We start from the raw sequence: 57,671 nt of genomic DNA, 5'->3' as shown, positions 1-57,671 counted from the left end.
GCTTTCGGAAATCGTCAAACGCATTATGAGTATTATTTCTTTGGTGATCCAATCAAAATGGGTATGACCTACTTTGATAACTATGATAAACAACCGTATAAAGATAGAGTTCAAGAATTCCTAAATAGCATGAACGTCTCAAAGCCGGGAACGGTTCAATCGTAAAGGAGGGAAATGAATGAGCCACTCATTTAACATCGTCCGTGCAGCACGTGCGATTATCAATGTAACAGATTTGGATGCTTCAAGAGATTTTTACGTCAATGGACTGGGGTTTATTGAAACTGAAGCGGACGAACGGCATATCTATTTAAGAGGATTGGAAGAACGGGGACACCATAGCTATGTTTTACAAAAGTCGAATGAGCCAGGTGTCGAAGTCATTAGTTATAAAGTTTCCCAAGAAAACGATCTTGATGAATTGGCCGCCTTCTTTGAGACTAAAGGAATGGAGCCTGTATGGATGGAAGAAGGAAGTCAGCATGCGGTGGGCCGCGCCCTCCGTGTGCAGGATGTTTCCGGTATTCCGGTTGAATTCTTTTATAAAATGGATAAAGTTGAACGCATGCTGCAACACTTTGATAAATATCAAGGCTCCAAGATGCAGCGGATTGACCATTTTAATTGCATGGTTCCGGATGTGCAAAAAGCGTATGATTTTTATACCAACGAATTAAACTATCGTTGTTCAGAATATACGGCAACCAATGACGATTCCGTTTGGGCAGCTTGGTTATATCGAAAACCAACTGTTCACGATGTAGCTTTTATGAATGGAAAAGGACCACGCCTGCACCATACTGGCTTTTGGCTAAGTGATCCTATGTGTGTTATTAATACGTGTGATGTGCTCGGATCACTGGGATATGCGTCTAATATTGAGCGCGGACCCGGTCGTCACGGTCTATCAAATGCCTTTTTCCTTTATTTACGGGATCCTGATGGCAACCGTGTGGAACTTTATACGGGAGACTATTTCACAGGAGATCCTGATTTTGACCCTATTCGCTGGGATTTGGATGACCCGCAGCGTGCCACATTCTGGGGACATGAACCACCGGAAAGCTGGTTTAACGAAGCGATGCAATTTCTTGACGTGAAAACGGGCGAGAAAATGAAAGTTGATGAAGGCACATTGTCACAAAGAATGCCGAGCTTTATGAATTAAATCATGACACAGTACCAGTACTGACTTAGGAGGAAAACAAGGATGCAAATCGTTTATTTATCACACCCGATAGAGCAAGCATTTACAAATGAGCAAGTCATGGCAATTGGTTTTTTTGATGGGATTCATCTGGGACATCAGGAATTGCTTCATCACGCAAAGCAGGTGGCGGAAGAAAAGAAGATTTTGTTTACAGCAATGACATTCAGCCCGCATCCGGATGAAATCATTAAAGGAGACAAAAATCGAAAATATTTAACGCCTTTGCCCCAAAAAATTAAAAAAATGGCTGAATACGGTGTGGAAAAATTATATGTTGTTACATTTGATAAACGATTTGCATCATTGCCTCCAATAGAATTTATTAATCATTATATTATAGGGACCCATTCAAAACATGTTGTCGTTGGATTTGATTTCACTTTTGGATTTAAGGCACGAGGTGACACACAATTTTTGAGAGATAAGTCACAATCTTGTGGTTATGAATTGAGTGTTATTGATAAAAAAACCTATATGGGTGAAAAAATAAGTTCCACACTTTTAAGAGAACTTTTAATGGAAGGAAAAGTTGCCAGTATTCCCCATTATTTGGGTGAAAATTACTGCGTGAATGCCAACGTAACAAGGGAAAACGGCGACTTTGTAACAGTTGCTGCTTCCGAACGTTACTTGCTCCCCAGCCACGGTGAGTATTATGTGAATATTATAGTGGGAGAAAGCGTTTACAATGGTGTGTTTTACCGAAATAAGCTTACTGAAAATGAATGTTTAGTAAATGATTCAGGGATTAAACAGGGAACAGAACTGACAATTGAATTTCTGGAAAAAGTGCATGTTGAGAGTATGGTTTCTTCATGAAAAACAAGAAAGGAGAATGGTGATGGATAAAAGAACATTTCGGAATGCAATGGGAAAGTTTGCGACGGGCGTTACGGTGATTACAACGAAAGTAGAGACAGAGACTCGTGGGATGACCGCCAATGCATTTATGTCTGTATCAATGGATCCTGAATTGATCACGATATCTGTGGATAATAATGCAGTTATGCTTGATAAAATTAAAGAATCCGGAAAATTCGCCGTTAATGTGCTGTCTAATGAACAACAAAAGATCTCGATGCATTTTGCCGGTCAAAAAGAATCGAACGAAGAAATTGATTTCGATACGATTAACGATGTGCCAGTCATAAAGAATGCTTTATCTTCTGTTGTATGTGATGTTGATCGAACCTATGTGGTTGGTGATCACACGCTGTTTATTGGAAAGGTCATGGACCTGCAACTTGAGGAAGGCGATCCATTGACATTTTACTGTGGAAAATATGGAAGCCATCAACCAGTAGAATATGCATAATAGAAGTCAGTTTAATAGAATTCCGTTTTTTTGGACCAGTTTAACTGCTGGTCTGTTTTTCTTGCATGTTACGAATAAATGGTTGCATATGAGGGAGTGATTTTTGGTGAGTAATGTTACAACGAAATTAAAAGGGATTCAGCAATGGTATGATGGAAGTGTATCATGGAAAGATAACACGATTAATATAAAAAACAAAACATACAACGTGGATGAGCTTCCATTGGATGTACCATTAAATGGCACAGTTTACGGCGCACTGCTTAATGATAAAGGAATGTACGACAAATTTGAACCGTCAATGAATCAAGATCCATATAAAGCTCCTCCCAAAGCTCCTGTTTTATATATAAAACCTGCTAATACCATTATTGGTTCTAAAACTGAGATACCACTGCCCAGCCATGTTTCTCAATTGCAAATGGGGGCTGCCTTGGCTGTTGTTATGGGAGAGCAGGCAACCAAAGTCAAGGAGCAGGACGCGTTTGATTATATAAAAGGCTATACTATTGTCAATGACGTAAGCATTCCGCATGAAAGTGTTTATCGTCCGGCTATAAAGGAAAAAGCACGCGATGGCTTCTGTCCCGTTGGTCCTTGGGTGGTTGATCGGGACTGTATTGACAACCCAAATGATTTAAATATACAAGTTTATGTCAATGGCCAATTAAAACAAGAAAATAACACTAATAACCTTATCAGGGATATCGGAAAACTTATTGCTGACGTCACATCGTTTATGACCCTTTATGCCGGTGATGCACTATTGGTTGGTATTTCAGACGAAGCCCCGCTTGCAGAAGAGGGTGATACCGTCACCATCACTATACCCGGTGTCGGAACATTGGAAAACTCGATACAAAAAGAAGAACTCGCGCTGGGAGGGACAACGTAATGAAACATGCCCGTGTCGTTTATAAGGGAACGATGTATCACGCTTTTGAAAAAAATGGTTCCGTTCAATTGAATGACGGCAGACTTGTGAATGAACATGATGTTGAATGGTTACCACCACTGACGCCAAGGACTGTATTTACGCTGGGGTTGAACTACGAAGATCATGCAAAAGAACTTTCCTTTAATTCTTCGCCAAGAGAACCCTTAGTATTTCTGAAAGGTCCTAATACGTTTACAGGCCATTTTGGTCAAGCGTATCGCCCGGAAGATGTCACATTTATGCATTATGAATGTGAGCTGGCGGTGGTCATTGGAGGTACAGCAAGAAATATTGATAAAAAAGATGCTTATCAATATGTAGCAGGTTATACCGTGGCCAATGATTATGTTATTAGGGATTATCTGGAAAATTATTATCGTCCCAATCTTTGTGCCAAAAACCGTGATTCACTTACCCCATTGGGCCCATGGTTTGTGGATGCTGAAGACATCGAGGATCCGATGCATTTGCCATTACGAACATATATAAATGGTGAATTAAAACAGGAAGGAAATACATGTGATATGATTCTTGGTGTACCTGAACTAATCGAGTATTTAAGCAGTTTTATGACGTTAAACACTGGAGATATTATTCTTACAGGGACGCCGAAAGGATCGGTTGACACAAACGTTGGCGATGAAGTGGTGACAGAAGTAGAAGGCGTTGGCAGACTGGTTAGTACCATTATTGGTGACGAAGCTTTTGTGAAATAATAGGCTGAAACACAAAAGGAGGCATAGACATTGCCACATTTTTATTTAGAGTATTCCGATAACATAAAAAATGAAACAAATATATCTGATCTGCTTCAGAAATTAAATGATGTATTCCTTTCCCATCATCATATTATTCCTGCTGGTGGTTTAAAAATGCGGGCAATGGAGTTTTCGGAATACGTTATTGCTGATGGTAAAGCAGATGATGCATTTGTCCATGCAACTCTGAAACTTGCCAAAGGGCGCACAGAAGAAGATAAAAAAGCGCTTTGTGAGGATCTTTTTGAAACAATGGAAACCCATTTTGACGAATTGCTTCAAAAACGTTATATAGGATTGTCTATGGAGTTTTACGAATTTGCCACACCCACGTACAAAAAAAGCAATATCCATACCCGTTTTAAGTAAGGACAAGGCGTTATTAAAATAAAACAGATTATTATAATACTAGGGCTAAAGAAGGGATCAACACCTTTTTAAGCCCTTTTTTTACTTCTTCATAAACAAAGTTATATACGTGTATTGTTATCCTCATTTTTAAAATCCAAGTTTGCTTGATTTCAACTAACTGAGGATTTTTCTTTTGGTATTTATATGATACAATAAATCCTCAATAGATAGAGTTTTTAATATTCGTAACTCTTGGAGGTTACTATGGATAAAATTGTTAAAAATGAGTCACTTCATCTACAAGCATACAATATCATAAAAGAAGGAATTTTAAAGGGCGATTATGAACCTTCGAAACGTGTGATCGAGGCAAAATTGGCTGACCGGATGGGGATAAGCAGAGGTCCTGTCAGAGAGGCTATTCGAATGCTCATTCAAGACGGCTTGCTCATCTATAACAATGGCTTCGTCCGTGTATACGAACCTACTATGCGGGATGTCGTAGAAATTTTTCAATGCCGCGAAAATCTTGAGACTTTATCGATTTCTTTGGCGATAAAAAACATAACAGATAATCAAAAAGACCAGATTGCAGATAATTTGGAGGAAACAAATAAAGCATTTGAACAGAATGATGGTGTTGAGTTAGGTAGATTGGATCAGCAATTTCATGACATTATTATGCAATCATCAAATAATAATCAACTTATCCAGTTATTAGGAGCTATTCGGACAAAAATACATTATATGCGAAACAGTATGGTGAACGGTGACTTTTATCCCTCATTTGTTGAGGAGCATAATCGAATATATGAATTAATATTGAAAGGGGAGGAAGAAACAGCAGAAAAAATAATGAAAGAGCATATAAGAAAAGGGTTGGAAGGGGTGTTAATGCACATTAACCATTAGCCATCCATTTTTTAAGCAGGTGCTGGTTTGTTTCATTCATCTGCTTATTTTTATTCATTATAAAGTCAACAGTTAACTGTTGACTTATATTTTAGGAGAGTGTATTATCCATTGTAGACAGAATATTTGATTTAAATATAATATTATTATTCTTAGGATTTATTTTTTTGTTCTGTCTTTGAAAGCGCTTTATAGACATGTTGGAATATGGAGAGGATTTGATGAAAAAAGGCTTGCATATGGGGAGTTCGACTTTTTTAACCGATACCGTAACACAGGATATGGTCGCTCAATTTGGCGGGGAGGTCGTTCATCCGGTCTATTCAACCGTGGCTATGGTCTATCACATGGAATGGACATCACGATTACTGGTTTTACCATTTCTGGATGAAAACGAGGAGGGTATGGGAGCGGAAGTATCCGTGAAACACATCGCCCCAACCGGACTGGGAACACAAGTCAATATAACCGCTACGGTAACTGATATGACAGATCATAAAGTTATAACGGAAGTACTGATAGAGAACGAACAAGGTCTGATTGGAAGGGGGGAAGTTAAACAAGCCATTCTTCCTAAAAAAACAGTTGAACTAAAAGTGAAAAAAAGTATGAATGAATGATTTAATGATGTTTAGCGAATGTGCCAATAGTGCGAAAGTGGAGGAAGGAATGATACTTATATAACATATCTTGAAAAAACACAACCTTTGGAACAGGACTTATTTCAAAAAAATGGCTAATCATGAACAGGTTATGTTCTGCAATGACCCATATTCCGGATTACATGCTATTATAGCAATTCACGATACAACACTTGGTCCGGCGCTAGGTGGCATATGAATGTACATTGGAAGCTGCCAAACAAAAAAAGTGAATTGAAGTTAAATGAACAATGTCATCTTAATAATTTCTTTTCACGAAAATGCAGGCCAAAAATGGGTCGTTAAAGATTAATAATGATCGGAAAGGTGAGGTGTTAAATGATGGAAAAGTACCCTTTGTTTCAAATAATTGATAAAAACGGCCATATCAGCAGTGATGACTATCAGACTGAAATAACAGAAGAAAACGTAAAATGGTTATATTATCACATGTTACGAATCCGGACGTATGATCGAAAGGGTGTATCGTTGCAACGTCAAGGACGAATTGGAACGTATGTACCGTTCTATGGCCAGGAAGCTTCGCAGGTCGGCAGTGCAGTTGCAATGAATGATGGGGATTGGTTGTTCCCAACATATCGGGATCATGGTGCATCACTGGCGTTCGGTGCTGATATGGATAGAATGCTTATGCATTGGAATGGTCGGCTTGAAGGATGCCTGCCCTCCAGAAATAAGCATATCATGCCGGGGTCGATACCGATAGCTACGCATCTTCCCCATGCCGTCGGTGTAGCTATGGCGGAAACATATAAGAACGCTGGAAATGTCTCCATTGCGTATTTTGGTGATGGTGCAACCTCGGAAGGAGACTTTCATGAGGGTCTAAATATGGGAAGTACGTTTAGCGCACCTGTCGTATTTTTTAACCAAAATAATGGATTTGCTATTTCCATGCCTGTGGAAAAACAAATGAATTCCGAAACGATTGCTCAAAAAGCAGAGGCCTATGACATTCCTGGAATCCGAGTTGATGGGATGGATGTATTTGCTGTATACATCGCTGTAAAAGAAGCCATTAACCGGGCGCGCAATGGTAAGGGTCCAACCCTGATTGAATCCGTAACATGGCGATTTGGTGCACATACGACAGCAGATGATCCATCAAAATACCGTGATCAAGAACAAATGGAACAGATTCAAAATAGTCTGGATCCGGTTTCACGATTGGAACGTTATATGCAAAATCATGACTTATGGGATAACGAGCGCTTATTGAAGTGCAAACAGATAAAATGGTTGCTGAAATCCCTGCACCAGCAGGAGGAACAATACAATTCATTCATTTCGATACCGGTAATACAGTGTCAGTCGGAGAGGTATTAATGGAAATCAATACGGGGGAGGAAAAAAAGGAGCCATCTTATACAGAGGAATCAAAACAGGTAGAAACAGGCGTTTCTTCGAATAAAACCGAAACAAGTAAGAACACAGCAGCTGTTTCTTCACCGCCCCGACGCATCAGAGCAGCACCGCATACAAGACGAATCGCCCGTGAAATGGGGGTTAATATTGAAAAAATTGATGGAACTGGACCATCTGGGCGAGTCATTGATGATGATGTTTATCGCTTTGCACAAGGAGGCGATTCCGTTAATGACACGTTTCCGGACAGCGATGCAGCTGTAAATAGTACGTCACAAGAAAAAGAAAGCGTTCCATTGACAGGTGTCAGAAAACAAATTGCTAAAAAGATGAGTGACTCTTGGAACACCATTCCACATGTTACCCATTTCGATGAAGCTGATATCACAAACCTGCTTAATTTTCGAGATGAGTTAAAGCAATCCGATGAAACTATTTCCGTCACATCCTTTTTTATTAAGGCTATAGTTATTTCATTACAGGATTATAAAGTCTTTAACGCTCGTTTGGATGAGGAAAATGAGATGATTGAACTGTTCAAAAGCTGTCATATAGGATTTGCGGCTGATACAAAAGAAGGTGTCATGGTTCCAGCTATACAGAATGCTGATAAGAAGACGATTAAAACAATCAATAAAGAAATGAAAGCACTGACTGAAAAAGCTCAGGAGGGAAATTTGTCCCCTTCTGATATGAAAAATAGCACATTCACCGTCAATAATGTTGGACCATTGGGAGGAACAGCAGCAACGCCGATCATCAACAAACCGCATACGGGTATTATTTCCTTCCATAAAACTAAAAAAAAGCCTGCCGTGATTGAAAATGATGAAATAGCGATACGATCTATTATGACGATTTCTTTCTCATTTGATCATCGTGTAGCAGATGGAGCACGCGCTATTGAATTTATCAATCGGTTTATAGACCTGATTGAAAATCCCAAAAAGCTGTTTTTGGAACTAGCCTAAAGAAACTGTCTTTATGGAAGAGGAAGGCGAATCATTATATAGAAAAAGTATCTTAAATTCCTAACTTGGACTGGAAAAAAGCGTGGCAAGGTAATATAGTTAATGTGGGGTTAATGAACGTAAAAATTGAGTAAGGGAGCGTTTACATGTATCGGATTCAGCCTGTTCAAAAGCCTTCTTTCATAGAGGCATTTCTTTTAACCGTTGCCATTATAGCGGTTATTAGCGCTAGTATTATATTTTTGGACGCAGCCCCACATGTTCCTTTGGCGATTGTGCTTTTGGCACTTGTGCTTTATGGACTTATGAAGAATGTATCTTATAAAATACTTGAAGGAGGTATTGTCGAAGGAGCTAAAAGTGGCATGGGAGCCGTATTTATTTTCTTTTTCATTGGTATTCTCGTGGCGTCCTGGATGTTGGGCGGGACGATTCCAACTTTGGTTTATGCAGGATTTAATTTAGTTACGCCAAATTTTTATTACGTCGTTGTTTTTGTTGTGACATCGTTTATTGGTTTCTTTATTGGCAGTTCGCTTACAACCATAGCTACTGTCGGTGTAGCATTTATCAGTATTTCAGGTGCTGTTGATGTATCATTAGCAATTACTGCGGGAGCTATTGTATCAGGTGCTCTCTTTAGTGATAAAATGTCACCGATATCGGATACAACCAACATGGCTTCAACGACATTAAATGTAGATTTGTTTACGCATATTAGAAATATGATGTGGACAACGGTTCCCGCATTTATTGTTACATTGATTATATTTGCTATTATCTCGCCGCAATTGCAAAATGCAAATTTTGAGCAAATGAAACATTTTCAAGCTGGCCTTTTGGACACGGGTCTGATTCATTGGACTAACGCTGTCATCCCTCTTGCCGTGTTGTTTATATGCTCGATTATCAGAATGCCGGCTATTCTTACACTTGCCGCGGGCTCATTAAGTGCAATTATCCTCTCATTTATTAATGGCTCCACATCGATTCAACATTTGTTTGATGTTCTTATGGGAGGCTTTGTGTCGGATACAGGGGTGGAACAAATTGACTCATTGCTAACCCGGGGCGGAATTGAAAGCATGCTATTTACTATTGGTATTATTCTGCTGGCATTGAGTATGGGTGGTTTGCTGTTTTTATTGGGCATTATTCCAACATTGCTTGAATCCATTGAACATCTACTGAGGAAAACGTATCAAGTTATTACGGCATCAGCTCTTACAGCCATCGCTGTCAACGTATTAATCGGTGAACAATATCTATCAATTTTGTTAACAGGTGAAACATACCAGAATCAATATGAAAAAGTCGGCCTTGCCAATAAAAACTTATCAAGGGTGGCAGAAGATGCTGGTACAGTGATTAACCCATTGGTTCCCTGGAGTGTGATCGGTGTTTTTACGGCAACGACGTTAGATGTTTCCACTCTGGCTTATTTACCTTTTTCCTTTTTCTGTTTAATTTCTCCGATTTTAACAGTATTTTTTGGGTATACAGGATGGACATTGACATATAATTCCTCGAGCGATACGGAAAACGGATTAACTAAATAAAGGTAGTATGTATGAATCCGGAACAGTCAACTTTTTTCAGGCATCATTCCGTTGTTTGTTTTAATACTTGCAGCGGCACTCTCGATAGTTGCTTTTGCAATGGAATTCTATCAATTTAATAACATAACGAGCATTATATTTAAATAAAATAAGAACTAGAAAAGAGCCACATACGGAAAAATCGCATGTGGCTCTTTGAAATAATCGGTCGGTAATAGCAGTATGTTATTCGCTTTATTTGCATTGTTGTTTTCAACCTTTTTCCGTTTTTTACATCAATTTGGGCAGGAATGTGACAATCTCTGGAAAGATGAGAACCAAAGCAAGGCATAGAATCATCATAAATAGCATAGGAATGACACCTCGGAAAATACGCTGAATGGGTACGTCTTTCGCGACACCACTAATAATATAAACACTTAATCCGAGTGGAGGCGTGATCAATCCAATGTTCATGACCAAAATCATAACAACCCCAAACCAGACGCCATCAAAACCAAGTGTTGTTATTAATGGATAAACGACTGGCAAGGTAAGTACAAAAATCGCAATCCCCTCTAAAAACAGTCCCAATACAAAATAAATCAGTAAAATAAATATCATAATGAGAACGGCCGGCATATCCAAATTCGCAACAAATTGTGTAGTGGCTGAGGGAATCCGGCTCAGTGCCAAAAATTTACTGAAAACATCCGCACCAATTAAGATAAAAAAGATGGTTGCCGTTAAATGGGTCGTTTCATTTAGTGATTTTTTAAAATCACTCCAGCTTAATCGTCTTGTCAGAATAGCTAGGACGAGCGCACCGAATGCACCTACGCCTCCAGCTTCGGTCGGTGTAAAAAATCCAAAATAGATGCCGCCGATACTGAGTGCAAACAATGCAAAAAAAGGCCATACACTTTTCAGTGACTTTATTTTCACCATCAAACCTTTTTTATCACTTACTGGGGCCAGTTCCGGATTTCGCATAACCATGACGTAAATAACAATCATAAATAAGCCCATCTGTAATAGTCCAGGAACAAGCCCTGCAATCAAAAGTTCTCCAATCGGCTCCATTGTCAAAATGCCGTATAATACGAGGATAACACTTGGAGGAATTAGAATCCCCAATGTTCCACCGGCAGCTACACAGGACGTCGATAATGCATCGTCATAGCGATATTTTTTCATCTCCGGAAGGGAAATACGGGCCATTGTTGCCGTCGTGGCATTAACCGATCCTGAGATGGCTGAAAATAATGCACTGGTACCAATCGTGGTCATAGCCAGTCCGCCTTTAATGTGTCCAATCCAAGCATCAACGGCTTTGTATAAGTCATGGCCGAAACCACTATAAGACAAAAACATTCCCATTAAAATAAACAGTGGGATAACACTTAATGAGTAAGAACTTGCAGTGGAAAACGGCGTTGTCCCCAATTGAACAAGTGCCGAATCCCAATCACGTATCATAGCAAGTCCAATGACCCCGACAAATACCAAAGAAATACTGACAGGAACCCGCAATAAAAACATGGCAAATAATACGATGATTCCAAGTAATCCGATCATTTCTGGGCTCATTTTTTATTCACCGCCAATCCGAAGTACGTTAATGCTTTGAATATCGCAGTTAAGGCAAAGATGATAAGCGCGAACGTAATGACAAAGATAAACGGGTGAATAGAAATAGCCAAATCAGTCGTTGTCGCTTTTCGTTCCATTGTGCGGACACCATTTTCATACATATAGAAGGACATGAAAAACACAATACAGGCTATCAGTATTTCCACTAAGCCATTAATAACATTCCGAACTTTTTCAGAAAAGCGATCCACAAGAAAATCAATTGTAATATGATCGTCTTGTTTATGTGTTACGGCTAAAGCAAAAAATACTAGTAAAGCTGCCCCGAGTTCTGTCATTTCAAATGTTCCTTTTAATGGTTGATTGAAGATATTACGACCGAGTACATCAATTGTAATAATGGACATAATAAAAACTAGAAATATATTTGAAATGAACTGCTGTATACGTACAATTTTTTGTACGAACCTTTCCGATTTCTCGATCATTTTCGACATATTGTATTCCCTTCTCTATCTATTTGTTACTCAATTCGACAGCACGGTCATAAACTTTCTGACCGGGCAGACCACGATCTTCTACATCGTCAATCCAATTTTGGATGGTTGGTTCAATATACTCTTTCCAATTATTCAGCTCGTCGTCGCTCAGCTCGTATATTTCAACACCTTTATCTTTTGCTTGCTTAACAGCATCTTTGCCGAATTGGTCGAAACGCTCACCTGTTTTTTCCGCCATTCGTTTGCCGGTCAGTTCATTGATTGCTTCTTGATTTTTTTTGCTCAGATCATCCCAGACTCCTTGGTTCATAACAACAAACATGGTCGTGGAATAAAAATTTCCAATTGTAGCATAATCGACAACTTCATCCAATCCCCATGTTTTGACAGCTTCCCAAGGTGCGATGGTGCCATCGACAACGCCTCTTTCCAATGCTTCAAAGTTTTCATTCATCGGCATGGAAACCGGTGTTGCTCCCAGCGCCTCAAGCCATTCACTTGTTTCCGGGGAAGGGGAGCGAATTTTCATACCTTCCAGATCCTCTACACTTTTCACTTGTTTTCCAACAGTGAAGAGTTGCCCTGGATCGGTGGTGTATAGCCATAAAGGTTTGGTGCCAGCGTATTCATCATCAAATTCATCAAATTCATTGTAAATTTTCCATAAATTTTTGGAACCTTCAACCGCATTTTCCGACATAAACGGCAATTCCATGACAGAGGTCAACGGAAACTGATTCGGCGTATACCCATGAACACTCAAGGCTATATCAACAGATCCTGTTGCTGCAGCGTCATAATGTTTATCCGGTTCAGCCAAAGAAGCTCCTGGATACGATGTGATGCTGACGTCTCCATCGGTTTTATCCTTAAGATCCTTGCTGAATTGCTTTATTTCTTCTTCCATAAAGTGCGAGGAAGGGAAAAAATGGGAGAAATCCAAATTCTTTGCCGCATCACCACTTGCTTCCGACGTATCATCGCCTCCACACGCAGTGAGTGCAATCAGTATTCCAGTTAACAGTAGACTGAAAAATAGATTGGTTTTAGAAAACACATGTCGCATTTTGTCATGACTCTCCTTTTCTATTGGGATTGTAGGTGAAGCGGAACCACACGTCGTCATGTGCAAACGCTTACTGTTACAGAAACATTAACAAAATTATATAAGATTTCTTATAGGATGACAAGTACTTTTGATTCTATTATTAACTTTTTAAATTGATAAATATATGTTAATAGTGCTAATAAATCGATGACACCCCTGACTCAAATGTAATCTAGTCCTCTTTTTTGTTATTTGCCTAATATTCTTTTCACTATTATACTTTCAATGCTGCGTTTCTATTGTTTAAGGATGTGATATGTAATTCGATCCTTGTAAAATTCAATAGATTATTTAAGAAGCAAACCATCGAATGCTGCATACATTGGAATAGCATGTCGAAATGAAACACCAGTTGTAAGATATACATAAAAGTCATTTACCGTCTGGAAGGAGTTCAGAAATGAAATTAACAGAAACAAAAATTAGGGAAAATGCATTGAAACTTTTTATTCAAAAAGGCATTAATGATACGTCACTCAGTGATATAGGGGAAGAGGTTGGAATAAAAAAACAATCGATATATACACACTTTAAAAATAAAAATGAATTGATTTTGACTGTTATGAATCAGGTTGTTCAAGAAGAGGTTACCTTTTTAAATGATTATTTTGATAAATCTAAGGATCACTCATTATATGAAATATTGTACAATTTTATCAACAAATTAAAGAGCCGGTTTATATCACATGGTGAAGAAAATATTAAATTTTTATTAAGAATGATGTTTTTACCGCCGAATAATATTGAAAACACTGTTATTGTAAAAGCATTTACTTTCTACAATCAGATACAAAGTCATATAGAGGAAACCATTACAAGTCATCAACAAACAATAAATATAGAAGCAGAAAAGGCTAAGTTATCTTATATGAACTTATTTGATGGCCTTCTTGTCGAACTTGTGTATGTAAATATAGAAAACTTTGAGTATAGGTTTCAGCATTCATGGGATATCTATTGGAGAGGGATAACGCAATAGTTGATAGCTACTTTCAGGACACACGTATTTTACGACACGATTTTTTAATAATTCCGACTTGCGTTAATTAGTTGAATTGGTTATAATATCAATAACTTACGAACGTTCGTAAGGATAAATGGAGGTGATTATTTAAAACAGTTATCAAGCTACTAAAAGATGGATATTAAAAATCATTGTATCATAAAGGAAAAATGAGGATATCAAATTAGACTCTTGAAGTTTCATTTTGCCAAGTAGATAAGTAATGTGAGCGCACTGAATGGTAAGATTTTATTCCATTCTTTGAACGTTATGACATTAAAAAATACCACTACGCACGGAGGTTTTATTAATGAAAAATTTGGAATCTAAAGTTAATGAACTTACTGAATTGGATAAAGAACACTATTTACACCCTTTAACACCACCGAAAATGCAATATGAGCAAGGACCGCCGATCATTGTTTCGGAAGGTAACGGAGTTTATGTTAAAAATGAAAGCGGTGACACTTTCATTGATGGCATGTCCATGCTTTGGAATGTGAATCTGGGACATGGTCAAGAAGAGCTTGGAGATGCGGCAAAAGAGCAAATGAAAACGCTGGCATTCAGTTCTTCCTTTAATGGTTATTCCCATGAGCCGGCCATTCGTTTATCCCAAAAGATCGCTTCGATGGCGCCTGAAGATATGAATGTAGTATTTTTTACATCTGGTGGATCCGAGGCTAATGATACCGCCTTCAAACTAGCGAAATATTACTGGAAGCTTAAAGGGCAGTCAAGCCGTAATAAAGTCATTAGTTTAAGCAGGGGTTATCACGGTGTTGCACAAGGTTCGACAAGTGCCACCGGAATAACGGAGTTCAATAGTTTGGTCGGTCCCAAATCTCCGGACTACCTTCATGCTGAGCCGCATCTTCTTGATTGCGAACTTGGCGATAGAAGTCATGAAGATTACCATAAAAGTGTCAGAGGTATTATTGAACAGGAAGGGCCAGAAAATATAGCCGCCATTATTCTGGAACCGATCATGGGAGCGGGCGGTGTATTCACGCCTCCTGAAGGATATTTACAGGCACTTCGGGACTTATGCGATGAGAAAGACGTTTTAATGATTACAGATGAAATCATTTGTGGATTCGGCCGTACAGGTAAAAACTTTGGCGTGGATAATTGGAATGTCACACCGGATATGCTGACATTCGCAAAAGGAAGCACAAGTGGATATATCCCTCTTGGTGGTGTTGTGATGCGTGAGAAAATTCGTGATGAGATGGTTAAAACAGATGATGTTTTATTCCACGGATTTACGTATAGCGGTCATCCAACGTCCTGTGCCGTCGCTCTAAAGAACCTCGAAATTATTGAACGTGACAATGTTATGGATAATGTCAATAACATGGAACAAGTATTCAAAGCGGAGTTACAAAAATTAGAAGATAATCATCCGCATGTAACCAAGTCAAGAGCTGTTGGATTGCTTGGGGCGTTCGAATTATATGCAGACCGTGATAAAGAAAAACCTTTTGATCCGGAAACAGGAGCTTCTTTTCAAGTAGTTGATGAGTGTTTTAAACGAAACTTGATTTTGCGGTCTATTGATTGGAATGGATCAAATATCGTGGCCATTGCCCCCCCATTAATTGCCAATAAAGAAGAAATAGAAGAGATCTTCAAAATTATTGATGAAGGCTTAACGGCATTTGAACAATCTTTAAAATAGTACTTTAGTATGAAAAAGAGCTGGGCAGGTAAACACATGTAAAGAAAAATTTGTTTCAATAACCTGTTTGCCTTCCTGGCTTTTCTCATAAACAATAATCTGAATGTTATGTATTTATAACAAAACTGGAGGTTATCATTCATATGCGTCAAGGGGTTTTGCTTTTTGTTATTAGCATGATGTCTATTGGTATGAGTATCCCAATCGGAGACGTCATGATGGTCGATTTTCCAGTTCTTTTATTCACGTTCATAACGATATTGATAGCCAGTATTATTCTGATTCCTTTCGCGACTATAGTTGAAAAAACAAAATGGAGTCACATAAGCTGGAAAAACTATTTCGGTATATTTATGCAGGCTTTACTTACAGTGACATTGTATACCGTTTTTCAATTATACGGATTGACTTATGCGGGGCCTGTATCTGTTGGGATTATTACTAGTATAACGCCTGCTGTTGTATTGGTGCTGTCATTGTTTTTATTACGGGAACGGTTAAATCTAAAGAAAATTTCTGCTGTTGCATTAGCAATCCTTGCAGTCCTGATCATGGAAATTGCCGGTGTTGATCCCGAAGGTGGAGGATCCAGTATTGGTATTCTCTTTATGCTTCTTGCGGTGATTTCACTATCCTTATTTTTTATTTATGCAAAGAAATTTACTGTGGAACTTCCACCATACACATTAGCAGCAGGTTTGTGTTTTTTTGGGATGTTGCAAACGCTTCCAATAGCTATCTATCAGTTCAACACAATTGATGTATCGGTGTTTAGTGGTATGGAGACCTGGTTGGGGATTTTAGGATTTGCGTTTACAGCTTGGATATTTGCTTATACGTTCACATATTTAGGGTTAGCAAAAATAAATGCAAGTACAGCAGGCATGGCATCAGCTGTTATACCAATTGTCGCAACTACTTTTGCAGTTGTCTTTTTCGGTGCGGCACTCCGGATTGTTGACATGGTAGCACTAGTTTTGGTCATTGCGTCAATCGTTATCGCAGAATACCAGGAGAGGACGAAAGAACCGACGGATGACACATTATGGGATTCTGAAGATGTTAAAGCGAAATAAAAGACGAAAAAAATATGATAAGTGAGGAGAGTTTTAGCATGCAAAAGACAGAGGATAGGACATGGATCAATCGATTAAATAAGAGTTACGTAGGTGGTCAATGGGTAAATGGTCAAAGTGGAAGAGATTATGACATAAAAGACCCGTATGATGATTCAACTTTATCCACGGTAAGCTTGGCAACCGACGAACAAATCCATGAAGCATTTGAAACAGCAAGAGTAGCACAGAAAAAGTGGGCAAAAACGACTGCTGAAGAAAGAAAAACTGTACTGACGAAAGCTTTAAATTATTTGGAAAAAGAAAAAGAAAATATTTTACAATTAATTATGCGGGAAACTGGAGGCACACGCTTAAAAGCCGAAGTGGAATTTGGTTTTGGCATCAATGATATTAAAGATGCTATTACAATGGTGAATGAAGTGTACACACCCAGAGAATATTCGTCTGTAACACCCAATAAAGTCAACCGGGTTTATCGATTGCCGCTTGGTGTTATTACGTCCATCACACCATTTAATTTCCCATTTAATATGGCCACAAGAACGATTTTTCCCGCAATTGCTTTAGGAAATAGTGTTGTGCATAAACCGGATGTCCAAGTTGGGCTCATTGGTGGACAACTGTTTGCAAAAGCTTTTGAAGAAGCGGGACTTCCGGCTGGTGTATTCAATTCATTATTGACGGATTTGGAGGAATCCGGTGATGCGTTTATAACCAATCCAAACGTTGATTTTATCAGCTTTACCGGATCCAACGCTGCCGGCAGACATATAAAAGAAACAACGGCTTCATCGATGAAACAATTAGCATTGGAGTTGGGCGGAAACAATCCCTTGGTACTATTAAATGATGCCGATGTGGATTATGCTGTGGATATTGCTACATTTGGCAAATTCATGCATAACGGACAAATTTGCGCGATAACAAACCGTATTATTGCTAACAAAACTATTTATGATGAATTTGTCGAGAAATATGCTGAACGCGTAAATTCACTTAAAGTCGGTGATCCAAAAGATCCGGATACCATAATAGGACCAGTCATCAATGAAAAACAAGCCGATAAAATCATGGGCATTGTTGAAAAAGCGAAAGAGGAGGGACTAAAAACAGTTGTTGAGGGCGAACGTAACGGAAATGTTATTTCGCCGTATGTTTTCGTTAATGTTCCCAATAGTTCAACACTTGCTTCAACAGAGGTTTTTGGCCCGGTTGCTCAAGTTATTCCTGCTGAAGACGATGAAGAAGCCATTCGTATCGCAAATGACACAGATTTCGGTTTGTCAGCAGCTATTATTACGGACGACCTTGAAAAAGGGGAACGACTGGCACTTGATATTGAATCAGGCACAACACACGTCAATGATATGCCCGCCGTTTTGGAAAGCAACGTTCCATTTGGTGGGATGAAGAATAGTGGTATTGGACGTTTTGGCCATGATTGGGCTATTGAAGAGTTGACTACCACAAAGTGGGTGTCGGTCCAGAAAGAGAAAATGGAGTATCCATTTTAATAACAGCGACCATAACAAATTACACGAGTAAATAAAATTGTCGGTCAATTACGTATTACGTGTTTTAAAAGTATATTCCCTATGGTTGTTCAGTGAGAACCTTTCGAATAATTTTCGAGAGGTTCATTTTTGTTATAAAGCAAATATGCATATTAGAATTTTCTATCTAGACAGAAATGGTTCATTCTAACCAAAATGAATTCAACTTCTGTTTTTAACCCTGATAAAGAATGGATTATTTTTCTTATAAAATAAAATATAAAAATCTTTTGACTAAATTGAATAGATGTTTTAAACTAAAAATTACATTATTTAAAAGAGGGAAGCACAAATGCTTAAAGATCTCTTCCAAGTGACAACACAGAAAGGGATTAATTTAAAAGAAGTCTATAAGGCTGTTAAAAATGAAAACGGTTTAACAAAAGTGGAAATAGCTGAGAAAACAAATTTAAAATTCAGCACATGTGCCAGATTGATTGAAGAGTTATCCGAAAATGGGCTTTTATATGAAAGCGGGGAGGCTCATTCAAGTGGTGGAAGAAAAGCGAAAGAATACAGCATTACGCCAGATGCAAATTATGTCGTTGGAATAGATATATCTCGTACATTCTCTAAAGTACTTTTAATGACTCTGGATTTAAAACCAGTTGAAGAAAAACGCTTTGATATGGATGGAAAAAGTACTCCTGACGTTATGATTGAAGCCTATGTTAATGCAATTAGAGCGATGTTGGAGAAGCAATGTTTGAAAGAGTCGTCTTTGCTTGGAATAGGTATCAGTGCAATAGGCCCTCTTGATACAATAAAAGGCATTATTAACAAACCATTATCTTTCCCGGCCTCCGGTTGGGAAGATGTCCCGATTGTAGATAGGATAAAAGAACACATTGAAACTGAAGTTGTACTGGATTATGGAGAAAACACAGCATTAAGTGCTGAACATAGGCGGGGAGCGGCGCAAGAGGACCGGGACACCTTTTACATTAACAAAGGAATTGGTATCAGAGTGGGAATTATGTTAAATGGTGAGATACTTCGACCGCGTGGTGGGAGTAGTGGGGGTGCATTCGGTCAGGGACATATGGTTGTGGATCTCCATGGAAGAAAATGCATATGCGGCAATTATGGTTGCTTGAATGCATACTCAACTATACCGGCATTGGTAAATGAAATGCAAAAACATTTAAAAAGAGGAAATGATTCTTTACTGAATGATCAAGTTAGTGACTTGTCGGACATTACTTTTTCCCACATTGTGTCAGCACTGGAGTCGGGCGATCAGTTATGTGAGCAGGTTGTTAAAGACACAGCATATTATTCAGGAACTGGTCTTGCCAATTTGGTTACGATTTTTCAACCCAGTAAAATCATCTTAAATGGTCCAATGTATAGAAAGCTTAACCTATTTTATAATACGTCCATTGACACAGCGATAAACAGATATAAAAAGCTTTTTCCTGATTTGGATGTGACATTCACACAAGGTGATTTAGGAGAAAATGCTGCGGCTACCGGAGCAGGGGATCTTGTATTGGATTGGCTGTTATCATCTTGACGATTGATGATACGTTTACTTGGTATTGGTTGATCTATCCACTTATTAAGCAATTAAAATACCTATTTAACACACAAGGGAGGATCTATTGGTATGACAGTTTTAAAATCGAAGAAGTCTTGCAAACTTTATATAGACGGCAAATGGCTGGAGGCAAAGGGTGATTCCACAATTGAGGTTATTAATCCAGCGACGAATGAAAATATTGCACAAATAAGCAGTGGTGGTCAGGAAGAAGCGGAATTGGCAGTAAACGCCGCGGCAAGTGCTTTTCATGATTGGTCAAATAAACCAGCGAAAGAAAGAGCTGATTTATTGTGGGCATTATATAATAAAGTATTGGAGAATCAAGAGGAACTTGCAAAGGTGATGACACTGGAAGCAGGAAAACCATTAGCGCAAGCACGAGGCGAAGTGAGAAACGGAGCCGAATATATTCGTTGGAATGCGGAAGAAGCCAGGCGCATTTACGGAACAACAGTGGAATCAACGGATGCACAAAAAAGACTGCAGGTCAAAAAAGGGGCGGTGGGGCCCGTAGCCGCCATTACACCATGGAATTTCCCCTTTGCCATGGTTGCGCGTAAACTAAGCCCCGCTCTTGCAGCAGGGTGTACCGTTGTTCTGAAACCGTCTGAAGAAACACCGATTTCAGCTATGAAATTTTTTGAGCTCGCTGAAGAAGTTGGTTTTCCAAAAGGCGTTATGAACTTGGTGATCGGTAATCCTCAGACGATTGGTGACGTATGGTTGACAGATAAACGAATAAAAAAGATTACATTTACCGGTTCAACGAATGTAGGGAAAATGCTTTATCAAAAAGCCGCAAACCAAGTGAAACGTATTTCGATGGAATTGGGCGGGCATGCACCTATTATTGTTTTTGACGATTGTGATATTGACAAAGCCGTTCAACAAATTCTGAGGAGTAAACTTAACAATAGTGGACAGACATGTGTTTCGCCCAATCGTATTTATGTTCAAGAATCAATTGTTGATCAATTCACGGAGAAATTAGGTCAAATGGCGAAAAATGTCAAAGTTGGAGACGGGAACAAAAATGACAGTGAAATGGGTCCTGTCATAAACCAAGTAGGTCTTCAAAAAATTGAATCCCATGTGAAAGATGCGATTGATAAAGGTGCTGAAGTAGTGGCAGGTGCAAAGAAATATGAGGAAGACGGCTGTGAAAATGGATTTTTCTACTCCCCCACTGTGCTTAAGCATGTTGATGAGTCAATGACCATAGCCAACGAAGAAACATTCGGTCCTGTTGCACCAATTCTTTCATTTACGTCTGATGAAGAAGTTATTGAAAAGGCAAATGACACCGATTACGGTCTTGCGGCTTATATATTCACTACTGATTTGTCTCGTTCACACCGTGTTACTGAAGGTCTTGAATATGGAATGGTCGGTGTGAATGATACCGTATTGGCGCAGGTGGAAGGCGCTTTTGGCGGCGTGAAAGAAAGTGGGTTCGGAAGAGAAGGCGGTCCGGATGCATTAGACGATTTCTTGGAGGAGAAGTTTATTACCACTATTATATAGGGTTTATTTCTATTTTGATTTGCAGCATAAGTAAAGACTAACAAGGAGGAAGCGCTTTATGGTTATGGATGAAGTGAAAAATCAAACGTCGATAGAACAATTAAAAGAATGGGACCGGAATCACTTTATGCATCCGACGTCCTCTGTCCGTGATCACCAAGAAAACGGAGCTGCGTATACATTCACGAAGGGTGAAGGTATCTATTTAACGGATATTGATGGGAGGGAATACGTGGATGGATTATCCTCTTTGTGGAATGTGAATTTAGGGCATGGACGAAGTGAGTTGGCAGAAGCAGCAAAGGAACAAATGGAAACACTACCATTTTCTTCTTCCTTTAATAATTATTCAAATGAACCTGCTATTAAACTATCCCGTAAAATAGCTGAATTGACACCTGGAAACTTAAATGTAACATTTTTCACTTCTGGTGGATCGGAATCAAATGAAAGTACCTTTAAAATTATTCGGGAATATTGGAAATTAAAAGGACAGCCCCAACGTACGAAAATTGTCAGTCTGCAAAAAGGTTATCATGGGGTGACATTAGCAGCTACTAGAGCAACAGGAATGGATAACTTTAATTCCTTTGGAACGTCGTATGCACCTGGTTTCTTGAATGCAGAACCATATTTAACCGGATGTGAACAGGGGGATAAAACGCATCCAAACTATGAAAATTCAATTCGTGGTGTGATCGAACGTGAAGGTGCCGATACAATTGCTGCAGTTATTATGGAACCCATTCAGGGAGCCGGGGGGCTAAATGTTCCACCTGAAGGTTATTTACAATCGGTCCGCGACTTGTGTGATGAATTTGGTATTTTTATGATTGCTGATGAAATTGTTTGTGGATTTGGACGGACAGGTAAGATGTTTGGTGTCGAAAATGACGGTATCATTCCTGATTTTATGACAGTAGCTAAAGGTATTACAAGTGGCTACATTCCGTTGGGGGCTGTCATTATGAAAGACTCATTCAGAGATGAACTGGCTGAACTGACAGGTGGTGTATTGTTTCATGGTTTTACGTATAGCGGACACCCCACTTCCTGTGCCGTAGGATTAAAAACGCTGGAAATCATTGAAAAAGAAAACATTGTTCCCCATGTAAAGAAGATGGAAACAGTTGTTGAAAATGAATTCAGCAAATTAAAAGAAAAACATCCTCATGTTACAAACGAGCGATGTGCAGGCCTTCTTGGTGCATTTGACGTATTCAAAGATCCTGAAGAAAATATACCATTTAAGCCCGAAGAAGCTGCAGCTCCGACATTAAGTAAATTATGCGGTGACCTCGGACTGATAGTTCGGCCAATCATGTATAAGGGTGCTAATACAATTGCTTTCGCACCACCGCTTATCAGTTCAAAATCTGATATAGAGGAAATATTTAATATATTCTCCCAAGCTTTAACCAGATTTGAAAGACAAGTGAACAGCTGAATTTTCATGGAAGAATGGGATGCAGGAACGTGAATAAGCCTGTATTCCATTAACCAAATAAACGTTATGTAAGCGATTACCCCCAATCAGATGCTTATATGAATTTAATTCACATATCCCGGTAAGAAGTTCCTTAATGAAAGGATGTTATGATGCATAAAAAACCGACATTCACACAAGCCCTTCTGCCACTGTTTGCATTGATTATCACAACTTTTTTCTCCATCTCATTCTGGGATACAGGAATGCAAATCCCACTAATTGTTGGAATTACGGTTGCTTGTCTGCTTGCTAAATATTTAGGGTTTTCATGGTCTGAACTTGAAGAACATATGGTTTCTGGTGTTAAACTTATTATTCCGGTAGTGTTTATTTTATTTCTAATTGGATGTCTTGTAGGAGCTTGGGTTGTTAGTGGAGTTATACCTACACTGATTTATTATGGATTGGACCTTCTAAACCCTTCCATTTTTGTGCCAACGGTTGCGTTAATAACAGGTATCTTGACGATTGTACTGGGAAACAGTTTAACAGCACTGGCAACAATAGGTGTTGCATTTATGGCGGTTGGACATGGATTAGGGTTCCCTGGTCCTTTGGTTGCAGGTGCTATTATTTCTGGAGCAGTAATGGGCGATAAAATAACACCATTATCGGATACAACAGTCACCGCACCAGCAATCGTTGATACGGATCTATTCAGCCACATTAAACATATGATGTGGGATACAATACCAGCATTTTTAATCGCTTTGATTCTTTTTTGGATAGTCGGGAATCAATATGCAGGAGATGCATCTGATATTGGTCGAATTGACAGTATATTAAGCTCTTTGCAACAACAATTTAATATTCATCCTCTATTATTAGCGTTACCAATCTTGACGGTCATTTTTATGATGAAAAAACTTCCAGTTATTCCAACACTTGTGATGCTATCTGCTTTAGGAGGTATCGCCGCTTTTATTTTCCAAGGCAGTAATCTTGCTGAAGTGGTAGAAGTTATGACCAGTGGTTTCAGTGTCAATACAGGTCAGGAATTAATGGATTCTCTTTTATCGCAGGGTGGTATAACGTCCATGACCGGGATTGTTATTATTGTTGTTTTAGCGACAGCTCTGGGCGGACTTTTTGACGGAGTAGGCCTATTTGATTCATTAGTTAGTTCCATGTTAGAGCGTGCGAATTCCACTGGAAAATTGATGCTTACAACTGCATCTTCGTCATTCTTGGTGGCTGCTGCAAGTGGTGCTTTGTACCTTGCCATTATTTTACCAGGGCAGGCCCTGGTAGGGAACTTTAAGGAGAGAGGGTTGGATACCAAAAACCTTTCCCGTTGTTTGGAAGCTTGTGGAACTGTTGGAACATTTTTGATTCCATGGGGTGTACCAGCTGTTTTTGCTGCATCCGTTCTTGGTGTTAGTGCATACCAGTTTGTTCCTTTTATTTTCTTTGCCTTCTTGGTTCCTATCATTAATGTCATATATGGATTCACAGGCATTTCAATTGCAAAGAAAGACTATTCTGGAACCATCAAAGTCAAGCCGGTAGATTATGAAAATAGTCAAAAGGATGCTGTGATGACTAATACAAACTGAGTATAAAACCAAAATTGTCTGAATATAGGTCATATAAAAATGATTGACATCATATAAAATATTATATAAAATTTAATAATCAAAAATATCTATTAACTATGGATTATTTTTAATAACTTCTAACAAAAGTGGTTAAAAGTTAAACTAATATAGGGAGTGACTAATAATGAGTGAGATCAAGAATGGAATTACCATGTTGGGAACAGGCAGTCCGAGACCGGATTTAGAAAGATCAGGCCCTGCACAGGTGTTACACATAAATGGAATGCCTATTTTAATTGATTGTGGTGAGGGCACGACTGCACAGTTGCTGAAAGCTAATATTCCACCAGAAAATGTAAACGTTTTAATGTTTACGCACCTGCACTCTGATCACTTTTTTGGATATGGACAGTTTTTATTAGGTGGCTGGGGAAGAGGGCGTAGAGAACTTACTGTCGTTGGCCCTAAAGGTATTAAAGAATTTCATGAAACCGTGATAAATATGTTCAAAGATGACATCGCTTACAGAGTTTCGCTTGGTAGACCGGAAAATGGTGTTTTGGATGTCAATATTATTGAATTTGATGAACCTGGTGAAGTCTCTGTCGATATTCCGGCAAAAGTCTCCATAGATGAAATGGTTCATAATGTACCGACTTTTGGATTCCGTTTTGAAATGGATAATAACGTTATTGTTTTTTCTGGCGATACAGCGCCTACTCCGAATATCGTCAACTTGGCTCAAGGGGCGGATATTCTTGTACAAGATGGATGTCTTGCCAAAACAGGAATTTATCGAAATACGACTGATCCCGAGTTATTAAAGATTTGGGAGAACTTGCAAAAAGAGCACTGTACACCGGGGCAAGCAGGCGATATAGCTCAGGAGGCAGGTGTTAAAAAGTTAGTAATGACGCATTTCCTGCCCAATGTAATTCCGGAAGAAGTGAAAGAAGAAGCAGAGGAACAATTTGATGGTGAATCGATTGTTGGGGAAGATTTGATGGAAATATCTGTATAATATTTAACACTCATTATCTGGGTTAACATTGGTAAAATAGATATATTCAAAGGAGATCAAAAAAGATGAAACGAAAAAAACAGTTTATGATATTGTTGTTTTTCATTCCTTTTATTCTAGCATTAGTTGCATGTGGAGCGGGAAATACGGGAGGACAGTCTTCGGGAGATTCCAGTGATAAAAAAGAAGCAGGATTGGACTCAATTAAGAACGATAGTAACAGTAATCCCGATGGGGACTCTATTAATTTTGGTGCGCATCAGCCTGGGATTGCTTATCATAGCGCAGCATCTGGTATCTCAAGTGTCGTTAGTGAAAACATCGACGGAAATTTAACAGTTAAGCCTTATTCTGGTCCAAATGCTTGGATGCCTGCTTTAAACAGCGGCGAACTGGATATGGGGATACTGTCTTATGCTGATATGGCATGGGCTAAAGACGGAAAAAATGGCTATCCCAAAAAAAATCCTAACATAAGGATGCTAGTAAGAGGCAATACCATTGTAACGACAGGTTTAACTGTTAGAGTGGAAGATGATATACAAAATGTTGCCGATTTAAAAGGAAAAAGAGTTGCATCCGAATACTCTGGTAATCAAATTTTACAGCAAATCACAACAGCTCAGCTGCAAGCATCAGGTCTGTCATGGGATGATGTGGAGAAAGTGCCAGTGACAGATGTGGATTCCGGAGTGGAAGCGTTACGTGACGGAAGAGTGGATGCTGTATTCACTGGAACTCCTACTGTGGCCACATTTACAGAAGTGGATACAACAAAAGATATTAATGGATTAAATTGGGCCGGGGTTCCACCGGAAGACATTGATCAATATCCGGAAGAGACAGTGAAAAAAATGGAATCTTTCGTTCCAGGCATTCAACCTGCTACGTTTAAAGACGGTTTTTTGAATAAAGAAAAAACATTGGTTTCCTACCCAATTGGGTTGGCTGCGAATGCTGATTTATCAAATGAAGAAGCTTATACCATTGTAGAAGTATTGTGGAATAACTATGAGGATTTGCACGCCCAGTTTAGCTGGCTGGAGACTTGGGCGCCTGAGCAAATGTTTGACCCTGAACCTCCTATTCCTTATCATCCTGGTGTTGTCGAATTTTTTGAAGATGAGGAGATTTGGACCGAAAAAGCTGAGAAACATCAAGAAGAATTATTAAATGAAATGGAATAAAAGATTGTCCGGTTGAAGAAATGCGGATTCTTCTAGGCTTTGGAATCCGCTTGTATGCCGGAGGGAGGGGGAAATAATGGCCGAAAAAAAGAATGAACGATTTCGACAACTGCAAGGTTTTTCGTCTGTTGTTTGGAAAATCGGGTTGCTCCTAATTCCCATTTCTGGAGTTCTCTATATATTAGGCATTCATCAAAAACTGGGTTTTTCCGTTTTTAAGGAACAATATTCTGGTTTGTTTTTGGGATTGGTATTAGCCGGAATTTTTATCGGAGTGCCTTCTTCCAAAAATGAAGATGGAACAAAGGTACCGTGGTATGATTGGATAATGGCGTTAATGGGCTTATTCGCCGGCTTATTTATAGCAGTATATTATCCGGTTATAGTTAATTATTTCGGATACGTGACACCGGATAGGGTTGTTATCAGTATAATGGCAATCCTTTTAATCCTTGAAGCGTTACGGCGTACATTTGGTTGGTCTTTAGTCTGTGTCGTTGGGGTTTTTTTAATCTATGCTTTTTTCCCTTCTATCTTCCCGGGTCCTCTCCAAGGTGAACGAAGTGCAATTGATGACCTGTTCAATTATTTATATTTAGATACAAACAGTCTTTTATATATGTTGAATATTGCGGCCACAGTTGCCCTCGCTTTTATTTTATTTGGACAGATATTGTTAAAGTTTGGTGGCGGAGACATTTTTAATGATTTAGCCTTTTCATTTTTCGGTAAATTTCGCGGCGGCCCGGCAAAAGCATCGGTAGCTGGTTCAAGTTTGGCAGGGAGCATTTCCGGCGGGCCGGTTTCCAATGTTATGCTCACAGGAAGTATGACGATCCCTTTGATGATACGGAATGGATATACCCGCAAGCAGGCTGGAGCGATTGAATCCGTAGCATCGACTGGTGGAATGATTATGCCACCTGTCATGGGGATTGCTGCCTTTATTATTGCAGAAAATCTTGGGGTTCCATACGGGGAAGTTGTTATAGCGGGAATCATTCCAGCGGTACTTTATTATTTGTGTGTATTTGTACAAGTGGATTTAAAAGCTGCAAAACAAGGAATCTACGGAATAGATAAATCGGATTTGCCCAATGCGAAAGAAATTTTAAAAATTGGGTGGATTATTATTCCAATTTTCGGGGCGTTACTTTACTTCTTGTTTGTTGTCGGTTATTCACCAACAACAAGTGGTGTATATGCGGCTGTTGTAGCAATTCCTTTTCTATTGATTCAACGATCGGTTTGGAAAAGTGTTGGAAATCGACTTATGAATGCGCTTCTTGGCACTGGTCAAAGCTTGTTGGATATTGGAATAATCTTAGCAGCAGCGGGAATTGTTACAGGAATCGTTAGTATTACCGGTTTAGGATTTAATTTGGCATTGGCACTTACTCAAATCGGAGAGACTAATTTGTTGTTGCTTTTAATTACAAGTGCAGCTGTCTGTATTATTTTAGGAATGGGTATGCCTGCTGTTGCCGCCTATGCACTTGTTGCTACTTTAATAGCACCCGCTTTGGTCGAATTGGGTATCCATCCTATGGCAGCACATTTATTTGTATTCTACTTTGCTAATATGTCCAGTTTCACGCCTCCGATAGCAGTTGCCAGTTTTGCAGCCGCAACGATTGCAAAAGAAAACCCTTACAAAATTGGATTTTCTGCAATGGCCTTTGGAGTTGTCGGTTTAATCGTTCCATTTGTATTCGTTTATTCTCCGCATCTGTTGTTAGGTGTAGGAGAGAACAACATTGGTACAGCAATGATAATGAATTTTGCAGCAATACTGGGATTTATTATGTTATCGATAAGTTTCGTGGGTTATTTATTTAATGATTTAAAGGTTGGAACACGATTGTTGTTTGCAGTTGCCGCGTTTCTTCTATTGTTCCCGATTAATCAAGGTTTCGCCTTTCTCTGGTCTTTAAAAGGAATTGGGCTCATCCTTAGTGCAGCTTTGGTTTTTTGGGAAATTAAATTCAAACATAAATCTGGAGAAAATAAAACATTTTATTCATCGGAAACTATGAAAAGTTTATAATGAAAGGTGTTGATCAATTAAATTTGTTCATTCTGACATATATACTTAATTGACAGCCACTTTTATCAAGAAAAGTCAAAAGCTTTATAAGTGGAAAAACCAAAGAGGGAATACAATGATAAAACGATTTAGATTCAGCGAGTCGGCTTCCTCCAAAATGAAAAGCATGAAATATCTATATAAACTTATTCGTAAACAAGGTCCTGTTACAAAAGGTATTCTAGTTGAACAAACCGGATTTAAACAAACAACCTGTGCAAGGATTATTGATGACCTTCTGCGGGAAGGGTTAATCATTGAAAGTGGCGTTGGGACATCAAGCGGTGGCCGTAAACCGATTATGTATACTATTAACCATCAGCTTTATTACAGTATCGGCATTGATATATCACGTACGTTTACGAAAGTGTTGTTGTTGGATCTTCAACTTAATGTGATAAGTGAAATTAGATTTTCAATGGATAAAACAAGTACCCCACAAAAGACGCTAACCTTCATTCAACATGCGATCGAGCAGATGTTGGCCGAGCATCAAATCGGGCAGGAACAGTTGCTGGGAATAGGGATTGGAGCGGTGGGGCCACTCGACAGACATAACGGGATTATGGTTAACCCCGTTAACTTCCCAGCTGATTATTGGAATAATGTGCCGATAGTCGATGAGCTGGAGAAGACATTTTCCACGAAAATATTATTGGATAAAGGTATCAATGCAGCGGTGGTTGCAGAGCACCAGCTGGGATTAAATGAAATAGTGGGAAATTTATCGTATATGATAGCAGGTGTCGGAATTCGTTTGGGTATCATGACAGACCATCGTCTTTTAAAAAGTGATGCCGAACGCTTTGGGAAATTTGGTAGTGGCCATATGATCATTGATACAAACGGAAAAAAATGTATATGCGGTGATTATGGTTGTTTTCATACATGCTCCACGATTTTATACTTGCAGGAAGAAATTGTCCATCAATTGAAACGGGGGTACGCTTCCATACTGACTGAAAAAGTCGATGATCCGGATGATGTTTCATTTGAGGATATTTGCGCTGCAGTAGAAGCAGGAGACAGTATGTGCATTCAAGTTGTGAAAGATTTTGGTTTTTTTACTGGTGTTGCTGTATCAAATATTATAACACTGCTTCATTCTGATTATTGGGTGTTGAGTGGACCGATGTTCAACCGTTTGAACTTGTTTTATGAAACGGTGGTTTCGACCGCTGCCAACCGTATTAGTAGGCTTTATCCCGGATATGATGTGAAATTCAGAAAAGCGCAGCTCGGGGAAAATGCTGGAGCAATTGGTGCAGGTGGTATGATTGTTGACTATTATCTTGGTTAGGCGGATTTCGTACCAGGTTGATTTCCTTTATATTTATTGCAAATGTTCTAGGATGAATCAGTTTCAAACAGTTCAAAAGGGTTTTCATGCCATGTCCCCAATCATTGTATGATATAATGACATTTCCGAAAGTTTTAATGGAAAGAAGGATGATGGCATGGTCCACGTATTTCGCTGGTGTATTTATTTGCTTGGAGTGTTGTTTTTTAGCCTTGGCATTACAATCGCCGTGAATATGCAGTATTTAGGTATTCACCCGTGGGATGTGCTAAATGTTGCTCTGTTTGACTTGGTGGGATTGTCGATTGGATCATGGCAAATAATAGTCTCATTTGCCCTGATCGGTATTTCATGGGTACTTGACAAGTCATACATTAGAATTGGAACGTTTTTAAATGCTGTGTTAATTGGGGTGTTTGTCGATATATACATGTGGCTTGATTTTTTACCAACAGCGACAAACACATGGACAGATATTGTTGTCATTATTGTTGGTATTGTCATTATGGGATTAGGTGGCGGCATCTATAATTCAGCGGGAATCGGATCAGGACCGCGTGATGGGTTTATGCTTTCCATTTCTGATAAAACAGGAGCTTCCATTGGGAAGGTGCGCATTATTACGGAAAGTGGTGTGTTGGTTGTCGGGTTGCTATTGGGCGGTCCGGTTTTTATTTTCACGTTTGTTTTTACATTTATTCAAAGTCCGTTGTTCCAGTTCAGTTATCATCAGATGAGCCGTGTTGTGGACACCTTCTTGCTGTCTCGTATGAATAAGCAATACTCCAGGTTCAACAGCATGGGATGAAGTGTTCCCATGGCTCGCTCGTGTATCGCGAACCCCAAATGTGATATAGTGATAGTGAATGAAAAAGCAAGGGGGCTCATGTATGACTGAAGACCAATTTCTTATATATAATAGTCAGCAAAAGCCAATACGCGTAAAGCCTGAAAGAATGGTGTTCTATCGACAAGCGGAAATAATCGAAGCTGTTAATGAAAGCCAAGAGATGTATTATTTGTTCTTCTATAACTATCATTTTCTAACTGCAGCCAAGGCAAAAAAGCTGAAACGCGGTTCATTTATTGCATCGGCCTTTAAACATGGTATGGTGTTCCATGCGCCGCATCCATTTATTAATCTTTTGTTCTCATTTAATCATTCACCAATCATCAGACATTTTGATACGTTAATGAGCACGTTGAAGAAACGCTACACCCTTCCAGAAAATGCGTTTATCCTCACATTTTTTGAATCATTTGTCTCCAAGAAAAGACTTTTTCAAGAAATAAAGGCAATGTTTTATGTTTACCGTCGCAGCGGACAAACGTTTCAAGGTTATCGTATTATCCGCATCCTCATGGAATTTGCACCCGAACACCGTTTTGTCAGGGAAATGTCCGATGACAAAAGTTTCACCCCTTATCCGGATCGTTATAATAGTTATGATAACGAAATAATTCAAGCAGACAGCATCTTTGCGGAAAGAACATACTATGCCCACAGACATGACACTTCCTATTATCAACCGCTCATCACCTACTTGGAATCGTATTCTCGATGGATGGATCTGCTGGCGCTATACAGCGAGCAATTAGCCATAAACCCTTCGACTGCTCTCTATCAATCGTTTATTAGTCTAGCTGAACACCACTTGGATACCTGTCAGATCATACAAATTCTTGAAGGATTATATTATTATATATTGGATTTTCCTCCCCTTACATCGGATTTATTAAAACGTTATGCGGATTCACAGCGTGTGGAAAAAACATTAATACTGTTGAACAGACTTGATATGGTCCCACAAGATGCACCAATTGACGCGATTAGGAAGATGCTGTCACATTTGGATTTAACGTCCCATTCATTGCGGGTGGAATTGCTTCATACACTTATTCAAACTGTCGCTCGTTTCTGTGCTGAAGAAGAAGCAAGAAACATATTTCATCATATTTTATCCGTCTTGCTGGTCACCCACGAACCTGAATTTATCAAATCTCTTCTGAAACCGTTTATGGATAATCGGAGTGTCCACCCATTTTATGTCAAAATGGATCGAATGGAGACATTCTCTGATGATGTTGAGCAAATGCAGCCACTTGGAGAACTGTATGAAGAATTTGATCAACTTCCCAAAGCAATGGAATGTTTCAGCTGGGAGATGGAGCTGAATCCATATAACCCGACACCTGTTAAAAATGTATCCAATATCTATAAGAAATGGGGGTATGAAAAGGAAGCAAAAGCCTATCGGGAACTTTTAAAAACCATGCAGAAACAATCCTGACCCATGTCTTCGTTAAGAATGAAAATTTGGCTGTTTGACACCGGAATGGTTGTAAAATAGCACGTAACATGATAATTTTTGTAAGAGGAATATGCTCGCTGCAAATGCGTGTATCGACGTACTTGGTTTATTATGGTAGATGGTTGGCATAATAAGCTGAAAAACAAAATGGGAGGTAGAGACGTGAATATAATAGTAGCAGGGGGAGACGGCTTTTGTGGATGGCCGACTGCTTTGTATTTATCAAAGCAAGGTCATGATGTTTCCATTATTGATAATATGATAAGAAGAGAGATGGACAATGAACTACATTCCAATTCGCTCACACCCATCGCATCACTTAAAGAGCGTGTAGCAAAATGGAAGGAATTAACGGGTAAAGAAATTCGGACATATGAAGGCGATTTGAACCATTATGACTTTTTGCGTCAGGTTCTTATGACGGAGGAACCCGATGCGTTTGTGCATTTTGCTGAACAACGCTCGGCTCCTTATTCCATGATCGACCGAGAACATGCTGTATTTACGCAAACCAATAATGTTGCAGGAAATTTGAATGTTCTTTATGGTATAAAGGAAATCGTACCGGATTGCCACTTAATCAAGCTTGGCACAATGGGTGAATACGGAACTCCGAATATTCCTATTGAAGAAGGGTATATTGAGATTGAGCACAAAGGAAGAAAAGATGTTCTTCCATATCCGAAACAACCGGGATCGTTTTATCACCTTTCCAAAGTGCATGACAGTCACAACATTACCTTTGCCTGCAAAATCTGGGGCATACGGGCAACTGATTTGAATCAAGGTGTTGTTTACGGTCTTGACACGGATGAAACAAAAATGGACCCGATTCTTGCCAATCGATTGGATTATGATGGTGTGTTCGGCACGGCTTTGAATCGTTTTATTATCCAATCCGCCACTGGACACGATGTAACCGTTTATGGCAAAGGTGGTCAGACTCGCGGCTTTTTAAACATTAAAGACACAGTTCGCTGTATTGAAATTGCTGCGGAAAACCCTGCCGATAAAGGGGAATTCCAAGTGTTCAACCAGTTTACGGAGGAATTTTCTGTTGGCGAGCTCGCTGACAAGGTGAAAAAGGTTGCACAGGAAGAAGGTCTTACCCCCAATGTGGCTTATCTTGACAATCCGAGGGTTGAACAGGAGGAACATTTTTTTGAGGCGGTTAACACGAAGCTTAGAGACCTCGGTCTTGAACCGCATTTGTTGGACGATGGTGTGATCAGAGAGATCCTGCATACCGTCATGCAGCATAATGACCGTGTCATCCAGGAAAATGTCATGCCACAAGTATCGTGGAAGTAACAATCAGGTTTTTAAAAGACTTGCTTGCGGCAAGTTGTTGCTATATGGATGAAGAGGAAGTGTCGTAATTGAAAATTGCCATTATAACAGAGACATTCGTACCTTCCACTGATGGGGTGGTCACCCGTTTAAAAGCGTGTATTCGCTATTTTAAGAAGCAAGGTCATGACGTTCGGGTTATCGCTCCGGATCTTGGTGTTCATGAATTCGAAGGAGTGGAAATAAAGGGTGTTCCAGCCAGAACACTACTGCTCTATCGCTCGAAAAAATTTGCGCTGCCCACCAGGAAAGTGAAAAAGCTGCTTGAGGAATATGATCCGGATGTCGTCCATGTGGTCAATCCGGCTTTGGTTGGCATGTCCGGCGTGCGTTATGCCGAAAAACTCGGTTATCCTTTGCTTGCTTCCTTCCATACGCAGGTTCCCAAATATGCGGATTATTATAATGTTCCAATGTTTAAAGGCTTCCTGTGGTGGTATTTTCGCAAGTTGCACAACAAAGCGGATCTGAACTTATGCACGTCTGAGGCTGTAAAGGAAGAGTTACTGGAGCAGAATTTTCACAATGTGCATGTATGGAAACGTGGTGTGGATACAGAATTGTTTGATCCGGATAAGTATGACAAAGACATGCGGGACAAACTTTCGAATGGACAACCGGATAAAAAACTGCTTCTGTTCGTCGGGCGTCTTGCTCCGGAGAAAGAAATTGAAAAAATCAAATCCGTATTGGACACGTCCGATGAGTTTGCACTGGCTATCGCCGGCGACGGTCCGCATCGTCAATCGCTTGAGAAACATTTTGCCGGGACAAATACGGTGTTTACCGGATTTTTGCATGGCGAGGAGTTGGCTAAAGCGTATGCATCCTCTGATGTGTTTGTTTTTCCATCAACTTCCGAAACACTCGGACTTGTTATTACTGAAGCGATGGCATCGGGACTTCCACTTGTCGCTGCCAAAAGCGGCCCGACGTGTGAACAGATTGAGGACAACCGGACTGGATTGCTTTATGACAAGGATAAACGGAATGATTTCACCAATACTGTTTTGCGCTTTGGCGATGAAACATTACGTAAACGGATGGCGAAAAATGCCCGTCGTGACATCGCGGAAATGAGCTGGGAGGCACAGTCAAAGCAAGTACTTGATTATTATAAGGCTATCGCGGGAATAGAAGGCATGACTTTGAGGCAGGATAGTGCCAATCATTCCAGCCTGTAAACTGAAAATGAAAGAAGAGAGCTAATAATGAATAATCTGCTTGCAATTAAAGGACGGTTCATTAACAACCTTTAAAAGGTCAGCGTTCCGGCTGTTCTTGTTTCACCTGGGATCAGCGTGTACACGTGACTGATTTAACTCGCCGGAACAACCTGACAAGACAGGCATATGAAAAGGATTATATCATGGCACAGAATAAACAAAAACGAGGTCCCATGCAATTTTTGCAGTTTGGTGTTATCGGTTTTGCCAACGCAGCTATTGATATTGGGACACTGAATCTGTTACTGCTTTTATTTCATACGGACGCTAAAGGGTTGCTTTTATTGTATAACACCATCGCTTATACGTTAGCTGTGGCAAACAGTTATTACTGGAATGTCATTATAACGTTTAAGCGTTCGGCTGAAGGAAGCAATCGTCAACGAATATTGTTTATCGTTCAAGGGTTGGTCAGTCTCGGTGTGAATAATTTGATTTTTCTTGGTGTTAACGAATTATTGCAGTTAATTGGCATTAATAATTGGCTTCAATATAATGTTGCCAAAGGGATGGCCATGTTCCTTTCATTTTTGGCAAGTTTCTTCATGGTGAAGTACGTTGTGTTTCGGGATTACGGGAAGCGCTATATCGATGAAAAGAACTGAGCTATTTTGGCTTGGTTTTTTTTGTTGTTTATGCAACGATGACACGTATAGAATCCTGTTATAAACGAATCCTACGTGGTAAGAATATCATCGTCTCAGGAGGAACAGTTATGGGATGGTTAGAACGTGTCAAAAAAGGGAACACATCTTCAGGTGTCGCTGCTATTGGCAATACATTTCTGGCTGCTATTAAAGGAGTGGCGGCTTTTTTCAGCGGGAGTGGGTCCATGTTTGCAACGACGATGCATTCATTGGCCGATGCCGTTAATCAGGGATTTGTGTTTTTTGGAAGTGTTTTGGCGGAGACACCGCCGTCCGAGCGGTTTCCGACAGGCTTCGGGCGGGTCATTAACATATTTTGTATGATTGCCGTTGTGGTTGTGACCATTATGGCGTATGAAACATTCAAAGAAGGCTGGCACCTGTTTTGGAATCCATCCAGTTCAGGAAATATTTGGTTGAACATTGGGGTGTTGGTTACGTCACTCGTCGTTGATGGTTATGTTCTGATAAAAGCAATGAAAGAAATCACAAAAGAAACTGATCAAAATCATGACGGATTTTTATTAACACGGGCTTTTAAAAGTGCGCAAAAGTCGGCACCCGCAACACGTCTTGTGTTTTATGAGGATCTTGTTGCTACATCCGGTGCGGTATTTGCTCTGTTTGGTGTGCTTTTGGCACAAGTATTTGGCATTCTTCGGGCGGACGGTATTTTTACCATGTTGATTGGTATCCTCATGTCTTTTGTCGCTTTCCGTGTCGGTTATGACAATATGGTCGGGCTAATTGGCGTTTCAGCGCCAGACGAAATTAGGAAGAAAATTACTGATATGCTGCTGGAAGACGAAAAAGTCGTCGATATTGATGAGATACGCGTCGTTCAGGAGGGCCGAAGCTATCATGTAGAAGGTACGATTGAACTGGAGAAAGGGCTGTCATTGGCCACAGCGGATGATATAAAAGCGCGGTTAAGTGATAAACTCTTGCGTTCGTCCGAGGTGGATGATGTCGTGCTCGGAATTATAGAAGATGATGATAAGCAGGAAAAGAAACAGCAATAATCGTTATAACGACCGGCCCGGGGACCTAGACAAAAGGGAATCAGCGACGTACTGATTCCCTTGTTTTTTAAATGGTATCCGTAATAATGGTTTCTGCTTCAGACTGAATATGCCGGGATGCATCCTTATCCACGTCAAAGTTGATCATCACATTTTTCAAAAAGAACCAGCCGAAAATCAGTACAGCCAATGTAAAGACAATAACAAGGATAGCCGCTTTTTTGCCGCTCACAACGATCCCCCCATTATTCTGATTTTGTTTGTTTAATCAGCGATGGCACCAGCTACGTCATAATCAGTCAGCTGGATTTCCGTCTCTTCACCAAGGGCAAGCTTTGCTAATTGTTGTCCGATGAATGGACCGGTTGTCATTCCGGATGACCCCAAGCCATTAGCAGTCAGCAGGCCATCTACACCAGGGACTGGACCGATAACCGGCAAAAATCCTGGAGTATACGGGCGGAATCCGGCACGCGCTTCCAAATATGTGCTGTCGGTCAAGCCAGGTGCAACCTGCAATGCTTTTGTTAGAATTTCATGCATTCCACCGGCCGTAATACGATTGTCAAATCCGGCTTCATGTTCATGTGTTGCACCAATCAGGGTCCGGTCATTCCACGTCAGCATGAATTGATCATTGGGTGGCATGACGACGGGCCAACTGGATGTATCTCTGTCAGGTGTCTGCAAATGTAAAATTTGCGCTTTGGACGGCGTCACATTAAACTTGATATGGAATGGTTTCAAAAGTTCACTCATCCATGCACCGCATGCAGCGATGACTTGATCGGCTTCAAATGTTTCGCCATGAACGATGGCACCGGTTACGACGGATTTGCTGTGCAACAAAAGAGCGTGGCCATATATTATTTTTGCACCATGTTTTTGTGCACCGCGCAGAAGAGCGTTCCGAATGGCTCGCCCATTCACCCGTGCTCCGCCACTGACATAGACCGCTCCATAGTCATGATGCAGGTGGGGGAACATGGTTTTCGTTTCCTGAGGTGTCAAAAGGTTGATTTCCCCGATTTCAGGTGCATTTTCCCGGCGTTTCAGCGCCCGTTCTTTCATAGCAGCCAATTTTTCCTGACTGGTATGGATACTGATGGCACCGGTTTGCGCATAGCCTGTTTGAGTTTCACCATCCGCAGCCAGTTCTTCAATAAGGGATTGATAGATCCGTGCTCCGCCTTTAGCAAGTTGATACCAAGCTTTGTTTCGACGTTGGGACAACCAAGGGCAGATAATACCTGCCGCAGCATCAGTCGCTTGGCCAGTATGGAACTGATCGATAATGGTCACATCGGCTCCGGCTTTAGCTAATTGGTACGCTGTGGATGTACCGAGGATGCCTCCTCCGATAACGATATATTTTTTCATGAAAAAATCCTTTCTGTGCTCTTCCTCAACTATATAAAAAAAAGATTTGAAAATAAAGGGATACTTCGTTATATCATCGAATCACCAATGAAAAGGAGACGATAAGTATGTATAACAATCAAATAGCAAAAATATTGTTTGTGATTGGGTTAGCGTTAATGGGGGCCGGAGTGATCAGCGGACTGCTTCTTATCAATATGCCCGGCACAAATTGGTCGACCTTTTTTAGCTCTGCCTTGGGCGGTTTCGTGTCTGGGATGCTATTTATCGGTTTTGCTGAAAATATCCGCTTGCTTCAAAGCATTCATGATCGACTAACCCCGGAAACAGAAACCCGGGAATCGGAAACTCTAGAGAAGCAAAACATAAATGATCGTGTTGTTCAATGGACACTGGAGGATAGTGAGAAGGAAAAAATATCCGACTATTACCGGGATGAAGTCGTTGACATTATCCCATCCCCGAAAACTCACTATTGTTTGGTTCAATTAAGAAATGAACAGGAATACTATGTAAAAGTTGTTTATATTGGAGGCTTTGGAGTGCAGGAAACAGAAAATGCCGCAATCAGGCACGACGTTATTGCGTGGTACAATGCAAACGACTGATAGTTTATCGGCATTTAGAGCACGGGAAATGGTCAGCAAGGAATACAACAATACTGACGCATTTATTTATACAAAGGTTAGTTGACACAACGGCTGGTGAAAAAGGTAACAGGTCATGTCCACGATCTTTATCGCATGTTTCATGATTGGGATATTGCCTTAAATAACTACGGCGCATATGATAAAATATGGAATATGACAGAAACACTAAAAACGACAAATTAGTGTTCAAAAGACCTGTTTATATGATAATCTAAGGTATGGATGGCAGAAGAAACCACGTACAAAAAGGAGTAATGGATATGGCCAAAACATTAATCTTTGGACACAAAAGTCCTGATACAGATACCATTTGTTCAGCGCTTGTTTATGCAGATCTGAAAAAAGAGCTTGGTACGGATGCGGAACCAATGAGACTCGGACCTGTTAATAAGGAAACACAGTATGCGCTTGACCACTTTGGTGTGGAAGCACCGGCGTATATGGAAAAAGTGGATAAAGATGTAGACGATGTTATTCTGGTGGACCACAATGAATTTCAGCAGAGTGTCGATAATATAAACGATGTCCGTATATCCGAAGTAATTGACCACCATCGTATCTCCAATTTTGAAACGAAGGAGCCGTTGTATTTCCGTGTTGAACCGGTCGGCTGCACGGCTACCATTTTGAATAAGATGCACAAGGAGAATGGTGTGGTTGTTTCTAGGAAAAATGCCGGGCTTTTGCTATCGGCCATTATGTCGGATTCCCTGCTGCTCCAATCACCAACCTGTACTCAAGTTGACGTTGACGCGGCTCATGAACTGGCCGATATTGCCGGTGTGGACCTCGAGACGTATGGCTTGGAAATGCTGAAAGCAGGTGCTGATGTCAGTGACAAATCCGCCCATGACCTTATTACCTCAGATGCGAAAGAATTCGCTATGGGTGATGCACAAGTCCAAATCGCACAAGTTAACACCATTGAACCGGGAGAGATTTACAAAGATCAGACGGCAATTGAAGAGGAAATGAAGCAGGTTATCAATGATAAAAATCTTGATCTGTTCCTGTTTGTTGCCACTGGTATTCTAAGTAATGACTCCGATGTACTAGCCTTGGGCAGCGCAAAAAGCAATGTTGAAAATGCATTTGATGTTACACTTGATGCAGATAACCGTGCCATTCTCAAAGGTGTCGTCTCCCGTAAAAAACAAATCGTAACGAAACTTACGGAAACATTCACAAGTTCTCGTTCGGCGTAACCATGATATGTAGAATCCAAAATGGTATATAAAATAGCTGAAAGCCCTGCACGCTTTATGTGTCAGGGCTTTTTGCCATGCATGATTATAAATAGAAAGTCTCCACGCTGACGGAGAACGATTCAAGTGCGTCATCGTCAATGAAATACCCAATACCGGGTTTGTCCGGTACAGTGATCATACCGTTGGAAACGGTTACTTCAGGTGTAATGATGTCTTGGTTCCAATAGAGAGAGGAGCCTGCTGTGTCACCCGGCAAAACAAATTGCGGCAATGTTGTTAAGGCAATGTTATGCGCTCGGCCGACTCCGGCTTCAAGCATGCCGCCACACCAAACTTGGATGCCCTGTTCTCTGCAATAGTTATGTATTCGTTTCGCTTCTGTTAAGCCGCCGACTCGGCCAATTTTTATGTTAATAATTTCACAGCTCTCCAGTTCAACCGCCTTTCTAGTGTCCGCCAAGGAATGAATGCTTTCATCCAGGCAGATCGGTGTCGTTAAGGAAGCCTGCAATTGCGCATGATCAACAATGTCGTCGTGGGCAAGCGGTTGTTCAATCATCATCAGATTAAGTTCATCGAGCTTTTTTAAATGGTCTATATCTTCCAAAGTATAAGCTGAGTTGGCATCGGCCATGATCGGAATGTCAGGAAAATGCTTGCGTACGTCCTTAAGTACCTCATAATCCCAGCCAGGTTTGATTTTTATTTTGATTCGTTTATACCCTTCACGGATATGATGGTCGATGGTCTGGAGTAAATCGTTCTTATTCGGTTTGATTCCGATGCTAACGCCAACCTCAATGTTCTGTTTGGTACCGCCGAGGGCTTCGGCAAGCGGTATGTCTTTCTGTTTGGCATAAAGATCCCAAACAGCGCCTTCGAGGGCTGATTTAGCCATAGGATGGCCCTTGATCGGTTTGAACACGTCTGTTACGTCATCAGGATGGTTGATGGTGTTTTCCCGAAGCAAATCGATAAGAAAATCCTTGATCACGTGATGGTTCGTTTCCACCGTTTCTTCGCTGTACCATGGGCTTGTAAATGCAACCGATTCGCCAAATCCGCGTCCTCCGTTGTCATCAAGTACTTCTGTAATGAAAAATTCCTTTTCTTGAAGGGATCCGAAGCTGGTGGTAAACGGATGATTCAGCATCATACGCAACCGTCTCAGTCTTACTTGGTTCATTGGCATAGCCATGTTATCTCTCCTTATTAGCAGTTCCTTGGATTTTGTGAAATCTATTTGCGTAAGCTGTTTAATCGTAAAAGGCGTTGTCATGGTTGATATGGCTTCCTTTTATCGGTTTTGAGCCTCATATTAAGGTGGGAATACGACTATGATATCTGAAAATTTGTTATTGATCCAACTATTTAATGTCTGTAATGCTATCAGAGTCAATAAGGCCTTTAAAGATTGTCGGAGTGAACAGTTGGCATGCATCGTGTAGAAACTGATAGTATTAGAAGTGTCGATGATGTTGTCGCATAAAACATTTTCAAGGGAATGATAACAATGTCTGATCGGATCATTGATGCACATATACATTTGGATAGGTATGCACCGGACGATCGTTCGCTAATTCTTAATAATATGAACGATAACGGCGTAGATGCTCTTGTTTCTGTTTCCGGTGATCTGGACTCCGCACAAAAAAATTTACAGATGTCTCGTGATGACAGTCGGGTTAAACCGGCTATCGGTTTTCACCCGGAACAAGAGCTTCCAACGGATGAAGATGTTGCTGATCTTCTGGCGCTTATGGATCGTCATCGGTATGACATGGTTGCTGTCGGGGAAATCGGACTGCCTTACTATTTGGAACAAGAAGGCAGGATAGCCTCTCGAGAAGCGTATATGGAAGTGTTGGAGGCTTTCATACAAAAAGCGGTTGAGCTGGATAAACCGATCGCTTTGCATGCGGTTTTCGATGATGCCCCGATGGTGTGTGATCTTTTGGAAACATATTCGACAAGCAAGGCCCATTTTCATTGGTTTAAAGGCGATTGGCGAACGACGGAGCGTATGTACCGCAATGGTTATCTTGTTTCCGTTACACCGGATATTTTATATAAGACGAAGACCCGAAATCTGGCCGCGACGTACCCATTGGAAAAACTAATGGTGGAGACGGATGGGCCATGGCCGTTTGAAGGCACTTTTAAAGGGAAAATGACGCACCCAGCGATGATCCACCAATCTGTTCAGGAAGTAGCAGCCCTTAAACAAATGTCGGTCGGGGAAGTTTATGATGAGTTGTATAATAATACGTGTCACTTTTACGAGTTAAATACAGGGTGAGTGGGGGATCCTATGAAAGTACTGGCAGTGACTGGCTATAAACCGATGGAGTTGAATATATATAAACCGGATGATGATAGGATCAAATATATTAAGGCCGCTTTGGAAAGCCGTCTGGTTGGTTTTATTGAAGACGGCCTTGAATGGGTAATCATTTCCGGTAAAATGGGCGTCGAGCAGTGGGCTGGAGAGGTTGCGCTCAGCTTAAGGGAATCGTATGATCTTAAACTGGCGGTTATTCCGCCATTTGAACATCAGGATGAGCGGTGGCCAGAACATATTCAGCACGTTTATCAGGAGTTGATTTCGAGCGCTGATTTTTTCCGCCCGCTTTATAAAGGCCGATACAGCGGCCCATACCAATATCGAACCTGCAATCAATGGCTGATTGACAAAAGCGATGGTTGTTTGCTGTTATTGGACGATGAATTTCACGGGAGTAACCGCTATTTTTATCAGGAAACACAGTCGCATGCAGACGATTACCCGATTTATTTGATAACACCATCTGATTTGGAAGATGCGGTGGAGGACATTCGGATGACGAACCCGGATTATTGGGAATAAGTGGATGCTTTAAAAATAACGTTCAAATAATGGATTTGTTAACGTTGAGTGCTCAAATTGACGCTCGTGCAACGGATGCACCCTAACTCTAACTAGGATGCATTCGTTTTTAGTGATATTACCACAAATTCTTAATTATGTCGTTCTGAAAGAGGTTTGTATCAATAAAAACGTTTATATTTACATATATATCAAAATTTGATAAATTTAAATAATGGCAATTTATAAACAAAAGTGACTTATCGCCATTACCGAGGTGATAAGCCGTTTCTTGTATCATCGTTTGGAAAGGAAGTGGTCATCATGCGGCTTGTTCGCGCCGGTATCCATTTTTATCTGATCGGTATTTTTATTCTGACCCTGGGTATAGCATTGACGATTCAATCAACACTTGGTGCTGCGCCGTATGATGCACTTTTGGTCGGTTTGAACCGGACATTTGGCCTCACTGTCGGCACGTGGGAATATGTCGTCGGACTTACCATGATTCTGGGTAATGCACTCGCTGAGCGGAAGAAACCGGAATTTTTTGCGTTGATCACTTCTTTTGTGACTGGATTAGCGATTGATTCCTGGCTTTTTTTGCTTCGCGGTCTTGTTGAGCCGGTTACATGGGTTGGCGCATGGGCGATTTTGCTGTCGGGAATTGTACTGATGGCGTTAGGTGTCGCCATTTATCTGCAGTCGACGATAGCCCCTAATCCATTGGACCGCTCCATGATGGTCGTTTCGAGATTGACCGGCTGGAACGTTGCCTACGCAAGGGCATCCATTAGTACGGTCCTCGTCATATTTGCGTTTTTCCTTAGCGGCGCAATTGGCGTTGGAACGTTTATTAATGCTGCGTTATCAGGGGTCATGATTTCGTTTTTAATGTCTTATATACAAGTGCTGAAAAAAAGTGTTCTTTGCAAACGTGGAGAGGGATTGGCTTCCTAATACGGTTTCTTTGTATAGACTTTTCGTTTTCGTCAAAAGCTATACGTGAAACGGCAAAGGAGGAAAGATCTATGGGTGGAAAACCTAAAGGACCAAAACAGCAGAAGCAACCTGATTTGCCGCAAAGCCCAAAACAGCCATACGGCGAGCCACTCCAAGGATCCCACAAAGTTAAACAACAGAATCATTCGCGGCAAAAACAGAAATCGCATCATGATATGTAAAAAAGGCAGCGCTATGCTGTCTTTTTTTTTCGTCAGCCGGGAAGGGAAACGCCAAAGTCAGGTTTTTTTACGATGATTCCACCCAGTAAAATTCGGGGCATATTTTGTCATAAAACTCTGTTACAATGGGTTAAGCATGTATGCAAGAGGGGGATCGTGATGGTAGAAGCGGCAATCAAACTGACGAATCTAACGAAATCATACCGCAAACAGGAAGCAGTGAAAAATTTGGATCTCACTGTACATAAAGGTGAATTATTTGGGTTTCTCGGTCCGAATGGCGCCGGAAAAACGACAACCATCAAAATGCTGACAGGGCTGCTGGAACCAACGAACGGATCAGCTGAAATCAAGGGTGTTGACATTTGGAAGCACCCCATGGATGCTAAAAAGAAAATGGCTTATGTACCTGATCAACCGAATGTTTATCCAAAACTGACTGGATGGGATTATCTTGAATTTATTGCGTCTGTCTTTCAAATTCCGAAAAATCAATTTCAATCCAAGTCGAACGAACTGTTGCAGGTGTTCAATCTGACCGATCAGGCGAATGATCTGATTGAAAGCTATTCGCACGGGATGAAACAGAAAATCGCGATTTGCGGTGCTCTCATTTCCAACCCGGATGTGTTGTTTATGGATGAACCGACTGTTGGATTGGATCCGAAAAGTGCACGACGTTTGAAAAATTTGCTCCGTGAACTTTGTGATCATGGTATGACGGTTTTTCTGTCAACTCATATTCTGGAGATAGCCGAGCAAATGTGTGACCGGGTCGGGATTATTTTCGAAGGTGATATTATTGCGATGGGTACCATGGATGAACTGAGATCGGGCGATGATTCTGGTCAAAGCCTGGAAGATATTTTCCTCGAATTGACCGGCGGCGAGGAACAACAAGCGATCATCAGTGAAATCTCTGACAACGGTGATGCGACATGATGAAAGCTCTTTTGCGCAATCAGTGGAGAATATTAATGAATACAGCTAAGTCACAGCCTGGTAAAAATTATATCAGTTATCTGGTGATATTTGCCGTATTTGCTGTTCTGTTATATTGGCTGTCTTCAGGAATCTGGGCTATTGCTGACGCCATTACAGAACCGATTTTGGCCGGCATTTTATCCTATGGGTTTTTGCTAGCCATCGGGTTTATTATTTTGATGGGATTGCCGCAAGTGTTCAAACATCTATATTCCGCAACGGATTTAAATTTGCTGTTTACGATGCCGATTCCGACACGATACATTTTTTGGGTAAAATATATCCAAAGTTTCGCCGGTGTGCCATTATTGGTGTTTGTTCTCGGTATTGTCCCATTAGTCGTTTATGGTGTGTTCATCGACGCTAATTTGCTGTTTTACCCGGTCACATTACTTGTTCTGCTCTCTGTGATCATCATCGGCTTGTCGATTGCATATTTGTTTAATCTGTTGCTCGTGCAGGTGGTTCCAGCGAGTAAGGCGAATGAATTCATGACTGTGATGAGTATGTTATCAGGTTTGTTTGTTTACTTGTTATTCATACTTCCGGATGTGGTCAACGACCGACCTTTAACGGAAACGATTTTGGATGGGCTGCCGTTATTTCCGGAATGGATGCCGATCACGTGGGCGAGTGATGCGATTGTTCAAGCGAGTGCCGGATCTATTGATTTTCTTCTGCCGTTTATCATGATTGTTGTGTTGTCGATCGTCTTCTTTTTTCTGACATCAACGCTGGTGGAACGAGGTTTCCGCACCGGATGGGTGAAGTTAAGCGAAGGCAGTGGCAAGAAACGAAAGAAAGCAGCAACAAAATCCGGACCGAAGTTGCATCACCCTGTGATTGCAGTTGGCAAAAAAGAGTGGTATGCCGTTAAGCGAGATATACGTGAATGGCTCGTGTTTATGCCAATTATCGTATTTCTGGTGTTCGGTGTTCTTGGTGCCATGTCGGGCGGCGCACAGCTCAGTGACCTGAGAGGACCAAACGAGATAACCTGGCCGATTGCGCAGGCGGTGCTTCTGTTCCTTTATGCGATGTTCAACGGGCAAATCGCCAGTGCGACCATTGCCCGAGAGGCGACATCGTTGTGGATATTGCGCGTTCTTCCGTTATCTGGAAAAACGATTGCGTTCGGGAAACTGTGGATTAGTTGGCTGCTTCCCATCGGGCTATTGACGCTGATTGAAGTCGTTATCGGCGTTTTTCTTGGATGGACCCCATGGCAATTGATTATAGGCATTGCCATGAAAGCCGTGATTACGATTGGCATCAGCAGCATTGGTATGTGGTTCGGTGCCATCGGAGCAAAATATAATCCGTCCAATCCGCAAAACAGGCTGAAGTTTGGCATATCCATTTTATTGCTGGTTACGTCATACGTATATCTTTTCATTGCGTTGATTCCATACGTTATGCTGATAATACCGACTGAAGCAATGGATTTGGCACAGGAAGTCAGTCAAACGACTGGTGGCTTTTTTGGTATGCTCGCAAGCCTTGTTTATGCGATATTGTCCTGGAAAGCAGTGAGCCCGGTTTCCGTTGTCATTGCCGGTGTTGTGCTGATGCTCATCATTTCCCTTGGTACTGCTTATCTGTTTGCCATGATGAGTGCACGCAAAATAGATCGAGGCATTGAAATTGAAATGGTTCAGGATACCAAAACAAAACCATCGCTTGGCAAAAAATTTGGTAATTTGAATTGAAAAAGGAGGTATCCCTCTTTTTCCTGCATCATGGCCGGAATACTCAAGTAGCATGAAATACATGGAGGAATTGATTATCGGACTGCTTATTAATGTAGCATTTTTCGCATTATCTGCTTACATTGCCTACCTTGTCATAACCATAGCTGTTCGTCATGGGATTGACAGTTCTGAAGTTGGAAAGATGTTGAAGAAACAGAATGGATACCAAGAGGAAACATTTCACCCCAAAGATGACCTCGATAAGGACTAGGGAAACATAAAACGGTATACGCCGGTGTAAATAAGTGATACAATTTAATTTATCATTTTGAATTTTTTCATATATAAGGGGGATATTCGAATGCTTCAAGCAATTATGTTCGATTTGGATGATACATTGATTTGGGATAAAAAAAGCGTGGATGAAGCATTTAGAGTTGCTTCCGAGCAGGCTGCGCAACACTATTCCATTGACCCGGACGTGCTGACAAATAAGGTTAAGGAAACGGCCCGCAAGCTTTTTTCGTCTTATGATACATATAGCTTCACGGAAATGATCGGCATTAGTCCGTTTGAAGGGTTGTGGGGGGTGTTCGATGACGAAGGAGACTCGCTTCAAAAACTGAAGGAACTTGCCCCTGGATACCGAAAAGAGGCGTGGACGAAAGGGCTGACGGAACTAGGAGTGGATGATCCACAGCTGGGTTCTCAATTAGCTGATACGTTTAAGCGGGAACGCAGCACCAAGCAGTTTGTGTATGATGAAACGTTTAATGTGTTGGATCAGCTGAAAGGAAACTATCAACTTCTGCTGCTTACGAATGGTTCCCCGGATCTCCAATGGACTAAATTGCATGTAACGCCGGAGCTTCAATCTTATTTTGATCATATTGTTATTTCGGGAGCCTTTGGAAAAGGAAAACCGGATCCTTCGATATTCCATCACGCATGCCATCTTCTGGGCGTTGAAACAGATGAAGCCCTGATGATTGGGGATAATTTGTATTCCGATATTCTGGGTGCGTCTCGTGCAGGTGTGTCGTCGGTATGGATTAATCATCATAACACGGACAATAACGATGTATTCCCGACGTACGAAATAGACCGGCTGGGTGCACTCTCATCGATTATTGATGCGCATCATAAAAAGACCGGACGGTAACACAAACAAGCCTGATATTGACACACAAAAAGGTCAGCCACTGAATGATGTGCTGACCTTTTTGATCATTGCAATTAGCGAACCACAAGTACCGGAAGTTCCGAGCGATTCAGTACGGCATGCGCAACACTTCCAAGGAGTGCCCGGTCGAAAAACCCGCGTCCATGACTGCCGACAACGATTAAATCAGCATTCTTTTCATTGGCGACATCACAAATGGTTGTACTCGGATGGCCCACTTTGTGTACAAAATGGACACGATCTTTACACTCTGTATACATTTGATTTTCGACGGTGTTTCGTATCTCTTTTTTTATTTGGTCTTCGTGACGATCAACGACATCTGGAATATAATCATAAGCATAATTTTCTTTAGAGGTTACGTAAAGCACGTATAGCTCTGCTTCCGGCCAGGCCGTGAGATAGTCCTTAACCATTTCTCCAGCATTCTCTGATGATTCCGAGCCGTCAGTGGCGAACAGAATAGATTTCACAGGAAAATCCCCCTTTTTTTAAACAATAAAGTAGACAATAACGGACAATGCTACCGATGTAACAGTCATTGCTGCCAACGGACGTAAAGCACGTGTGCGCAGATCCTTCAAGCTGACGTTCAGACCAAGACCCACCATGGCAGCTGTTAATAGCCATGTTGTCAGTGTGAAGACACCTTCCATGACATTGTCCGATACAGGGATGGATTCCCCAAATACATAGCTTCCCAAAATACTTACAATGATAAATCCGACGAGAAACCATGGAAATTCAATGTTGGTATCTTCAGCTTCATTTGTTTTGTTTTTGCGCTTCATAAAGGCAATGAAAATAAAACAAAGTGGGACCAGCAAAAAGACACGGCCTAATTTTGCAAGCAGTGCGATGGCTAACCCTTCATCACCAGCAGGTGCTCCTGCCAAGGCAACATGGGCGACTTCATGCAGGCTGGATCCGGACCAGACGCCGTATTCAATGGCATCAAGCGGAAGCACAGGACGCAATATCGTATAAACAATTGCAAAAACCGTACCCATCAGGGCGATAATTCCAACGCCAATGGCTGTATCTTCATCTTTTGCTTTCACAATTGGAGCAACTGCGGCAATAGCTGCAGCTCCGCAGATCCCTGTACCGACTCCGAGTAATAGGGATATGTTCTTATCCGCTTTAAACACCCGTGCCAGCCAGATAGTTGCGAAAATAGCGAATACGATGACACCGGCGTCGCGCAGCAAAAGCCCGAGTCCATCACTCAACACCGTATCAATGCTGAGTTTCAGTCCGTATAAAATGATAGCCGCGCGCAGTAGACGTTTGGTTGAAAACGCAATGCCTTTTCGAATTGCCTCAGGATATCCGAAAATCTGCCGGTAAAATACAGCAATAATAATGGCGCAGGCCAGTTGTCCGACGCGGTCAAATCCAGGCACAAGAGCTAATAGATAGCCTAATAGTGCAATTAAAAACGTGAAGGCCACGCCGCCAATCCATGCTGCTTGTGGTGATAATTGTTTCGTTGATTGTGGGCTTATTTGTGTATTTGCTTCAGCCATTGAAACACCTCCTATATTTATCATAAAGGATGGTTATTTATAAGAAAAATAAATATTTATAATGATACCTATAAGTAAAGGGTTATGTAGGTATATAAAAAAACGCTTGAAGCGATTCAAGCGTTTTTCGGTCATATGCTTTTTTCCTATAAGTCAACAGCTGTTACATCACTGATTTCTTCCAATTGTTTCAATGCGGTCATTTCATCTTTATCCAAAAATTTATCCACGGTCAGAATCATGATGGCATCGCCACCGACGTTGGAACGGTCCACCTGCATGGTGGCAATGTTAACATGATACTGGGAAAGAAGGCTGCCCATATTGCCAATGACACCCGGAAGGTCCTTGTGGTGGATAATGACAAGATGCCCTTGTGGAACCACATCAACACTGTATTGATCAACTCGAACGATACGTGGCCCCAAACCATTCAGCAATGTACCGGAAACACTGCGCGCTCCCGAATTAGTTTTCACTTCAACGGTGAGCAGATTGGTGAAGCCTTTGGTGGTTGCCGTTCTGCTTTCGTTAATTGTTATCCCTTTTTGTTCGGCAAGGTATAGGGCGTTAACGTCGTTTACATGGCTGCCAAGGTGCCGTTGAAGCAGTCCTTTTACGGCATTCCGTGTGATTGGTGCCATTTTCACGTCCGATAACTCACCAGAATAATAGACGTTTACCTCTTCCGGTACATCCTCAGTCAAGTGAATAAGGAACGTTCCCAGTTTGTCGGCAAGATGAAAGTATGGTTCAATTTGGCTGAGAACATCGCTTGGGACAGATGGCATATTGACCGGATTTTGAGCCATCTCACCAGTCAGATGGTTTATAATATCACGGCAGACATCAATGGCCACATTTTCCTGGGCCTCGACTGTGCTGGCGCCAAGGTGCGGTGTGGCAATCACTTGGGGAAGCTGCAGCAATTTGTGATCCTGGAACGGTTCGTCTTCCAGTACATCAATGGCAGCGCCTGCTACTTTCCCGGATACAATAGCATCATATAAAGCATCTTCCTCAATAATGCCGCCGCGGGCACAGTTCATAATGTGGACACCGTCTTTCATTTTGGAAAAGGCGTCCGCATTAATCATATGATGGGTGTCTTTTAATAACGGTGTATGAACGGTGATATAGTCCGCTTCCTGAAAAACGTCTTCCAGTGTTCCGTATTCGATTCCCATCTGGTCAGCCTTTTCTTCCGTAAAAAATGGATCATAGGCTATGACATCCATGCGTTGCCCTTTGGCTCGGTAAGCGACTTCGGTACCGATGCGTCCGAGTCCGATAATGCCAAGCTTTTTGCCTTTCAGCTCAAAGCCGACGTATTTTTTCCGATCCCACTTGCCATTTTGCAGGGATAAGTGTGCTTGGGGAATCTGTCTGGAAAGCGCCATGGTCATAGCCATGGTATGCTCGGCTGCTGAATTCGTGTTTCCATTTGGTGCGTTGACCACAAGGACACCGTGTTCGGTAGCGGCATCTAAGTCAATGTTGTCCACACCCACACCGGCTCTGCCAATAATTTTTAACCTGGATGCCTTTTCGATAACAGAACGCGTTACTTTGGTTTGGCTTCGGACCAATAGTGCGTCGAATTGATCAATGCGATTTTCCAGTTCATCCGGAGACAGGCCTGTCTCGTCTGTAACGGTGACGTTCGGATCATGTTGTAAAACGCTCAACCCTTCTGTGCTGATCGGGTCAGCGGCCAGTATATGAAACAATGTTAATTACCCCCTTTGAGCAGGACTTCTTGCGCCGCCCGGGTTCCTGCGCCCAGTACAATTGATTTGCCGATTCTGTGCAAGGCTGTTTCGATGATGCTGATCGTCTGCAGCACATCAATCGGTGAGCAGTATCCCATATGCCCGATACGGAAAATCTGTCCCTTTAAATGCTGCTGGCCACCAGCTGCGGAAAGACCGAATTCATTTTTTAGAACTCCCCGCAGTTTTTCTGCTTCGAAGTCATCCGGTTTGATGGCTGTAACTGTGGGCGATGATACTTCGTCCGCAGTTAGAAGCGGTATATTCAATGCTTTGAAAGCGGCGCGTGTCATCTCTTTCATTGTTTGATGTCGTTGATAAACCTGCTCCAACCCTTCCTCTTCCAGCATGGACAGTGTCTGTTCGAGTCCTAGTAATAATGAAAGTGCTGGTGTGAAAGGGCTGGAGTTATTCGCTAATGAATCACGATAACGTTTGAAGTCAAGATAGAATGATGGACGCTCGTTTCTCTCAATGACATGCCAAGCTCGTTCGCTCACGGCGGCGAATGTCAGCCCGGCCGGCAGCATCATTGCTTTTTGAGAACCAGTCACCAGTATGTCAATCCCCCATTCATCCATCTTCGTCTGTACACCACCGACACAGGAAACCCCGTCTACAATAAATAGGGTGTCCGTTTGTTGACGGACAACCCGAGCAAGTTCCTCTATCGGGTTCAGGACACCGGTTGAGGTTTCGCAGTAAGTAGCAAACACGGCCTTGATTTCCGGGTGCTCTGAAAGATATGACGCAATGGCGTCGGGTGAAACAGCCTCTCCCCATGCCACATCATAGCGGTGGACAGAAATCCGGTATTCGTTACATATTTTAACAAAGCGGTCGCCAAAAGCACCAGTAACGATGACAAGAACGTCATCATCGGGTTGGACAGCATTGACAACGGCTGCTTCCAGTCCGGCGGTGCCGCTCGCGGAAAGAATAAGTATATCTTGCTCGGTTCCGAAGATAGGCTTTAATTTTGGGGTGATCGTTTTCAGAAGATCTTTCGTTTCCTGATCACGGTGGCCTATCATTGGCTGACTCATTGCCCGTTGAACACTGGGCGGTACGGGAGTTGGACCCGGAATACGCAACAACGTTTGATCTCGGAGCATGATGTGTTCTCCTTTCGTTTTCATAACTGAACTGTGATTTATATAGCATAGCAAACATATACATTATGTCAATAAATTCAATTAAATTTTATTTTCCAAATGTTTGATGACGACACTGAAACATTCTCTATTCTTAGTATCGACCTCTTCAATCCATCACATCTCATTTTATCACGCTTTAATGGGCTGTCCCACCCCCGCTTTTAAACGCATGTCGATCACATGAATGAGAGGAGGCGATAATATGTCCATATTGCTTAACGCGCGTCGAGGTATTCTTCAAGAGTCATATTCTTTGAATCAATCGTTTGTGCAGCCTTTTGGCCGACATAGCGAAGATGCCATGGTTCATATTGATAACCTGTGATGTTTGTCTTGCCTTTAGGATAACGGATAATGAATCCGTAGTTGCTGGCATGTTTCTTGACCCATTGACCTTCATCCGTATTTGCAAAATCTGTTGTCAGTCGGAAATTAATATCTGCGCTCGTAACATCCATGGTCAATCCAGTCTGATGCTCACTTTCACCGGGCTGTGCACTGAATTGGTTGGCAGCCTTTTTGCCATGCTTTCTGGCATTGGCGGCAAAAATGGCTTCTTGCCGGTCAAATGAACGGTATCCGGATTGTGCAAAAAGATCAACCCCATCTTTATCACCAGCCACAAACATTTGCTCAAGAGCATTTGCAGCATTCTTCCGCATTTGCTTTTTTGGTAAATCCGCATCAAATGGAAACCGGACATTTGGTATGACAAGCTGATTCGGGATATAGTCATTCGGAAGACGATGGTTTTTATTGACGAGAACAAGTATGTCAGATGGGTTGGAAACAATCGTGTAGTTTTTTTCCTGATCATCACGTTCCTGTTTGTCAGAATGGCTTTCCGAATCTTGAGATATGCCATTTCCCGGGTTGATGGTCAATTTTCCTTCGACCGCTTGTAGAAGCCGGTCCCGTGTGTTCGGTCCATATACACCATCCACATTCAATGTTTCAATTTGTGCCTGGAAATCTTTAATGGCCCAAGCAGTGTTCTGATCGAATAACCCATCTTCCGTTAATGAATATCCCAACTGATTAAATGTCTGCTGCACACTGCTGACATTATTACCACGGTCCCCTTGGGTTAATGTGATACTTGGAAGTACTTTGTCGTTGGTATTATCTGTCTGATTATTCCCGGAATTCTCGTTATCTTTTGCAGTGTCTTTGTTTTGTTCCTGGGATGAGGAATCCTGTTTTTGCTTTGATGGATTTTCCTCTTTATCTTTATGCGTTTGTTCAGGGTTGTCGATTAGTGTTTTGTTCTTTTCTGACTGTTCGGAGTTGCTTGCCGGTTCAGCTTGATTAACCGGGCTATTGTTGTCACATGCAGTCAGTGACAAACAGGATAATATTATTATAATTAATACGTTTTTGTAGAACACAAGTTATCCACCTTTCGTTGCGTATATCGTTAATGGTTACGAATAATATTCTATAAAATAGACGGAATGAATAGCAAAAATTATTCAATGTTCGGTTAAAAATTTTTAACTATCATCCTTCCTCCTCTTAAGAATGGGGAAATGGTTTCATTTGAATGAGCATATCGAAGGTACCAATTTCCTGAACAATCACTGGCACTTCAGAATGATTTCACTTATAACCCGTTTAATTCTTCGCTATTATGTGAAAAGTTATAGTGAAACGATATTGGAAAGGGGTTTTGCAAATGAAGCGCTTGGTTTTGCTTCTATTTCTATTAACTGTAGTTGCCACTCTAGCGGCATGTGGTGGTAACGAAGACAATGATAACACGAACGCGCAGAACAACGAGGATCAGGACGATGAAGTGACCGAACAGAACGATGATAGTGATGATTCGCAAGAGGTTCAAGTAGACTTGCAAAATGGTGATAAAGAATCTGTCGGCACGGCAACCCTGGAGGAAGAATCGGATGGCGTTGAAGTCACGATTGAGGGTAAGAATCTACCAAAAGGCACGCATGCGTTTCATGTACATGAAAAGGGCGTATGTGAAGCACCGGACTTTAAATCGGCAGGAGGGCACTTTAATCCAGAAGATACCGATCACGGATTCGATACCTCGAATGGGCCACATGTTGGGGACATGCCTAATATTGCAGTCGGCGAAGATGGTACCGTGGAACAGTCATTTCTTTTGAAGAACGCCACATTGAACAAAAACGACGATCATTCATTGATGGGAAAGAATGGGACATCGCTTGTCATACATGAAGGTGCAGATGATGGTGAATCGCAACCATCTGGAGATGCCGGCAGTCGACTGGCTTGCGGATCCATCAGCAAATAAAAGGAATAAATTCCATTAAAAGGACGAACGACCCAAATGGTTGTTCGTCCTTTTTTATCAGTCTTCCATTGTCTGTTTTCGTTTGTGTTCTTCGGACAGGAAATTAAAAAATGTTTGCATGCTGAATTTGGGTTTAGCTTTCACATTTGCAATATATTGATCTTTGGTATAGTCGTTTACGTGGTCACTTTGTTGGATCCGTTCGATAATGTGGTTCATCCCGATTTGTCGTATTTCTTTATTGACGTGTCTGGATTCCTTGTATAATGCTGCTCCAATGGCACCCAACAGGGCATAAACGCCAATGGTGATAAGCATATCCTGTGTGTAGCCATTGATGACAAGCATGAAAAACAGATTGATGATCGAAATGCTTAATAATGGGATGGAAACAACCATATATTTGGAGCTCTTTTTCAGTTTTGGTTTCACCAGCTCGTCAATAATTTCCAGTTCCCTTTCAATGAATGCAGGCATGCCTTTGGACATGAATTGGTTCATATAACTTATCCGCTCCTTAAAAAAGGATTATCATTCCGCCTGTACACGATTCAATAGGTTTATTTGATTATCTCAATTATATAACGTTAACGGGCAATTTGTCATTCAAACAGCTTTTTCAAAATATGTTTTCCAAAAGGGAACGCGTTTGCTTGTACAGGAATGAATAAATGCGAGACAATAATGTTGGAACATTTGATGAATAGATGGAGGGAAACATCATGGCAACCATGGATGACTTTAATGAACTGGATATGCGTGTTGGAACGATTTTGAATGCAGAACCATTTCCTGAGGCAAATAAGCCAGCCATTAAACTGAAAATACATTTCGGAAAAGAAATTGGCATAAAACAATCGTCAGCACAGATTACACGACGCTATGAACCAGACAAGTTAATTGGTCGACAGGTGATTGGTGTCGTAAATTTTCCATCGGTTCGGATTGCGGGATTTGCATCAGAAGTATTAGTGTTGGGAGGTGTTCCCGGGGAAGGGGATGTCGTGCTTTTGAACACTGATGATCCGGTTGACAATGGAACTCCGATTTCATGATCGCCTTTATCACCATATGATACTGGTTATTTATAGAATGAAAAAATACGTGATTCTGGAGGTCCATCCATGCTGTCAACCATCAAGGAGTACAAGGAAGAAGTTATTGAGACAGTGTTTGAAAAATCCCATTTTTGCTTTGTTGCTATTGATGAAAACGGAGTGATAACGTATTTGAATAACAGTTATTGCCACTTTCTTGGAGTGACCAAAGAAGAGAGTATCGGAAAACATGTTACAGCTATTATTGAGAACACGCGCTTGCATGTGGTAGCTGAAACTGGTCAAGAAGAAATTGCTGATCTGCAATATATACGGGGAAATCATATGGTTGCTAATCGGATTCCCGTTTTCTCCAACGGGAAGTCTGTTGGTGCTGTTGGAACGGTTTTATATAGGGACAAAAAAGAATGGATGAAAATGAACACCCACATTAAAAACCTGCTATTAGAGATAGAACATTATCGGAAACGGCTTAATGATGACCATGGCGCAACGTATTCCCTTCACGACATTGTAGGTAGTTCCCCCCAGCTATATGATGTCAAGGGAAAAGTCAAAAAACTGGCACCGGGTGACATTACCATTCTTCTGCAAGGGGAAAGCGGCACGGGAAAGGAATTATTCGCTCATAGCATTCACCAGCTGAGTGAACGCCATACTGCACCATTCATTAAAATAAATTGCGCGGCCATTCCAGAGGGGCTGCTGGAAACGGAACTTTTTGGTTATGTTCCGGGAGCTTTTACCGGTGCAAAAAAAGAAGGAAAACAGGGCAAGTTTCAACTTGCTGACGGTGGCACACTTTTTTTGGATGAAATTGGTGATATGCCATTGGATGCACAAGTCAAAATTCTTCGCGTTCTTCAGGAGGGGGAAGTGGAACAAATTGGCTCTGAAAAGTCACAGAAAGTGGATGTGCGAATTATTGCTGCTACGAACCAATCATTGGAAACATTGGTCGAGCAGCAACGCTTTCGAGAAGATTTGTATTACCGGATCAATGTTTTGCGACTCCGAATCCCGCCGCTCAGAGAACGAAGGGAAGATGTTCGCATACTTGCCAAATATATGATTCATAAAGTATCCAATCGCACTGGACAACGGGTAGTGGATGCCGATCCGGACGTTTTGCAGTTTTTTCAGCAATATGATTGGCCTGGTAATGTAAGGGAGATGGAAAACGTCATTGAATCAGCGGTTCATCTTTCTGATTCAGAAATGATTACAATGGATGATTTACCAGATCAAATGCAGTTGGATGGATATATAACCAATCAGGATATGACTTTGAAAAACATCTTGGAAAAAGCGGAACTGCAAGCAGTGAAACATGCATTGAACAAGACGAATGGTGATAAGCGAAAGGCGGCAAACCTTCTCGATATAGGCAAATCCAGTTTCTATGAGAAAGTAAAAAAATATGATTTGTAATGTTCCGGAATGTTGGAAATGAATCCAGTTTTCCGGAAAGCCATAGAATGATCTATTGAAGTCATTTTAGACGGTGTTTGCCAATAGCAAAAAAAGCCCGGATTCCGATTGAACGGAAACCGGGCTTTTTTTGTTAATTTAAATTTCCTGTCATATCCGTTGTGAAGGACAGTGAAAATGTTGGCATATTTTTTGCTTTATAATTGTTGAAGGAGCTGATAGAAATGAAAGCGATTTATACCTCGTTTGATGAGGCCGTAAAACAAATACAAAATGGTTCTACTATTATGGTTGGAGGCTTCGGGTTGGTTGGAATACCTGAAAATCTCATTCAGGCCCTTGTCAATTCAGATGTTCGTCATTTAACGGTTATTTCCAATAACTGTGGTGTTGATGATTGGGGGCTTGGGTTGCTTTTGCAAAATAAACAAATCGATAGAATCATTGGTTCTTACGTCGGGGAAAACAAAGAGTTTGAACGGCAAGTGCTGGCCGGAGAATTGGAAGTGGAACTGACGCCTCAAGGAACGCTGGCAGAAA

56 protein-coding genes (1 of these 56 only partly in view) are annotated in these 57,671 nt (G+C 41.1%); 44 read left to right on the top strand and 12 right to left on the bottom strand.

Features of this window, described 5'->3' with window-relative positions; genetic code table 11:
* The 12 genes from hpaB to nhaC (ABDZ72_RS08470) all read left to right on the top strand — a co-directional run.
* Positions 1 to 165 carry the end of a 4-hydroxyphenylacetate 3-monooxygenase, oxygenase component gene (gene hpaB, locus ABDZ72_RS08525; protein ID WP_343752395.1) on the top strand. 1,311 nt of this gene lie to the left of the window's left edge, so the window shows 165 of its 1,476 coding nt (coding positions 1,312-1,476); its start codon lies beyond the left edge, outside the window; its stop codon occupies positions 163 to 165.
* A gap of 13 nt (positions 166 to 178) precedes the next feature.
* Complete coding sequence (gene hpaD / locus ABDZ72_RS08520) at positions 179 to 1,168, top strand: 3,4-dihydroxyphenylacetate 2,3-dioxygenase (RefSeq protein WP_343752394.1); 990 nt, start codon at positions 179 to 181, stop codon at positions 1,166 to 1,168.
* 42 nt (positions 1,169 to 1,210) lie between these two features.
* Positions 1,211 to 2,029, top strand: coding sequence for an adenylyltransferase/cytidyltransferase family protein (locus ABDZ72_RS08515; RefSeq protein ID WP_343752393.1), 819 nt, complete (start codon positions 1,211 to 1,213; stop codon positions 2,027 to 2,029).
* A gap of 22 nt (positions 2,030 to 2,051) precedes the next feature.
* Positions 2,052 to 2,525 (top strand): flavin reductase family protein, encoded by a 474-nt coding sequence (locus tag ABDZ72_RS08510; protein ID WP_343752392.1) that lies wholly within the window; start codon positions 2,052 to 2,054, stop codon positions 2,523 to 2,525.
* A 106-nt stretch (positions 2,526 to 2,631) separates the two neighbouring features.
* Positions 2,632 to 3,420, top strand: coding sequence for a fumarylacetoacetate hydrolase family protein (locus tag ABDZ72_RS08505; protein WP_343752391.1), 789 nt, complete (start codon positions 2,632 to 2,634; stop codon positions 3,418 to 3,420).
* Positions 3,420 to 4,178 (top strand): fumarylacetoacetate hydrolase family protein, encoded by a 759-nt coding sequence (locus ABDZ72_RS08500; RefSeq protein WP_343752390.1) that lies wholly within the window; start codon positions 3,420 to 3,422, stop codon positions 4,176 to 4,178. Before ABDZ72_RS08505 ends, ABDZ72_RS08500 begins: the two co-directional genes overlap by 1 nt.
* A gap of 30 nt (positions 4,179 to 4,208) precedes the next feature.
* Complete coding sequence (locus ABDZ72_RS08495; protein WP_343752389.1) at positions 4,209 to 4,589, top strand: 5-carboxymethyl-2-hydroxymuconate Delta-isomerase; 381 nt, start codon at positions 4,209 to 4,211, stop codon at positions 4,587 to 4,589.
* Between the two features lie 246 nt (positions 4,590 to 4,835).
* Positions 4,836 to 5,483 (top strand): GntR family transcriptional regulator, encoded by a 648-nt coding sequence (locus ABDZ72_RS08490; RefSeq protein WP_343752388.1) that lies wholly within the window; start codon positions 4,836 to 4,838, stop codon positions 5,481 to 5,483.
* 221 nt (positions 5,484 to 5,704) lie between these two features.
* On the top strand, positions 5,705 to 6,103 hold the full coding sequence (locus ABDZ72_RS08485; RefSeq protein WP_343752387.1) for a thioesterase family protein: 399 nt from the start codon (positions 5,705 to 5,707) through the stop codon (positions 6,101 to 6,103).
* Positions 6,104 to 6,463: 360 nt separating this feature from the next.
* Positions 6,464 to 7,471 (top strand): thiamine pyrophosphate-dependent dehydrogenase E1 component subunit alpha, encoded by a 1,008-nt coding sequence (locus tag ABDZ72_RS08480; RefSeq protein WP_343752386.1) that lies wholly within the window; start codon positions 6,464 to 6,466, stop codon positions 7,469 to 7,471.
* Positions 7,381 to 8,481, top strand: a complete 1,101-nt coding sequence (locus ABDZ72_RS08475; RefSeq protein ID WP_425542365.1) for a dihydrolipoamide acetyltransferase family protein — start codon at positions 7,381 to 7,383, stop codon at positions 8,479 to 8,481. Before ABDZ72_RS08480 ends, ABDZ72_RS08475 begins: the two co-directional genes overlap by 91 nt.
* 146 nt (positions 8,482 to 8,627) lie before the next feature.
* A complete protein-coding gene (gene nhaC / locus ABDZ72_RS08470; protein ID WP_343752384.1) occupies positions 8,628 to 10,040 on the top strand; it encodes a Na+/H+ antiporter NhaC in 1,413 nt (470 codons plus the stop codon).
* A 270-nt stretch (positions 10,041 to 10,310) separates the two neighbouring features.
* Here the strand turns inward: nhaC (ABDZ72_RS08470) and ABDZ72_RS08465 are convergent, their stop codons facing one another.
* From ABDZ72_RS08465 to ABDZ72_RS08455, 3 genes are read right to left on the bottom strand one after another with little or no spacing between them, the layout of a single operon-like run.
* Positions 10,311 to 11,609, bottom strand: a complete 1,299-nt coding sequence (locus ABDZ72_RS08465; protein WP_343752383.1) for a TRAP transporter large permease — start codon at positions 11,607 to 11,609, stop codon at positions 10,311 to 10,313.
* A complete protein-coding gene (locus tag ABDZ72_RS08460; protein WP_343752382.1) occupies positions 11,606 to 12,109 on the bottom strand; it encodes a TRAP transporter small permease in 504 nt (167 codons plus the stop codon). The genes ABDZ72_RS08465 and ABDZ72_RS08460 overlap by 4 nt, the downstream gene beginning before the upstream one ends.
* 19 nt (positions 12,110 to 12,128) lie before the next feature.
* Entirely contained in the window at positions 12,129 to 13,178 is a 1,050-nt protein-coding gene (locus tag ABDZ72_RS08455) for a TRAP transporter substrate-binding protein (protein WP_343752381.1), read from the bottom strand.
* A gap of 442 nt (positions 13,179 to 13,620) precedes the next feature.
* Here ABDZ72_RS08455 and ABDZ72_RS08450 point away from each other — a divergent pair, with 442 nt between their 5' ends.
* From ABDZ72_RS08450 to ABDZ72_RS08365, 18 genes are all read left to right on the top strand, one after another.
* Positions 13,621 to 14,199 carry a TetR/AcrR family transcriptional regulator gene (locus tag ABDZ72_RS08450; protein ID WP_343752380.1) on the top strand — a complete coding sequence of 193 codons (579 nt, stop codon included), beginning with the start codon at positions 13,621 to 13,623 and terminating at the stop codon, positions 14,197 to 14,199.
* Positions 14,200 to 14,533: 334 nt separating this feature from the next.
* Positions 14,534 to 15,904: an aminotransferase family protein gene (locus tag ABDZ72_RS08445; protein WP_343752379.1), complete on the top strand. Its 1,371-nt coding sequence runs from the start codon at positions 14,534 to 14,536 to the stop codon at positions 15,902 to 15,904.
* A gap of 143 nt (positions 15,905 to 16,047) precedes the next feature.
* Complete coding sequence (locus ABDZ72_RS08440) at positions 16,048 to 16,980, top strand: DMT family transporter (RefSeq protein ID WP_343752378.1); 933 nt, start codon at positions 16,048 to 16,050, stop codon at positions 16,978 to 16,980.
* 38 nt (positions 16,981 to 17,018) lie between these two features.
* Positions 17,019 to 18,497 (top strand): aldehyde dehydrogenase family protein, encoded by a 1,479-nt coding sequence (locus ABDZ72_RS08435; RefSeq protein ID WP_343752377.1) that lies wholly within the window; start codon positions 17,019 to 17,021, stop codon positions 18,495 to 18,497.
* A gap of 331 nt (positions 18,498 to 18,828) precedes the next feature.
* Complete coding sequence (locus ABDZ72_RS08430; protein WP_343752376.1) at positions 18,829 to 20,052, top strand: ROK family protein; 1,224 nt, start codon at positions 18,829 to 18,831, stop codon at positions 20,050 to 20,052.
* 93 nt (positions 20,053 to 20,145) lie between these two features.
* On the top strand, positions 20,146 to 21,603 hold the full coding sequence (locus ABDZ72_RS08425) for an NAD-dependent succinate-semialdehyde dehydrogenase (RefSeq protein WP_343752375.1): 1,458 nt from the start codon (positions 20,146 to 20,148) through the stop codon (positions 21,601 to 21,603).
* 58 nt (positions 21,604 to 21,661) lie between these two features.
* On the top strand, positions 21,662 to 23,050 hold the full coding sequence (locus tag ABDZ72_RS08420; protein ID WP_343752374.1) for an aminotransferase family protein: 1,389 nt from the start codon (positions 21,662 to 21,664) through the stop codon (positions 23,048 to 23,050).
* Between the two features lie 152 nt (positions 23,051 to 23,202).
* Entirely contained in the window at positions 23,203 to 24,648 is a 1,446-nt protein-coding gene (gene nhaC, locus ABDZ72_RS08415) for a Na+/H+ antiporter NhaC (RefSeq protein WP_343752373.1), read from the top strand.
* Positions 24,649 to 24,814: 166 nt separating this feature from the next.
* Positions 24,815 to 25,651, top strand: a complete 837-nt coding sequence (locus ABDZ72_RS08410; protein ID WP_343752372.1) for an MBL fold metallo-hydrolase — start codon at positions 24,815 to 24,817, stop codon at positions 25,649 to 25,651.
* Positions 25,652 to 25,716: 65 nt separating this feature from the next.
* On the top strand, positions 25,717 to 26,838 hold the full coding sequence (locus ABDZ72_RS08405; RefSeq protein WP_343752371.1) for a TAXI family TRAP transporter solute-binding subunit: 1,122 nt from the start codon (positions 25,717 to 25,719) through the stop codon (positions 26,836 to 26,838).
* A gap of 76 nt (positions 26,839 to 26,914) precedes the next feature.
* The gene (locus tag ABDZ72_RS08400) at positions 26,915 to 28,885 is read left to right on the top strand and encodes a TRAP transporter permease (RefSeq protein ID WP_343752370.1); all 1,971 of its coding nucleotides are present in this window, start codon (positions 26,915 to 26,917) and stop codon (positions 28,883 to 28,885) included.
* A gap of 115 nt (positions 28,886 to 29,000) precedes the next feature.
* The gene (locus ABDZ72_RS08395) at positions 29,001 to 30,224 is read left to right on the top strand and encodes an ROK family protein (protein ID WP_343752369.1); all 1,224 of its coding nucleotides are present in this window, start codon (positions 29,001 to 29,003) and stop codon (positions 30,222 to 30,224) included.
* Between the two features lie 157 nt (positions 30,225 to 30,381).
* A complete protein-coding gene (locus tag ABDZ72_RS08390) occupies positions 30,382 to 31,032 on the top strand; it encodes a YczE/YyaS/YitT family protein (protein WP_343752368.1) in 651 nt (216 codons plus the stop codon).
* An 82-nt stretch (positions 31,033 to 31,114) separates the two neighbouring features.
* Positions 31,115 to 32,515, top strand: a complete 1,401-nt coding sequence (locus ABDZ72_RS08385; protein WP_343752367.1) for a tetratricopeptide repeat protein — start codon at positions 31,115 to 31,117, stop codon at positions 32,513 to 32,515.
* Positions 32,516 to 32,698: 183 nt separating this feature from the next.
* Complete coding sequence (locus tag ABDZ72_RS08380) at positions 32,699 to 33,847, top strand: NAD-dependent epimerase/dehydratase family protein (RefSeq protein ID WP_343752366.1); 1,149 nt, start codon at positions 32,699 to 32,701, stop codon at positions 33,845 to 33,847.
* A gap of 68 nt (positions 33,848 to 33,915) precedes the next feature.
* Positions 33,916 to 35,070, top strand: a complete 1,155-nt coding sequence (locus ABDZ72_RS08375; RefSeq protein ID WP_343752365.1) for a glycosyltransferase family 4 protein — start codon at positions 33,916 to 33,918, stop codon at positions 35,068 to 35,070.
* Between the two features lie 185 nt (positions 35,071 to 35,255).
* Complete coding sequence (locus ABDZ72_RS08370) at positions 35,256 to 35,717, top strand: GtrA family protein (protein ID WP_343752364.1); 462 nt, start codon at positions 35,256 to 35,258, stop codon at positions 35,715 to 35,717.
* A 110-nt stretch (positions 35,718 to 35,827) separates the two neighbouring features.
* On the top strand, positions 35,828 to 36,781 hold the full coding sequence (locus ABDZ72_RS08365; RefSeq protein ID WP_343752363.1) for a cation diffusion facilitator family transporter: 954 nt from the start codon (positions 35,828 to 35,830) through the stop codon (positions 36,779 to 36,781).
* Positions 36,782 to 36,848: 67 nt separating this feature from the next.
* On the opposite strand, the gene ABDZ72_RS08360 is transcribed toward ABDZ72_RS08365, so the two are convergent.
* Both ABDZ72_RS08360 and ABDZ72_RS08355 read right to left on the bottom strand, forming a co-directional pair.
* Positions 36,849 to 37,013: a hypothetical protein gene (locus ABDZ72_RS08360; protein ID WP_343752362.1), complete on the bottom strand. Its 165-nt coding sequence runs from the start codon at positions 37,011 to 37,013 to the stop codon at positions 36,849 to 36,851.
* A 32-nt stretch (positions 37,014 to 37,045) separates the two neighbouring features.
* Positions 37,046 to 38,161, bottom strand: a complete 1,116-nt coding sequence (locus ABDZ72_RS08355) for an NAD(P)/FAD-dependent oxidoreductase (RefSeq protein ID WP_343752361.1) — start codon at positions 38,159 to 38,161, stop codon at positions 37,046 to 37,048.
* A 107-nt stretch (positions 38,162 to 38,268) separates the two neighbouring features.
* On the opposite strand from ABDZ72_RS08355, the gene ABDZ72_RS08350 reads away from it, so the two are divergent.
* Entirely contained in the window at positions 38,269 to 38,769 is a 501-nt protein-coding gene (locus ABDZ72_RS08350) for a hypothetical protein (RefSeq protein ID WP_343752360.1), read from the top strand.
* 302 nt (positions 38,770 to 39,071) lie between these two features.
* On the top strand, positions 39,072 to 40,016 hold the full coding sequence (locus ABDZ72_RS08345) for a manganese-dependent inorganic pyrophosphatase (protein ID WP_343752359.1): 945 nt from the start codon (positions 39,072 to 39,074) through the stop codon (positions 40,014 to 40,016).
* 85 nt (positions 40,017 to 40,101) lie between these two features.
* Here ABDZ72_RS08345 and menC read toward each other — a convergent pair whose 3' ends face one another.
* Positions 40,102 to 41,211 carry an o-succinylbenzoate synthase gene (gene menC, locus ABDZ72_RS08340; protein WP_343752405.1) on the bottom strand — a complete coding sequence of 370 codons (1,110 nt, stop codon included), beginning with the start codon at positions 41,209 to 41,211 and terminating at the stop codon, positions 40,102 to 40,104.
* A gap of 321 nt (positions 41,212 to 41,532) precedes the next feature.
* Between menC and ABDZ72_RS08335 the strand changes: the two genes are divergently transcribed.
* The 8 genes from ABDZ72_RS08335 to ABDZ72_RS08300 all read left to right on the top strand — a co-directional run bounded on the left by ABDZ72_RS08335 (position 41,533) and on the right by ABDZ72_RS08300 (position 47,885).
* Positions 41,533 to 42,318 carry a TatD family hydrolase gene (locus tag ABDZ72_RS08335; RefSeq protein WP_343752358.1) on the top strand — a complete coding sequence of 262 codons (786 nt, stop codon included), beginning with the start codon at positions 41,533 to 41,535 and terminating at the stop codon, positions 42,316 to 42,318.
* Between the two features lie 12 nt (positions 42,319 to 42,330).
* Positions 42,331 to 42,885, top strand: coding sequence for an SLOG family protein (locus tag ABDZ72_RS08330; protein WP_343752357.1), 555 nt, complete (start codon positions 42,331 to 42,333; stop codon positions 42,883 to 42,885).
* A gap of 303 nt (positions 42,886 to 43,188) precedes the next feature.
* Positions 43,189 to 43,824 (top strand): YczE/YyaS/YitT family protein, encoded by a 636-nt coding sequence (locus tag ABDZ72_RS08325; RefSeq protein WP_343752356.1) that lies wholly within the window; start codon positions 43,189 to 43,191, stop codon positions 43,822 to 43,824.
* Between the two features lie 71 nt (positions 43,825 to 43,895).
* A complete protein-coding gene (locus ABDZ72_RS08320) occupies positions 43,896 to 44,048 on the top strand; it encodes a small acid-soluble spore protein P (RefSeq protein ID WP_343752355.1) in 153 nt (50 codons plus the stop codon).
* A 159-nt stretch (positions 44,049 to 44,207) separates the two neighbouring features.
* Positions 44,208 to 44,990 carry an ABC transporter ATP-binding protein gene (locus ABDZ72_RS08315; protein ID WP_343752354.1) on the top strand — a complete coding sequence of 261 codons (783 nt, stop codon included), beginning with the start codon at positions 44,208 to 44,210 and terminating at the stop codon, positions 44,988 to 44,990.
* Positions 44,991 to 45,025: 35 nt separating this feature from the next.
* Entirely contained in the window at positions 45,026 to 46,741 is a 1,716-nt protein-coding gene (locus tag ABDZ72_RS08310) for a putative ABC transporter permease subunit (protein WP_343752353.1), read from the top strand.
* Positions 46,742 to 46,802: 61 nt separating this feature from the next.
* Entirely contained in the window at positions 46,803 to 46,994 is a 192-nt protein-coding gene (locus ABDZ72_RS08305) for a hypothetical protein (RefSeq protein WP_343752352.1), read from the top strand.
* Positions 46,995 to 47,084: 90 nt separating this feature from the next.
* Positions 47,085 to 47,885: an HAD family hydrolase gene (locus ABDZ72_RS08300; RefSeq protein WP_343752350.1), complete on the top strand. Its 801-nt coding sequence runs from the start codon at positions 47,085 to 47,087 to the stop codon at positions 47,883 to 47,885.
* 74 nt (positions 47,886 to 47,959) lie between these two features.
* On the opposite strand, the gene ABDZ72_RS08295 is transcribed toward ABDZ72_RS08300, so the two are convergent.
* The 5 genes from ABDZ72_RS08295 to ABDZ72_RS08275 all read right to left on the bottom strand — a co-directional run bounded on the left by ABDZ72_RS08295 (position 47,960) and on the right by ABDZ72_RS08275 (position 53,752).
* Positions 47,960 to 48,379 (bottom strand): universal stress protein, encoded by a 420-nt coding sequence (locus ABDZ72_RS08295; protein ID WP_343752349.1) that lies wholly within the window; start codon positions 48,377 to 48,379, stop codon positions 47,960 to 47,962.
* Positions 48,380 to 48,397: 18 nt separating this feature from the next.
* Complete coding sequence (locus ABDZ72_RS08290; protein ID WP_343752347.1) at positions 48,398 to 49,435, bottom strand: YeiH family protein; 1,038 nt, start codon at positions 49,433 to 49,435, stop codon at positions 48,398 to 48,400.
* 146 nt (positions 49,436 to 49,581) lie between these two features.
* Positions 49,582 to 51,165, bottom strand: a complete 1,584-nt coding sequence (gene serA / locus ABDZ72_RS08285) for a phosphoglycerate dehydrogenase (protein ID WP_343752346.1) — start codon at positions 51,163 to 51,165, stop codon at positions 49,582 to 49,584.
* A gap of 2 nt (positions 51,166 to 51,167) precedes the next feature.
* Complete coding sequence (locus ABDZ72_RS08280; protein WP_343752345.1) at positions 51,168 to 52,322, bottom strand: pyridoxal-phosphate-dependent aminotransferase family protein; 1,155 nt, start codon at positions 52,320 to 52,322, stop codon at positions 51,168 to 51,170.
* 257 nt (positions 52,323 to 52,579) lie between these two features.
* Entirely contained in the window at positions 52,580 to 53,752 is a 1,173-nt protein-coding gene (locus tag ABDZ72_RS08275) for a D-alanyl-D-alanine carboxypeptidase family protein (protein WP_343752344.1), read from the bottom strand.
* A 287-nt stretch (positions 53,753 to 54,039) separates the two neighbouring features.
* Here ABDZ72_RS08275 and ABDZ72_RS08270 point away from each other — a divergent pair, with 287 nt between their 5' ends.
* Positions 54,040 to 54,642, top strand: a complete 603-nt coding sequence (locus ABDZ72_RS08270; RefSeq protein WP_343752343.1) for a superoxide dismutase family protein — start codon at positions 54,040 to 54,042, stop codon at positions 54,640 to 54,642.
* 57 nt (positions 54,643 to 54,699) lie between these two features.
* Here the strand turns inward: ABDZ72_RS08270 and ABDZ72_RS08265 are convergent, their stop codons facing one another.
* Complete coding sequence (locus tag ABDZ72_RS08265; RefSeq protein ID WP_343752342.1) at positions 54,700 to 55,143, bottom strand: DUF5392 family protein; 444 nt, start codon at positions 55,141 to 55,143, stop codon at positions 54,700 to 54,702.
* Positions 55,144 to 55,364: 221 nt separating this feature from the next.
* Here ABDZ72_RS08265 and ABDZ72_RS08260 point away from each other — a divergent pair, with 221 nt between their 5' ends.
* The 3 genes from ABDZ72_RS08260 to ABDZ72_RS08250 form a co-directional block, all read left to right on the top strand.
* The gene (locus ABDZ72_RS08260; RefSeq protein WP_343752341.1) at positions 55,365 to 55,697 is read left to right on the top strand and encodes a tRNA-binding protein; all 333 of its coding nucleotides are present in this window, start codon (positions 55,365 to 55,367) and stop codon (positions 55,695 to 55,697) included.
* A gap of 69 nt (positions 55,698 to 55,766) precedes the next feature.
* Positions 55,767 to 57,131 (top strand): sigma-54 interaction domain-containing protein, encoded by a 1,365-nt coding sequence (locus ABDZ72_RS08255; RefSeq protein WP_343752340.1) that lies wholly within the window; start codon positions 55,767 to 55,769, stop codon positions 57,129 to 57,131.
* Between the two features lie 224 nt (positions 57,132 to 57,355).
* Positions 57,356 to 57,671, top strand: a 316-nt coding sequence (locus ABDZ72_RS08250) for a CoA transferase subunit A (protein ID WP_343752339.1), incomplete at its 3' end; no start/stop codon positions are given.

The organism is Lentibacillus halophilus (genome assembly GCF_039522485.1).
GTDB classification, from domain to species: domain Bacteria; phylum Bacillota; class Bacilli; order Bacillales; family Amphibacillaceae; genus Lentibacillus; species Lentibacillus halophilus.
The sequence above is the reverse complement of the archived record's forward strand: the minus strand, read 5'-3'. Positions and strand labels throughout refer to the sequence as shown.

Bases quoted from the DNA above. Each gene is read 5' to 3' on its own strand.
- ABDZ72_RS08300 (WP_343752350.1), top strand. From the start codon at position 47,085: ATGCTTCAAGCAATTATGTTCGATTTGGATGATACATTGATTTGGGAT.
- ABDZ72_RS08465 (WP_343752383.1), bottom strand. From the start codon at position 11,609: ATGAGCCCAGAAATGATCGGATTACTTGGAATCATCGTATTATTTGCC.
- ABDZ72_RS08270 (WP_343752343.1), top strand. From the start codon at position 54,040: ATGAAGCGCTTGGTTTTGCTTCTATTTCTATTAACTGTAGTTGCCACT.
- ABDZ72_RS08365 (WP_343752363.1), top strand. From the start codon at position 35,828: ATGGGATGGTTAGAACGTGTCAAAAAAGGGAACACATCTTCAGGTGTC.
- ABDZ72_RS08265 (WP_343752342.1), bottom strand. From the start codon at position 55,143: ATGAACCAATTCATGTCCAAAGGCATGCCTGCATTCATTGAAAGGGAA.
- ABDZ72_RS08330 (WP_343752357.1), top strand. From the start codon at position 42,331: ATGAAAGTACTGGCAGTGACTGGCTATAAACCGATGGAGTTGAATATA.
- ABDZ72_RS08320 (WP_343752355.1), top strand. From the start codon at position 43,896: ATGGGTGGAAAACCTAAAGGACCAAAACAGCAGAAGCAACCTGATTTG.
- ABDZ72_RS08480 (WP_343752386.1), top strand. From the start codon at position 6,464: ATGATGGAAAAGTACCCTTTGTTTCAAATAATTGATAAAAACGGCCAT.
- ABDZ72_RS08490 (WP_343752388.1), top strand. From the start codon at position 4,836: ATGGATAAAATTGTTAAAAATGAGTCACTTCATCTACAAGCATACAAT.
- ABDZ72_RS08280 (WP_343752345.1), bottom strand. From the start codon at position 52,322: ATGCTCCGAGATCAAACGTTGTTGCGTATTCCGGGTCCAACTCCCGTA.
- ABDZ72_RS08400 (WP_343752370.1), top strand. From the start codon at position 26,915: ATGGCCGAAAAAAAGAATGAACGATTTCGACAACTGCAAGGTTTTTCG.
- nhaC (WP_343752373.1), top strand. From the start codon at position 23,203: ATGCATAAAAAACCGACATTCACACAAGCCCTTCTGCCACTGTTTGCA.
- ABDZ72_RS08510 (WP_343752392.1), top strand. From the start codon at position 2,052: ATGGATAAAAGAACATTTCGGAATGCAATGGGAAAGTTTGCGACGGGC.
- ABDZ72_RS08255 (WP_343752340.1), top strand. From the start codon at position 55,767: ATGCTGTCAACCATCAAGGAGTACAAGGAAGAAGTTATTGAGACAGTG.
- ABDZ72_RS08405 (WP_343752371.1), top strand. From the start codon at position 25,717: ATGAAACGAAAAAAACAGTTTATGATATTGTTGTTTTTCATTCCTTTT.
- ABDZ72_RS08435 (WP_343752377.1), top strand. From the start codon at position 17,019: ATGCAAAAGACAGAGGATAGGACATGGATCAATCGATTAAATAAGAGT.
- ABDZ72_RS08410 (WP_343752372.1), top strand. From the start codon at position 24,815: ATGAGTGAGATCAAGAATGGAATTACCATGTTGGGAACAGGCAGTCCG.
- ABDZ72_RS08445 (WP_343752379.1), top strand. From the start codon at position 14,534: ATGAAAAATTTGGAATCTAAAGTTAATGAACTTACTGAATTGGATAAA.
- ABDZ72_RS08325 (WP_343752356.1), top strand. From the start codon at position 43,189: ATGCGGCTTGTTCGCGCCGGTATCCATTTTTATCTGATCGGTATTTTT.
- ABDZ72_RS08290 (WP_343752347.1), bottom strand. From the start codon at position 49,435: ATGGCTGAAGCAAATACACAAATAAGCCCACAATCAACGAAACAATTA.
- ABDZ72_RS08370 (WP_343752364.1), top strand. From the start codon at position 35,256: ATGGCACAGAATAAACAAAAACGAGGTCCCATGCAATTTTTGCAGTTT.
- menC (WP_343752405.1), bottom strand. From the start codon at position 41,211: ATGCCAATGAACCAAGTAAGACTGAGACGGTTGCGTATGATGCTGAAT.
- ABDZ72_RS08315 (WP_343752354.1), top strand. From the start codon at position 44,208: ATGGTAGAAGCGGCAATCAAACTGACGAATCTAACGAAATCATACCGC.
- ABDZ72_RS08460 (WP_343752382.1), bottom strand. From the start codon at position 12,109: ATGTCGAAAATGATCGAGAAATCGGAAAGGTTCGTACAAAAAATTGTA.
- ABDZ72_RS08355 (WP_343752361.1), bottom strand. From the start codon at position 38,161: ATGAAAAAATATATCGTTATCGGAGGAGGCATCCTCGGTACATCCACA.
- ABDZ72_RS08425 (WP_343752375.1), top strand. From the start codon at position 20,146: ATGACAGTTTTAAAATCGAAGAAGTCTTGCAAACTTTATATAGACGGC.
- ABDZ72_RS08390 (WP_343752368.1), top strand. From the start codon at position 30,382: ATGGTCCACGTATTTCGCTGGTGTATTTATTTGCTTGGAGTGTTGTTT.
- ABDZ72_RS08485 (WP_343752387.1), top strand. From the start codon at position 5,705: ATGAAAAAAGGCTTGCATATGGGGAGTTCGACTTTTTTAACCGATACC.
- ABDZ72_RS08440 (WP_343752378.1), top strand. From the start codon at position 16,048: ATGCGTCAAGGGGTTTTGCTTTTTGTTATTAGCATGATGTCTATTGGT.
- ABDZ72_RS08350 (WP_343752360.1), top strand. From the start codon at position 38,269: ATGTATAACAATCAAATAGCAAAAATATTGTTTGTGATTGGGTTAGCG.
- ABDZ72_RS08420 (WP_343752374.1), top strand. From the start codon at position 21,662: ATGGTTATGGATGAAGTGAAAAATCAAACGTCGATAGAACAATTAAAA.
- ABDZ72_RS08430 (WP_343752376.1), top strand. From the start codon at position 18,829: ATGCTTAAAGATCTCTTCCAAGTGACAACACAGAAAGGGATTAATTTA.
- ABDZ72_RS08260 (WP_343752341.1), top strand. From the start codon at position 55,365: ATGGCAACCATGGATGACTTTAATGAACTGGATATGCGTGTTGGAACG.
- ABDZ72_RS08450 (WP_343752380.1), top strand. From the start codon at position 13,621: ATGAAATTAACAGAAACAAAAATTAGGGAAAATGCATTGAAACTTTTT.
- ABDZ72_RS08455 (WP_343752381.1), bottom strand. From the start codon at position 13,178: ATGCGACATGTGTTTTCTAAAACCAATCTATTTTTCAGTCTACTGTTA.
- hpaD (WP_343752394.1), top strand. From the start codon at position 179: ATGAGCCACTCATTTAACATCGTCCGTGCAGCACGTGCGATTATCAAT.
- nhaC (WP_343752384.1), top strand. From the start codon at position 8,628: ATGTATCGGATTCAGCCTGTTCAAAAGCCTTCTTTCATAGAGGCATTT.
- ABDZ72_RS08345 (WP_343752359.1), top strand. From the start codon at position 39,072: ATGGCCAAAACATTAATCTTTGGACACAAAAGTCCTGATACAGATACC.
- ABDZ72_RS08500 (WP_343752390.1), top strand. From the start codon at position 3,420: ATGAAACATGCCCGTGTCGTTTATAAGGGAACGATGTATCACGCTTTT.
- ABDZ72_RS08335 (WP_343752358.1), top strand. From the start codon at position 41,533: ATGTCTGATCGGATCATTGATGCACATATACATTTGGATAGGTATGCA.
- ABDZ72_RS08305 (WP_343752352.1), top strand. From the start codon at position 46,803: ATGGAGGAATTGATTATCGGACTGCTTATTAATGTAGCATTTTTCGCA.
- ABDZ72_RS08310 (WP_343752353.1), top strand. From the start codon at position 45,026: ATGAATACAGCTAAGTCACAGCCTGGTAAAAATTATATCAGTTATCTG.
- ABDZ72_RS08475 (WP_425542365.1), top strand. From the start codon at position 7,381: ATGGTTGCTGAAATCCCTGCACCAGCAGGAGGAACAATACAATTCATT.
- ABDZ72_RS08515 (WP_343752393.1), top strand. From the start codon at position 1,211: ATGCAAATCGTTTATTTATCACACCCGATAGAGCAAGCATTTACAAAT.
- ABDZ72_RS08385 (WP_343752367.1), top strand. From the start codon at position 31,115: ATGACTGAAGACCAATTTCTTATATATAATAGTCAGCAAAAGCCAATA.
- ABDZ72_RS08395 (WP_343752369.1), top strand. From the start codon at position 29,001: ATGATAAAACGATTTAGATTCAGCGAGTCGGCTTCCTCCAAAATGAAA.